Consider the following 56795-nt stretch of genomic DNA (forward strand, 5'->3'; position numbering starts at 1 on the left):
CCAGTGCGCTCGTGCGCGAACACGTGGCCTGGGCACTCGACGAGCAGCGCCGTAAACGCAGCGCGCGTATCGCCACCGCCGTTTAAGCCGGGTCGTCTTGCCCGCGCAGGAAGGTTTTACGGTAGTGGGCAAGCTCGGCGATCGACTCCTTGATATCGTCCATCGCCAGGTGCACGTTTTGCTTGCCAAAGCCTTCAAGGGCTTTCGGATTCCAGCGCTTGGCGAGTTCCTTCACCGTCGAGACATCCAGGTTGCGGTAGTGGAAGAACGCCCACAGTTCTGGCATTTCGCGCTCCAAAAAGCGCCGGTCCTGGTGGATGCTGTTGCCGCACATGGGCGAGGTGCCGGGTTCGACATAGCGGCTCAGAAAATCCAGGGTTTCGCGCTCGGCCTTGGCGGTATCGACCGGGCTATTTTTAACCCGGTTCACAAGTCCGGACTCGCCATGGGTTTTCTGATTCCAGGCATCCATCTGCGCCAGCAGGCTTTCGGGCTGGCTGACCGCGATCACCGGGCCTTCCGCGACGACGTTCAAGTCCGCATCGGTCACCAGCGTTGCGACTTCGATGATGCGCTCTTTCTCCGGGTCCAGACCGGTCATTTCCAGGTCGATCCAAACCAGCAGATCGCTTCTCGGGGCGGTGGTGTCGCTCATGCATTTCTCCAAATGGGCCGGGGCAAGGTGGCTTAAGATAGCGTGACTTAAGATTGTGTTACCCGGGCAACGTTAACAGGTACACTACGACTATTGTACCGAGCATCAGGTGGTCATGAGCAAACGTAAATTAAGCCGCCAGCAGCGCTGGCGCGTCGAGAAGATCCAGGCCGAGCGTACCGAGCGCGCCGAAAAGCGCGAAGTTCAGGACACTCAGAAGCTGGCCGCCGGCGAATACGGCGCGGAGCAGCCCGGGCGCGTGATGGCCCACTTTGGCCGCACCCTGGAAGTGCGCGACAGCGACAACGCCCCGGTGCGCTGCCACCTGCGCGCCAATATGGACGGCCTGGTGACCGGCGACCGGGTGATATGGCGGGCAGGCCAGGAGGGCTCCGGCGTGGTCGTGGCGCGGGAGGAGCGCGATAGCGTTTTGAAGCGCCCGGACGCCCGCGGCCAGCTCAAACCCGTGGCCGCCAACATCGACCAGATTCTGATCGTGTTTGCGGTCGAACCCGCGCCGCACCCCAACCTGATCGACCGCTACCTGGTCGCCGCTGAGGCCACGGGCATCGCCCCGGTGCTGGTGCTCAACAAGATCGATCTACTGCCTGACGATGGCGGCGAGCTGGGCGCGCTACTAGAGCGTTACCAACGCCTGGGTTACCCGGTGGTGCGCACCACCACGGATAATGAAGCGGGCCTTGAAGCGCTTCGTGAGCAGCTCGAAGGGCGCACCTCGGTGTTCGTGGGCCAGAGCGGCGTGGGCAAATCCTCCTTGATCGACCTGCTGCTGCCGGATGAGTCGCTTCGCATCGGGGCGCTCTCCGAGGATTCGCGCAAGGGTACCCATACCACCACCACCGCAAGGCTTTACGCCATGGACCGGGACGAGGTCGCAAACGGCGAGCTGATCGACTCCCCGGGCATCCGCGAGTTTGGCCTGGTGCACCTGACCGAGCAGGAAGTGACCGATGGCTTTATCGAGTTCCGGCCGTTCATCGGCTACTGCCGCTTTCGCGATTGCCGCCATCGCCAGGAGCCGGGCTGCGCTTTACTTGGCGCGGTCGAGGAAGGCAAGATTCATTCCGAGCGTTTTGCCAGCTACCGGCGAATACTCGATAGTTTGAGCGTTTAAAAAAACGCCTAAACGCCTGATTGAAAGGAGCAGTTCATGAGTGCTGATCACCCGTCCAGCGAAGCCAACCTGTTACCGCTGATCGTCGAGCCCGCCGATCTCGAGGCCCAGCTAGGCCACCCCGAGCTTTTGATCGTCGACGTGCCGACCAACCCGGACAGCTACCGCCAGGGCCATGTGCCCGGCGCGGTTTATCTGGATTTTCGCTACCTGTTACGCGGCGAGGGCCCGGTGCCCAACGACGTGCCGGACATCGACTTTCTGTCGAAGCTTTTAAGCGCCCTGGGGCTTACCCGCAATACCCACGTCGTGGCCTATGATGACGAAGGCGGCGGCTGGGCGGCCAGGCTTTTATGGACACTGGATTATCTTGGCCACACCCGCTACTCCTACTTGAACGGCGGCATTCACGCCTGGCGCGACGCGGGCCTTGCCGAGAACACCGAGCAGACCCTGCCGACCCAAAGCGACTACCACGCCGAGGTGCTCAACCCCCAGGCGCTGATTACGGCGGATGAGATCAAGGAGAAGCTCGATGACCGCGGGTTTGCCGTGTGGGATGCCCGCTCACCGGCGGAGTATGCCGGCGAAAAAGGTAACAACAAGCACCTGGGCCACATTCCGGGCGCGGTGAACATGGACTGGGTCAATGCCATGGACCATGAGCGGGCGCTGCGCATTCGCGACTACGCGGAGCTTGTCACCGAGCTCCAGGCCATGGGCCTGACCCCGGACATGGAAGTCGCCACCCACTGCCAAAGCCACCATCGCAGTAGCTTTACCTGGCTTGTGGGCAAGGCGCTTGGTTTCAACATTCGCGGCTACGCGGGCTCCTGGGGTGAGTGGGGCAATCGCGACGATACGCCGATCGAAAAATAACGCCCCTGCGGGCTTTCCTTGACCAAAAGTAACCAACGTGTCGCTATTTCAAAAAGCTTTTTCACTGATTCAGTATCCACTGCCCCATCACGGCATTTCGCGCTTGACCGGCTGGTTTGCGCAAAGCGACGTGCCGTGGCTCAAAAACATGCTGATCAAGGCGTTCATCAAACGCTTCGGCGTGGATATGCGCGAGGCGCTGGAGCCCGACCCCACCGCGTACAAACACTTCAACGCATTTTTCACCCGCGCGCTGAAGGCGGATGCCCGGCCGCTGGGCGAGGGCCTTTTGAGCCCGGCGGACGGCGCGCTTTCACGCCACGGTGTGATCGAAGAGGGCCAGCTGATTCAGGCCAAGGGTCACCGCTACTCGGCGCAGACGCTGCTGGGGGGCGACGCGGCGCTGGCCGCCGAGTTCGCTGGCGGCAGCTTCGCCACGGTGTATCTCTCACCGAGTGACTACCACCGGGTGCACATGCCCGCCACCGGCACGCTGCGCGAAATGATCTACGTGCCGGGGCGTATCTTTTCGGTGAACCAGGCCACCGCCCGCTACGTGCCGAACCTGTTCGCCCGCAACGAGCGGCTGGTGTGCATTTTCGATAGCCCCGAGGGCGCGTTCGCCATGGTGCTGGTCGGCGCCATGGTGGTCGCCGCCATCGAAACCGTGTGGTCCGGCCAGGTTACGCCCCTGGCAGGCTCCCCCCAGCGCACCCGCTTCGAGCGCCCCGTCACGCTTGCGCGCGGGGAAGAAATGGGTCTTTTCAAGCTGGGCTCGACGGTGGTGATGTGCTTTGAAAACCCGGTCGCCTTCGGCGACTACCCGCCGGAAACCAAGGTGCAGATGGGCCAGCCGCTTGGCCGCTATGAACCTTCGCCCGTCACGACGCCGGGGCCCGCGTAACGCCGGCCAAAAAGATCGTGACGCAGCGCCGGGCTCGGGCGCTGCACTGGGCCTCGTCCAGCGTCAGGTCTCGGCCCAGTAGTGCATCCACGTGCCACTCCCCCATCAACATGCCCATGAAGATCCCCGCCGCTTCCCGGGGGTTTTCAAGTTCGAGGGTTTCGCTGGCCACCTGGTCGCTCAAGTAACGGGCCAGTGCCTGGCGGGTCTGGTCCGGGCCCCGGGTCAAGAAAAGCTCGCCAAGCTCCGGAACGCGCTCGGCCTCGAAGGCCAGACCGCGCACCAGACGAATAACGCCGGGGTCGAACACCAGCATCAGCATGCGCCGGCCCAACTCGAACAGCACCTGCGCCGGCGCCTGACGGTCCCGGCGCCCCTCTTCCAGCACCGCCCAGGCGGTTTCGATATGGCGCTCCATCGCCGCGGTAAAGAGCCCCTCTTTATTGCCGAACTGCTTGTAAAGCGTGGCCAATGAGCCGCCGGCGCGGGCCACGACGTCGTTGACGCTGGCCCCGGCGTAGCCCTGCTCCAAAAAAACGTCCCGGGCGGCATCCAAAAGCCGCTCCCGGCGCGCTACGCCCCGGGAAGTGAGAGACGTTTCAGCCGTGCTGCTCTGCGCTGTGGATTTTTGAACCATTGCCCCTCCAGGGCTCATCGGCGTTTCGTGCCTTTCGTCAACGCCGAGATAGCTATGTAGTGTAACCTTCATTACACTATAGGCAGATTTTGTAACCAGCTCAATGCCGGATGAGACCCGGCGAGGAATCCCCATGGCCAGCGGTGAACAGCAAAACGCGCCTTTTGAACCTTCAGTCAACGCCCTCGATGAGCCGGCACCGGCCAAAAAGACGGGCCGTAAGCTACTTTTGGCGTTAATCGCCGTTATCCTGTTGGCGCTGCTCGCCTGGTGGGCGCTGGGCTGGTGGCAGGTGGGCCGGTTCATCGAATCCACAGACAATGCCTATGTGCGCACCGATAGCGTCGCCGTCCGCGCTGAGCTTGCGGCGCGGGTGATCGATGTCGCCGTCGATGAGAACCAGTCCGTCAAACGTGGCGACCTGCTCATTCAGCTCGACGACGCCAGCTACCGGGACCAGCTCGAACAAGCTCGGGCTCAGCAAGCGGTCGCCGCGGCTTCCTTCACCCAGGCCCAGCGCCAAGTGGCGCTCCAGCAGGCGGGCATCGACCAGGCCACCAGCCAGGTCGATGCGGCCCAGGCGGATGTCGACCGCACCCGCCAGCACGTGCAGCGCTCCCAGTCACTTGCCGCCAACAACTACGGCTCGCGCCAGCAAAGCGAGGATGACCAGAGCGCGCTGCGCGTAGCCGAAGCCCACCTGGCCACCCAGCGCGCCGCCGTGGTCTCCGCCCAGCGCCAACTGGCGGTGGCCGAAAGCGACGTAACCCGCGCCGAGGCCAACCAGCAAGCCGCGGCGGCGGATTTAGCCTACGCCCAGCACCAGCTGGATAAAACGCGGGTAACCGCGCCGCGGGACGGCGTCATTGGTAATTTACGCGTCGAGGCCGGTACACTCGCGCAGCCGTCGCTGACGCTCATGCAGCTCGTGCCCCTCGACTCGGCCTACATCACCGCCAACTACAAGGAGACCCAGCTCGAGCGCATTCGCCTGGGGCAGCCGGTTGCCGTTCATCTCGACGCTTATCCCAACACGACCTTCAGCGGCGTGGTCGAAAGCCTCTCCCCCGCCACCGGCACCGAGTTCAGCCTGCTGCCCCAGGACAACGCCACCGGCAACTTCAATAAGATCGTCCAGCGGGTGCCCGTCAGAATTCGCGTCACCGGCCCCACCGAGTCGCTGGGACTTTTGCGCGCAGGGCTTTCCGCCGCTCCCGAGATCGACACCCGTGAAGAGACCGCCGATCACGAAAGACCCGCCACCATCGCTAACGCGGATCCCGCGCCACTATGAGCCAGGCCACCAGCGCGGCCACGGGTGTAAGCGACATGCCGCCCTGGCCGCAGCGAATCGGTTTTATCGCGGCGGTGTTCGGCATGTTCATGGCCATTCTGGATATCCAGATCGTGGCCAGCTCGCTCAACGAGATCCAATCCGGGCTTTCGGCAAGCCAGGACCAAATCTCTTGGGTGCAGACCGCCTATCTGGTGGCCGAGATCGTGATGATTCCGCTCTCGGGTATGCTGATGCGCATTCTCTCCACCCGGGTCGTTTTCACCCTCTCCTGCGCGGGCTTTACCCTGGCGAGTCTGGGCTGCGCCATGGCCAACTCCATCGAGCAGTTGATCGTGCTGCGCGCTCTTCAGGGCTTCATGGGCGGGGCGATGATTCCCGTTACCCAGGCGATCAGCTTCTCGATCTTCCCCCGGCGAGTGATGGGCAGCGTACAGGCGGTGATTGGCATGGTGGTCACCATGGCGCCCTCGATCGGCCCTACGGTGGGCGGCTATATCACCGAAACCCAAAGCTGGCACTGGCTGTTTCTGGCCAACGTGATTCCCGGCATTTTGGTGTGCTGGGCGGCGTGGAGCTTTCTGGATATCGATAAACCCAATCACGCGCTAGCGCGCCGGCTGGACATCATCGGCCTGACGCTCATGGCGCTATTTCTGGGCTCTCTCGAGTTCGTGCTGGAAGAGGGCCCGGGCGAGGACTGGTTCGCAAGCCAGGAAATCACCCTTTTCAGCCTGCTGTGTCTGGCCACCGGGGTCGGGTTTTTCGTTCGCACGCTGAAAAGCGCCCACCCGATCGTCGACCTGCGCGCCTTCGCCAACCGCAACTTCGCCATCGGCGCGGGCATGGGGTTCATCATCGGCATCGCGCTTTACGGGCTGGTCTACATTATGCCGCTGTTTTTCGGCTATGTGCGCGGCTACTCGAGCCTGCAGATCGGCCAGGTGATGTTCGTCACGGGGCTAACCATGTTCTTTTGCGCCCCGCTGGTAGGCAAGGCGACCAACCATCTCGACCTGAGAGTCATGCTGTTTATGGGGTTCTTGCTGGTGGGCGTGGGCACGATGATGAACGCCAACCTCACCGTGGAGTCCGGCTTCTGGCAGTTCTGCGTTCCTCAGATCGTGCGCGGCATGGGGCTGATCATGTGCATCATCCCGGCCTCGCGTATCGCCCTGGGCACGCTTGCGCCCAGCGAGGTGGGTAATGCCAGCGGGCTTTTCAACGTGATGCGCAACCTGGGCGGCGCCATGGGCCTGGCGCTGCTCGATACGGTGCGCGATATTCGCGAGGATTTTCACTGGAACCAGCTGATTCCGGCGATCGACACCGGCCGCGAGGTGGTGGTGGCGGAGATCGCTAAATACGAGGCGATGCTGAGTGGCTCGGTGGCCGACGCCCACCAGGCCGCCGTCGGGCTCATCGCCCAGCGGGTGGCCCAGCAGGCCCAGGTGCTCGCCTTCAACGACATTTTCACCTGGCTTGGGCTTATCTACATTGCCACGGTGCCGCTGGTGTTTTTGCTCAAGCGTATCAAGGCCTGACAAGGCATCAGCAGTTGGGCGTCGCGAAGGCCAGCACGTCTTCAAGGCGCGACTTGCCAAGCGCCAGCTGAATCAACCGGTCGACCCCCAGCGCCACCCCGGCGCCTTCCGGCATGCCGTGCTCCAGCGCCGCCAGCAAACGCTCGTCGATCGCCACCTGGGGCAGGTTCAGCCGCGCGCGTTCGGCGTTATCCGCCTCGAAGCGTGCGCGCTGCTCGCTGGCATCGGTCAGCTCGTCGTAGCCGTTGGCAAGCTCGATGCCGTCAAGATAAAGCTCGAAGCGCGAGGCCAGCCACTGGCCGTCATCGTCCTGATGGCGCTTGGCAAGCGCGGCCTGGCTTGCCGGGTAGTCCACCACCAGGCTGAGCTCCCCTTTGCCAAGCGTGGGCTCGATGACCGTACTCATCAATAGATCGAGACAGGTCTCGCGGCTTTCGCGAGCAAGGCTTTCCAGGGGCATGTGGGCGCGCTGCCCGGCCAGGCGTTTGAGCACCTCGAGCGAGGTCGTGAACGGGTCCACGGTGAGATGGGTGTGAAAAAGCTCCCGGTAGCGGTAGCGCACGACCTTTTGGCCCGCCCCAGGCATGACCTTGTCCACGAGTTCCGCGGTTTCGTCGATCAGCGCGTCGAGGGAAAAGCCGGGGCGATACCACTCGAGCATGGTGAATTCGATGTTGTGGCGTCGACCCACCTCGTTGTCGCGAAAGCTCTTTGCCAGCTGAAAAATCGGCCCGCTGCCCGCGGCCAGTAGCCGCTTCATGTGAAATTCCGGTGAGGTTTGCAGCCAAAGCGTTCGCTGCCCCTTGTCGGTACGCGCTTTGGTGGCAAGGGATGCCAGATGCACATCGGTACTGCCGCCCTGGCCCAGCACCGGCGTTTCTACTTCCAGCACCTGGCGGGCGGCAAAAAAAGCGCGCACCCGGGCCAGCAGGCGGGCACGCTCGATCAGGGTTGCCATATCGGCATTGGGGCGCCAGGTGGGCGACATTGCCTTCCTCGATCTAAAAAGCCACGCGTGAGCGTGGCTTGAACCATTCGGGACGCGACAGCCAAGCGGCTGCCCGGGAATCACGCGCGGGAGACGTACTCACCAGAGCGGGTATCTACTTTTAACACTTCCCCCTGGTTGATGAACAGCGGCACGCGTACCACCGCACCGGATGAAAGCGTCGCCGGCTTGGAGCCACCCTGGGCGGTGTCGCCCTTGAGGCCCGGATCGGTTTCTACCACTTCCAGCTCGATGAAATTCGGGGCCGAGACAGCAATGGCTTTGTCGTTCCACAAGGTAACGGTATAAGCTACCTGCTCTTTTAGCCACTTGGCGGTGTCGCCCAGGGCTTTCTTCTCGACCGCGTACTGTTCGAAGGAGCCGTCGGTTTTCATGAAGTGCCACATGTCACCGTCGGTATAGAGATACTCCATCTCGAGTTCCATGACATCGGCGCCTTCCAACGACTCGCCGGACTTGAACGTACGCTCCCAGACACGACCGGTCATCAGGTTACGCAGCTTCACGCGGTTGAAGGCCTGCCCCTTGCCCGGCTTGACCAGCTCGTTATCGACGATCGAACACGGGTCGCCGTCGAGCATTACTTTCAAACCGCCCTTGAATTCGTTGGTAGAATAGTTCGCCATAATGCCTCTCACTAATCAGTTGCTGAATAAAGCAGGTGATAAACGCTGTGATGAAGCGCCTTTATGAATAGCGCTTTTATCGAGTGCGCGCATGATAACCCGAAGGAGGGCTTTTTTGCAGGAGAACATGATGATTGCCGCCGTTAACGAAGGCGACGCGCCGGTAAGCGCCCCGCCGAGCTGGCAGCGTCAGCTTTCCGGGGCTATTCGCGACCCCCAAACGTTGTTGACACGCCTTGGCCTGGACCCTGCGCTGCTCGGCGGCGCCCGCGCCGGTCATGCGCTGTTCGAAGTGCGCGTGCCCGAAGCGTATCTGTCGCGCATCGCTCCGCATACGCTAGATGACCCGCTGCTCAAGCAGGTATTGCCGCTGGGTGACGAAGCGCTCACGCCCCAGGGGTTCGTGTTCGACCCGCTCAAGGAGGCCGAGCACCGCCCCGTCAAGGGGCTGATTCACAAGTACGCCGGGCGCGTGCTCTTGATCGCAAGCCCGACCTGCGCGGTGAACTGTCGCTACTGCTTTCGCCGCCACTTCCCCTACAGCGACAACGCGCCCTCCCGCGCGCAGTGGCAGGACACGCTCGACTATTTACGTCGTGATACGAGCATCCAGGAGGCGATTTTATCCGGCGGTGACCCACTGGCGGCAAGCGACCGCCAGTTGGCTTGGCTTGCGGCCGAGCTCGACGCCATACCGCACCTCAAGCGCCTGCGCATCCACACCCGCCTACCCGTAGTGATCCCCGACCGCGTGGATGACGCGCTGCTCGGCTGGCTAGGCCAAACGCGCCTGCAAAAGGTCGTGGTGCTGCACATCAACCACGCCAACGAAATCGACCAGGCCGTCATCGATGCCTGCGCGCAGCTGAAGCAGGCCGGCGTCACGCTTTTGAATCAGAGCGTGCTACTGCGCGGCGTGAACGACAGCGTCGAAGCCCTCGCCACGCTTTCCGAACGGCTGTTCGAGGCCGGTATCCTACCCTACTACCTGCACGTACTAGACCCAGTACAGGGCGCGGCGCACTTCAACGTACCGGATCACGAGGCGCGTGAGCTGGTCGATACACTACGCCACCACCTGCCCGGCTTTTTGATGCCCCGGCTGGTGCGCGAAATTCCCGGCGAGGCGAGCAAGACGCCGCTTTGAGTCGATCCAAGCGCCCCGAGCGCCTTGCCGGCATTGCTCCAAGTGAGTATGCAAAATGCTCGAAACTCGTGCCTCGCCGAATGAGTCAGGCTGTCTAAACTGAAACGGACACTGACTCATTTACACGAATCGATTAGCCCGGGAGATGAGTATGAACGCTTTCCGTTTGCCCCTGACCGCCGGTCTGGCCTGCTCGCTGGCCGCCCTTCCCGCCCTGGCTCAGGAGGTCGTGATCGACGCCGGCAAGGTGTTCGACGGCCAGCAGATCATCGAGGACGCCCGCATTCTGGTGGAAGATGGCCGCGTGATGGCCATCGGCCCGCAATCCGAGATCGCAAGCCCCGAAGGCGCCACCCGGGTCGACCACGCCGCGCATTTCATCATGCCCGAGCTGATCGCCGGACATAGCCACGCAGGTACCGTACAGGGCATGGAGCACGGTGGAGAGCACTACGCCCGCGAGACGGTCGAACGTGACCTTAACCAGTTCGCGGAGTTCGGTATTGCCGCGGTCAACGCCCTGGGCATGAGCCCGCCGCTTTTTTACAAGCTGCGTAGTGAGCTGCGCGGGCGAGATCACGAAGGCGCGGATCTGTACGGCGCAGGCCCAGGCATTGGCGTGCCCGATGGCGCCCCGCCGGCAGAGGAGATGAGCGTGGTCGACGGCCAGGTACTACGCCCGAGCACCGCGGAGCAGGCCCGGGAGGCCGTGCGGGAAATGGCCGAGGGCGGGGTCGATGTGATCAAGGTGTGGATTGATGATATGGGCGGCAGTGCTCCAAAAATGGCTCCGGAGGTCTACACCGCCGCCGCAGAAGAGGCCCATGCGCAGGGGCTCAAGATCGCCGCGCACATCCACGACGCCGAGGACGCCGAAGCCGCGCTCGAGGCCGATATCGACATTCTCGCCCACGGCATTCGCGACGCAGAAATCGACGACGCGCTGGTCGAGCGCATGGCCCAGCAGCGCGTGTGGTACATCCCCACCGTCAACATCGACGAAGCCGCGTATATTTACGCCGAGCACCCGGAATGGCTGGAAGATGACTTCTTCGCCCAGGGGATCAGCGACGAACTACGCGAACGAATCGAGGACGAGCAGTGGCGCGAGCAGGCGCTCGACGATAGCGACACCCAAGAGGCGCGGGACGCCGTGGCCACCAACATGGCCAACCTGGCGCGCCTGTATGAGCACGGCGGCATCCGCATCGTGATGGGCACCGATTCGGGTGCGACCGCCCTGCGCGTGCCCGGCATCGCCGAGCACCGCGAACTCGAGCTGATGGTCGAGGCCGGTATGGAGCCGCTCGACGTGTTGATCGCCGCGACCTCCGCCGGTGCCGACATGCTGGAGATCGAGGATCTCGGGCGTATCGAAGAAGGCGCCCGGGCGCAGTTTCTGGTGCTTGAAAACGACCCTACCGAAGAGATTACCAACACGCGCCACATCCTGGAGATTTTGCGCTATTAAGGCCAATTCTACCCGCCGCACGCTAATCCTGTGTGGCGGAGATTTTCAAGGGTGTTGGACATGATGCAAGAGGTCTCAAAGCAGCATTTCGAGTCGACCCCATAACGCCGTATACCCACTGACGCATTAGTGGCGAAATATTGGCTGCTCAATAAAGGTGCGCGATACCAATAAGCGCACCAAAAGCTAGCCTGCGCCCCACCAGAAAAAAGTCGTTGCCAACCGAATTTAGTCTTAAGTATCTGATAATTTTTACTTAAAAATTATTCGGCCACGATTTTGCAAAAAGATTGTTCTACACGGGGTATCGGCCGCAAACGCTGCCGCACAATCGAGTTTCCAATGGATCGCTAGGGTTCCGACACCATCAATGTTACGCCCCGATGGTTGTGACTGGTCCGAGAGCGATCGACCTTGCAAGCGCAGGGTTACACGGCGGGATAAAAGCCCGGGAGGATAAGGCACAGTGATGCGCCGATGCCCCCGAGTTTTTCCTATGCCGCTGGAGGCTCTAATGACCCGTTCCAACCTTAAGACACATCGCCTGCTTCTGGCCCCGCTTTCTGCTGCAATTCTGACCGCATCACTTGTCTCGATAGCACCCGTCAGCGCCCAAGCCCAGCAAAGAGACTCCTTCAGCGTCTGCTGGTCCATTTACGCAGGTTGGATGCCTTGGGCCTATGCCGATGTAGAAGGTGTCGTCGACAAATGGGCGAGTGAATACGACATCAGCATCGATGTCATTCAGGTCAACGACTACGTCGAATCCATCAACCAGTTTACCTCCGGCAATGTAGATGGTTGTGCCATGACCAACATGGACGCCTTGACGATCCCTGCTGCCAGCGGTGTGGACTCCACCGCACTGATCATCAACGATTACTCCAATGGTAATGACGGCATCGTGTTGAAAGGCAGCGACGACCTGGCCGATATCGAAGGACGCCGAGTCAACCTGGTACAGTTTAGCGTGTCGCACTACTTTCTTGCCCGAGCGCTCGAAAGTGTGGGGCTGACAGAGCGCGATATCGAAACCGTCAACACCGCGGATGCCGATATAGTGGGTGTGTTCGCAAGCGACACCACCGAAGCCGTTGCGGCGTGGAACCCGCAGCTGGGCACGATCAAAGAAATGCCCGATGCCAACGTGGTGTACACCTCCGCAGAAATTCCCAATGAGATCCTCGATTTGATGGTGGTTAATACCCAGACGCTGGCAGATTACCCCGCGCTGGGCCACGCCCTGGTCGGCGCCTGGTACGAAATCATGGAGATCATCGAAGACGGCGACGAGCAAGCCCTTGGCATCATGGCGGATGCCGCAGGTACCGATATCGAGGGCTATCGCGAGCAGTTGGCCGCTACCTACCTGTATACCGACCCGGCAGAAGCCATCGAACTGATGGAAAGCCCTGAACTTCTCGAGAACATGGAACGTGTCGCCGAATTCAGCTTTGAACACGGGCTGCTGGGGGAGATGGCACCGGGCCCCGACATCATCGGTATCGAAACGCCCAGCGGTATCTTTGGCGATGAAGCCAATGTACAGCTGCGCTTCGACCCTGCCTTCACACAGGCCTACCTGGACGCCCGATAAGCACACGCTTACAGCGCGTGGTAAGCGGTGAACCGCCGCTTCCGACTTCCATTTTCACAGGATACGGCCATGAAGCGCTTCATCAACTTAACGCCTCCTCGAGGAGGCCGCTGGCTGCTGGGCCTGGTGCCCTTTGCCGTGCTAGCGATGATCTATATAAGCCTCTCAAGCGCGCGTCTGGCTGAGAACCCCAACGATCGTTTGCTGCCCGCGCCGGGCACCATGGCAGAGTCGTTCTATCACTTGGCGAGCGCTGAAAACGTACGCACCGGCGACATCACTCTCTGGATCGATACGTTTGCAAGCCTTGAAAGGCTGCTGATCGGTGTGGGTATCAGCGCATTGGTGGGGCTGATCGTGGGTATTCTCACGGGCGGCCTTCCCATCCTGCGCGCCAAGTTATCGCCACTGATCACGGTACTATCGCTCATACCGCCCATGGCGATACTCCCCATCCTATTCATAGCGTTTGGCACCGGCGAGGCATCCAAAATCGCCTTGATCGTCATTGGCGTCACGCCCTTTCTGATACGCGACCTTCAGGGCCATGCCCTGCGCTTACCCAATGAACAGTTGATCAAGGCGCAAACCTTGGGTGCCAACTCTTGGCAAGTGCTGATTCGTGTACTGCTTCCTCAGTTGACCCCGAGGCTTCTCAATGCCACCCGTCTGGCACTGGGTACGGCTTGGCTCTTTTTGATTGCCGCTGAAGCAATCGCCGCCCAGGAAGGCCTTGGCTACCGGATATTTCTGGTACGCCGCTACCTCTCGATGGACATCATTCTGCCCTACGTTGCCTGGATCACGCTGCTAGCGTTCTTGCTCGACCAGCTACTGGCATTCGTCTCGCGCTGGGCGTTTCCCTGGTACCACACCGGAGAGGGAGACAAGTCATGAGCCTGTTATCCGCCAAACGTTTGGAGAAGCACTATGGCCACCACGTCGTGCTCGAAAACCTCAATTTCGATGTGGAGACAGGGGAATTCGTCACGCTGGTGGGCGCCTCGGGATGCGGCAAGACCACGTTTTTGAAAATGCTGCTGGGTACCGAGAACGCATCGAAAGGCAAGCTGTTGCTCGAAGGCCAACCGATCCCCGATGAGCCAGGCCCGGACCGCGGCGTGGTCTTTCAGAAGTACTCGGTCTTTCCGCACCTGACCGTACTGGGCAACGTGATGATCGCCGATGAGCTTCAAAGTTCGCGACTGCTGGGCAAGAGCTACGGCCGCAAGAGACGCCGCGCCATCGAAAACGCCCGCGCGCGTATCGACGAGGTTGGCCTGAGCCACGCACTGAACAAATACCCCCACGAACTCTCCGGGGGTATGCAGCAGCGCCTGGCCATTGCCCAGGCACTGATGATGCGCCCGCGCATTTTATTACTGGACGAGCCTTTCGGCGCGCTGGACCCGGGCATCCGCCAGGATATGCACGAATTGATCAATCGGCTTTGGAAAGAGCAAGAACTCACCATCTTCATGATCACTCACGATCTCAAAGAGGCTTTCGAGCTGGGTACACGGCTCTGGGTCTTCGACAAGACACGCCATGACCCCCAGGCGCCGGAAGCGTATGGCGCCACCATTACCTACGACCTGCCCATTTCCCGCGAACGCCCCTCTTATGACCTGGCTGATGCACTTAGCCAGGGCGGCCTGAAAACCCACATCCAGGAGACGCTTTTATGACGAGCGAGCCCACCTACACCACGCACCTGCCCGGCGGCCATCACTGGTCGCTTCGCCTGCGCCGGGGTACCACGCTGACCCTGACAGCAAAAGATGCCAACGCCAATGTTGGGCTGCTTTGCTATAACCCGGAAAACCTGCTGGAGCGGCTGAACCTGCCGGACACCCTAAAAGGCCAGCACACTTTCAAGCTCACCCTGGGCCACTGCCTCTATTCGGATATGGGCCGTATCTTCGCCTCGATCACCCAGGACGATCTTGGTTGGCACGACAGCGTCGGCGGCAATTTGATGAAACACCACCTGATCGCCAAGAACTGGCAGCCGGTGAGCTATCAAAGCGCCCATAACGACTGGACAAGGACGGGAAGCGACGCCTTTTTGGTAGAGCTTGCCAAGTACGGCCTTGGACGCCGGGACATGGCTGCCAACCTCAATCTTTTCTCCCGTGTCGAGAGCGATGCCGAGGGTAAGCTTACCTACGTAAGCGACCACTGCCGGCCCGGCAATAGTGTCACGCTGCGCTTCGAGATGGACACGCTCGTACTACTACATACCTGCCCGCACCCGCTCGATCCGAGCGAAGATTATCCGCGCCGCGGCGTCGATATCGCCCTGGGCACCGCCGAGGCGCCCACCGAGAATGACGCCTGCTACCAGTCACGCCCGGAAAACGCGCGCGGCTTCGCCAACAATCATCTTTACCACCTCGGCCTATAAGGGGAGCGCCATGATCATCGAAAGCACCTTACGTCCGGAAAACGCGCTGAGCCGCACCACGGTCAACGCGGGGGATCACTACATCGGCACCGTCAAGCGCGGCCATACACTGCGTATTCTGGACCTGGAAGGCAACCAGGCCGCTGACACGCTGTTCTTCAGCGCCGAGGACACCGCCGAGCGCTACAGCGCCATGGATACCGTGCGCGAACAAGGCGCGGTCTATCTAACGGCGGGCTCAAAACTGATATCGAGCGAAGGCCGCCCCATGCTGACTATTACCGCCGATACCTGCGGCCGCCACGACACGCTGGGCGGCGCCTGCTCCAGCGAGAGCAACACCGTGCGCTACGACCTGGAGAAGCGCCACATGCACTCCTGTCGCGACAACTGGATGGAGGCCATTGCCAAACATCCTGAATACGGGCTTACCAAGCGCGACATTACCCATAACATCAATTTCTTCATGAACGTGCCGGTGACCGCCGAAGGCGGCTTGACCTTCGAAGACGGAATCTCCGCACCGGGGAAGTACGTGGAGATGACCGCCGAGATGGATGTGGTCGTATTGATCTCCAACTGTCCTCAGCTCAACAACCCCTGTAACGGCTATAACCCGACCCCTATTGAGCTGCTGGTCTGGTAAAAGCTAACCGACGCCTCGCGCCCTGAGGACGACCTCAAGTGGCCAAACAATTCGCGGGACGACCCGCCTTTTGGGTAGGCAGAGCCATGTCCATAAACACTCCGTTTAACAAAGTCTTGATCGCCAACCGGGGCGCCATCGCCGCGCGCATCCTGCGGACCTTGAACGCGCTGGGCGTAGGCAGTGTCGTGGTGTACGCCGATGCCGACCGGGACGCGCCCTACGTACATCAGGCCGATGAAGCCTACTCTCTGGGCGAAGGGCCGGCCAGCGACACCTATCTGGATATCGACAAGCTGATCGCGATCGCCAAACTAAGCGGCGCACAGGCCGTTCACCCCGGCTACGGCTTTCTATCCGAAAACACCCGTTTCATTACTGCCTGCGACGACGCCGGGCTGATATTTCTGGGGCCCACCGCCGAGCAAATCCGTCAGTTTGGTTTAAAACACGAAGCGCGGGCACTGGCCGAGCAAGCCGGGGTTCCTCTCGTTCCCGGATCAGCCCTTCTTGATGACGTGGATGGCGCTGTCAAAAACGCCGAACGGATCGGCTACCCCGTCATGCTCAAGTCCACCGCCGGCGGCGGCGGTATCGGTATGCAGGTATGCCAAAACCAGGAAGAACTGGTTCGCGCCTTCGACTCGGTCAAGGGCCTGGGCGAGCGTAACTTCGGCGATGGCGGTGTCTTTGTCGAAGCCTACATCGCCCGCGCCCGCCATCTGGAAGTTCAGCTTTTCGGCGACGGCCAGGGCGACGTCATTGCCCTGGGCGAGCGCGACTGCTCTACCCAGCGCCGCCACCAGAAGGTGATCGAGGAGTGCCCGGCGCCGAATCTTCCCACCAGCGTGCGCGAGGCGCTGCACGCCACAGCGGTGGCGCTTGGCAAGGCCGTCGATTATCGCAGCGCCGGCACGGTCGAGTTCATTTATGACGCCACGCGCGAAGCCTTCTACTTTCTCGAGGTCAATACGCGCCTGCAGGTCGAGCACGGCGTGACCGAACTGGTTTACGGCGTCGATATCGTCGAGTGGATGGTGCGCTTGGGGGCCAATGAACTGCCCGCCCTCAAATCGCTTTCAAGCGATCTGGCGCCCAGCGGCCACGCCGTCCAGGCACGTCTTTATGCCGAAGACCCGGCCCACGATTTTCGGCCCAGCGCCGGACTTCTTACAGAGGTCGCCTTCCCGGCCGGGGAAGGGCTTCGCGTGGACCACGCCGTCGAATCGGGCCTCGAGGTTTCAGCGTTTTTCGACCCGATGCTAGCCAAGATCATGGTGCATGGTATGACCCGCGAAAGCGCCACCCAGGCCCTTGCCGACACCCTCGAGGCCTCCACGGTGTACGGTATTGCCACCAACCGTACTTGGCTTGCCCACGTATTATGCGCCGAACGCTTCATAAAGGCGGATATCGATACTCACTGGTTGACGACGCTCGACTGGGCGCCGCCCGCCATCGAGGTACTCGTACCTGGCACACTCACCACGGTACAGGACTACCCCGGCCGCCAGGGACACTGGGATGTCGGTGTACCGCCGTCCGGCGCGTTCGACGACTGGTCGTTTCGCCTGGGCAATCGGCTGCTTGATAACCCCACGGACGCTGCCGGGCTCGAAATCACCCTGAACGGCCCGACGCTGCGCTTTCATCGTGAAACGCAAATCGTGCTGACCGGAACAGCGCTTTCGGCGTCCATCGACGGCTCGCCGGTCGATTTTTGGCAAGTGATCGACATTCCCGCCGGGGCAACCCTGGCGCTGGGTAAAGCGAACGTGGGCGCCCGCGCCTATCTACTGGTGCGGGGCGGCATCGAGTGCCCGCGCTATCTGGGCTCGCGCAGCACGTTCACCCTGGGCCAGTTCGGCGGACACGCCGGGCGCGCGCTGCGCAGCGGCGATATGCTGGATCTTCCCCAATTAACGCCCGCCGCGACTCAAAAGCTTGATCAAGCGCTCATCCCGAACATCGGTACCACGACAGAGGTCACCGAGATCGCCGTTCTCTACGGCCCCCACGGCGCCCCGGATTTTTTCACCGATGACGATATCGAACGCTTTTTCGCCCACGAGTGGGAAGTTCACTACAACTCTAGCCGTACCGGCGTTCGGCTGATTGGGCCGCGCCCGCAGTGGGCCCGCCCGGATGGCGGCGAAGCGGGGCTGCATCCTTCCAATATTCACGATAACGCTTACGCCTTTGGCACGATCGACTTCACCGGCGACATGCCCGTCATACTCGGTCCGGACGGGCCATCGCTTGGAGGCTTCGTCTGCCCGGCCACCGTGGTGCGAGCCGAGCGCTGGAAACTCGGCCAACTCACCGCCGGCAACAAGGTGCGCTTCGTGCCGGTCACGCTGGCAACAGCCCGTGCGCTCGAAGAGCAACAGCTCGAGCAGCTAGAGGCGCTGAAACCGACTCATAAAATCGCCTTCCAGCCCGAGCAAACATCTCCTGTTCTGCGTGAAGTGCCCGCTCGCGAGGCCGGCGAAGACATCGTTTACCGCCGCGCAGGGGATGATTTTCTGTTGATCGAGTTCGGCCCCATGGAGCTCGACATCGCTCTGCGCTTTCGGTTCCACGCCTGGATGCTTTGGCTTCGTGAGAATACGTTACCGGGACTTCGCGAATTAACGCCCGGCATTCGCTCGCTGCAGGTACATTACGAGCCTCTCGAGCTCGGCTTGGAGTCGCTGCTCGCTCACCTGCAAAAAGCCGAGCAGGCGCTCATCGACATCGAGTCGCTGGAAGTGGAATCTCGCGTGGTACATCTACCGCTCTCCTGGGACGACCCCGCCTGCCAGGAAGCAATCGACAAGTACCAGCGCAGCGTTCGCCCGGATGCACCCTGGTGCCCCAGCAACCTGGACTTCATTCGCCGCATCAACGCCCTGGACACCGAGCAGCAGGTGCGCGATATCGTCTTCGATGCCCGCTATCTCGTCATGGGCCTGGGCGATGTCTATTTGGGCGCGCCGGTAGCCACTCCGCTGGACCCTCGCCAGCGGCTGGTCACCACCAAGTACAACCCGGCGCGTACGTGGACGGCAGAAAACTCGGTCGGTATCGGCGGTGCCTATCTATGCGTTTACGGAATGGAAGGCCCGGGCGGCTACCAGTTCGTCGGAAGAACCCTGCAGATGTGGAACCGCTATCGCACCACCGAGCATTTCGAGAACCCTTGGCTTTTGCGCTTTTTCGATCAGTTGAGCTTTTATGAAGTCAGCCACGACGAGCTTCAAAAAATTCGCCGCGACTTCCCTCACGGTCGTTTTGACCTGTCCGTCGAAACCACCCGCTTCCGCTTGGCCGACTACCAGGCCGAGATCGATAAAAACGCCGATGCGATCGATGCGTTTCGCACCAAACGCGAACAGGCGTTTCAAGCGGAAATGGCCGCCTGGCGCGCCAACGGTCAATTCACGTTCGAAGATCAGACGCCCATCGCTTCCGAGGTCGAAACCCTTGATGACGCCGAATTAGGCATCGAAAGCCCGGTGACGGGCAGCCTGTGGAAACTGCTGGTCCAAAAGGGTGAGTGGGTCGAGGCGGGCCAGCGCGTAGCCCTGGTGGAGTCCATGAAGATGGAAGTGGAAGTCACCACTCACAGCGCTGGGCGCGTGACGCGACTACCCTTGGCCGAAGGCGACGCCGTCGCCCCCGGCCAGCCTTTGATCGTGCTCACCAGCAAAGAGGAGGCCGACGCATGAAGACACCTAATGAAGACTCACGGCTCACCGAGTTTCAGGCGATACCGGTCATCGATATTCACGACCTGATCCACGGCGATCACTCTGCCAAGATGCAAGTCGCTGAAAAGCTCGGCCAAGCCGCTCGAGACGTCGGTTTTTTTCAGATCGTCGGCCACGGCATCGACACCACGCTACGCGAAGGACTTATCAACCAGGCCAAGCGCTTTTTCGCCCTGCCAACAGAGGCCAAGATGGAGCGCTACATTGGCCGCTACAGCCACCATCGCGGCTACGTGCCACCGGGTGAGGAGTCGCCGGACCCGACCAAACCCGATATAAAGGAAGCCTTCGATATCGCCCTTGAATTGCCGGAGGATGACCCGGAAGTCGTCGCAGGCACCCCGTTACTCGGCCCCAACCCTTGGCCGGAACTGGATGGCTTTAAAGAGCCGGTCGGTGCCTATTATGAAGCGGCTTACCAGGTGGGGCGAAGGCTCATGGAAGGTTTTGAGCTCACGTTGGGGCTTGAGGTGAAAAGGCTTCTTCGCCACGTGAACAAACCGCCGAGCCAGCTGCGTCTAATCCACTATCCGTTCAATCCCGACGCACAGGATGCTCAGGGTATCGGAGCGCATACCGACTACGAGTGCTTTACCCTACTGCTGCCTACCGCGCCAGGTCTCGAGGTCATGAACGGCGCGGGCGAATGGATCGATGTTCCTTTTCAGCAGGGCGCCCTGGTGGTCAATATCGGCGATATGCTCGAAATCTGGAGCAATGGCGATTTCGTCGCCACCTCGCACCGGGTGCGCAAGGTCAAGGAGGAGCGCTACTCGTTTCCACTGTTTTTCGCCTGCGATTACCACACCGTGGTAGAACCGCTGCCCGAACTGGTGGCCCACCACGGGAAAGCCCGCTACTCCCCACTCAAGGCCGGGGATCACCTTTACGCGCAGACCATTCAGACCTTTCGCTACCTGCGCGAGCGCTTGGCGCGGGGCGATATCGCCATGCCCGAAGGCTCACGGAAAGTGGGAAGCTTGGGACAGCACGGCAAACGCAAGGCCGAGGATGGCGAGGAGTCAAACAAATGAACTGCTCGCTACCTTGCGTTCCTAAACGTTACCGAGGTGTTTGGCAACGTACCCTGTACGGCGAACCGGCAACATCGCCCTACCGACAAACTGATACCGAGACCCAGGTTTTTTGGCTGCAGGGTGAACGTTGGCACGCCGACCTGCGCCTGCCGAAACACACGCCGGATTTTACCGGCATCGAGCGGCTCGAGCAGTGCCATCGCACGCAGCTTACGTGGTTGGCGGGTCTTACCGCCTTTGCGGGAATCACTCAGGTAGAGCAGCGGCTTTGCACATGGCACCGATTTCAGGATTTATGCCCTGGCCTCGAGCAAGACGTGGGGCTCCTCATGGTATTGGACGATGTTCACATGGAGGAGCACGCCGTTGATGATCGCTACGTCGAGCACTGGCGACACATCGCTGACCCAAGCGTCAAGGAAACGGTCCGAACAGATACGTCAGGCCGTCTTCGCTGGCTGGAACTTGGCGATCACGCTATCGAAATAACCCCGCGTTCAGAGGCTCCCCACGCATCAGCGCTGTTCGAGCCTTTAGCCGCCGCCACCCATGACACTCTGCGCTGGCGCGCCAGTTTACGCTTCGATTATCTACAGCGGAGCCAACAAGGGTGGCACATCACGCTTTCGACGCATCCCTGGCGGACAGGCGGCATCATCCGCCCCCGAGGATCGAACCCAAGTGAACAAACGACTAACTAAGGAACAGCGCATGGCACTCACACGCCCACTGGATATCAAGAGCCTTCACGCCGCCTACCGAACAGGCGAGTTAACGCCCGCCGCTTTAATCGATGAGCTGCTCTACCTTGCCGAGGAACGCGCCCCGGATCCGGCCTGGATCACCCGGTTAACCCGCGAGCAGCTAGCGCCCTACTTGCAGCGACTGGAGGGCGAGTCGCCCAGTACCCTGCCCCTTTACGGCATGCCGTTTGCGATCAAGGACAATATCGACTTGGCGGGCATTCCCACCACGGCGGGAAGCCCAGCTTACGCTTATACGCCAGGTGATCACGCCTTCGTGGTACAGCAACTGGTGGATGCCGGGGCCATCCCGATGGGCAAGACCAACCTGGATCAGTTCGCCACGGGGCTTGTCGGTGAGCGGGCGCTCGACGTGTACGGCACACCGGCCAACGCTTTCGACCCTGCGCTTGTCCCTGGTGGTTCCAGCAGCGGCTCCGCGGTAGTCACGGCCGCGGGGCTTGTAAGCTTTGCGCTAGGCACCGATACCGCGGGCTCGGGCCGGGTGCCGGCCTGTTTTCATAACCTTTATGGCGTCAAGCCAAGCCTTGGCCTGCTAAGCACCCGGGGCGTTGTCCCCGCCTGCAAAACGCTGGATACCATAAGCCTCTTTACGTTGACCACCGACGATGCCGACGCCCTTCTAAGGGTTACCGCCGTGTTTGACGAGCAGTGCGAATGGTCGCGCCACCATGACTTTGCCGTGCTGGGTAAGCGTTATGGAAAAGCGCCTGGCTCGTTTCGCTTTGGCGTGCCGCCTGAAACCCAGTGGCAAACCGATGCCGCCTACACCCAAGGCATGAAGCAGGCTATTCGCGAACTGGAGGCGTTGGGTGGCGAGAAGGTGGAGCTTGACTGCACGCCCCTGCTTGGCGCCGCGCGCCTGCTCTACGAAGGCCCCTGGGTCGCCGAGCGCTATCACGTGATTCGCGAGCTGATGGCAAAAGAGCCCGACGCCGTGCATCCAGTCACCTTTCAGATCACCCAAGGCGGCGCCACGCCGCTGGCGGTCGATGCGTTCGACGCCCGCTATAAACTCGCCGAGTACAAGCGCCAGGCGGACGCGCTGATAAGCCAGGTCGATGTGATGCTCTCGCCCACCACGGTGACCCATCCAAGCAAGGCAGAGGTAGCGGCGGACCCTATAGGCGTGAACTCCCGTCTGGGTACCTGGACCAACTTCATGAACCTTCTGGATTATAGCGCTCTGGCCGTGCCCGTTGGCTTTAGCGGAAAAGGTCTGCCGGTAGGCGTCACCCTGTTTGGGCCGGTATTCGACGATCTAAAACTGCTCACGCTTGCCAGAGGAATCGAAGAGCGCTTGGAGCTGCCGCTGGGCGCGACAAGGGTGGCGCATCCCGAGCTTGAAACGCTTGAAACGCTCGCCCAGGACGGCACCCTGGAGCTGGTAGTATGCGGCGCCCATCTCGAGGGATTGCCGCTCAATCACCAGCTTACCGAGCGCGGCGGTGTAAAGGTGTCTGACACCCAAAGCGCCCCACACTACAAACTCTATGCCTTGGCCGGCGGACCGCCCGCACGCCCGGCCATGGTGCGCGACGAAAGCGGCCAAGCCATTGCGGTAGAAGTATGGCGTCTACCTATCGAAACAATCGGAAGTTTTCTAGCCGGTATCCCCGCTCCGCTGGGCCTTGGCCAGGTAGAGCTTGCTGACGGGCGCTGGAAATGCGGTTTTATCTGCACCGCGGGGGCACTCGATGAAAGCGGTCACGCTGAAGATGTCACCGCATTCGGCGGCTGGAAAGCCTGGCTCGAGCAAACGGCTTGACGTTTGTTTGAACGCCTGGCTTGAGGCGGGTGCTCGCCTGGTATCATGAAGTACCATGATCCGGCGAGCGGTCAGGCTTGTTAATCACGGCCCGCGCGAGCGGCAGCACCAGCCACAAAAACGGCGTCACTACCCAGCGCCAAATGAACCGCGTCAAAATCAACACCGGCAGCAACACGATCAACCAGAGCAAAAACTGGCCAAGCCAAGCCGGCAGCCCAAGCCACTGGGCCACGTTCGCCCCCAGCGCGCTGATCAGCGAGGGGTGGCGAATCACGACGTAGGCGGTGGTGGTGAGCGCGGCGATTTTGGCCACCCGGGGGAGCGTGGCGAAGCGCGCGGTACCACCGAGGGCGGCAGAGCGTACGCCGGTCTGGGCGCCCCGGGCTTCTACGCCGGCGACCCGGGCCCCACGGGCGGCGCGACCGGCGCGCAGCACCTTCACCGTACTCGCCATCAACAGAAGATCGACCCCGGCCCAACCTACGTCCGCCGCACCGATCGCCTCGTCCCGGCGCCACTGGTTCTCCAGGTTGCGTACGCCGCTGGTGAAGAAATCGCCCACACCCGTCACCACTCGCTCGCCCTGCAGCCAGTGAATGTCGCCTTGTGCGTCTTGTACGAACTGATTCAACAGCGCGTGACCTTCATCGAGCAGCAGCGCAATGCCCATCTGACCGCGAGTGTCCGGCCCCCACTCGGGCGCCTCGCTCTGTTCGTCGTCGGCGTCGTTCCACCAGCGACTGGCCGCCTGGTAGCGCTCCCCCAGCCAGTGCCGGGCTTTGAGCGTGGCGATATCGTGTTCGCGGTAGTAGGCGATGGGCAGCACGGCATCCGGCCCGTAACGTGCGAGCACTTCCTGAAAGGCGGGAAGAAAAGCGTAGGTCGACAGTGTCTCGCGGGCGATATCCCCGTAGCGCGCCAGCGCCAGGTGGGCGTTCATCCAAAGGGCGGGATCATCGGCGTAGTGAAGAAAGACGGCGTTGACCGTAGCGCTCTCTTCATCCAACGACGCCTGGAGAGAAGGCAGCGCCCGCTGAGCCTCCAGGCGTATCAGGCGCGGCTCGAAGGCGTCGCCGGAGGCAAGCGTTGCCAGCAGCCCGGCCGTGACGACGGCTAACGCGATAATCACCGGTACAACGCGCATACGGCTCCCTCGAGCGATGGCAAAGGAGTTCATTAAAGCGCAACGCCCGCAAAACTCAAGGTTTGCGGGCGTTACCAGGCACTCGGCGCCGTACCGGTTAGAAATCGTAGCTTAGGGTGGCCATCACGTTGGCGGGGGCGCCTGGCATGTTGAAGGTGTTCGCCCCGCCCACCCGGTTGTAGTACTCTCGGTCGAAGACGTTGTTGAAGTTGAGCTGGCCGCTGACGCTTTCGTTGAAGTCGTAACCGACCATCGCGTCGAACACCGCGTAACCCGGCGCATCGACGCCGCTGCTGGAGCCGAAGTCGCTCATTGCCGTCATGCCGGCGCCCACCCGCAGGCCACCCAGCGCCTCACCGGCGAAGTCGTACTGGGTCCAGAGGTTGACGATGTTCTTCGGCATCAGCAGGAAGATGGCGTCCTCGCGGGCATCGCCGCTTTGCTGCACCTCGGTGTCCAGATACGTATAGCCGGCGATCACGTCCCACTGATCGGTGACGCTGCCGGTCACCTCGAACTCGGCGCCCTGGATGCGCATCTTGCCGATCGGCACCGAATAGCTGGCCCCGGTATCCGGCGAGGTCCCCGCGCGGTTATCGTCGTACAGGCGGAAGGCGCTAAGGCGGGCGTTCACGTCGCCGTTCAGGTAGCTCCCCTTCACGCCCACCTCATACTGGTCGCCCTCACGCGGCTCGATCAGGTTGGCGTCCGGGCCCTCGGCGGTCTGCGGCTTGAAGACCTGGGAGTAGCTTGCGTAGAGCGAGTGGTTTTCGTCGACATCGAACACCACGCCGGCGTAGGGGGTCACTTTGGTATCGCTTCGATCCTGATAGGTATCGGCGGCCTTGTCCTCGAAATCGATATCGTAACGGCTCACCCGGGTGCCGGCGATCAGCGCCAGCGGGTCGATCGGGCGTAGGGTCAACTTGCCATAAAGCCCGGACTCTTCCAGCCGGGTATCGGTATGGGCATAGCCCGAACCGGTCGCCCGGGAAGCCCCCAGCACGTCCACAAAAGCCAGCTCATTGAGCTCGTCGCGGGTGACCCGGCGCCCGGCCAGGCTGCGCGAACGCCCGGACTCGGTCTCGGTGTCGAAGCGCTTGTAGTCGCCGCCCACCACGAATTCGCTGACGCTATCGAAGACGGCGAAGGGTTGGCTGTAGCTTGCATCCAGCGCCAGCGCTTGCTGATCGATCCGGCTGCCGATCGCCGCCACCGTCAAGCGGTCATCCACATCCAAAGCGCTGCCGCCGAAGGCGTAGTTGTAGTTGGCATTACGATCCGAATAGCGCGCCGCGACCCGCCCAAAGCCGCCGGTATCGAAGCGATGGGTCAGCTCGGCGATCCAGTCGTTCGAATAGCTGTCGAAGTCGTTCCAACCGGCGCCGAAGAAATCCGAACGCGACCCATACAGAAGCTCGTTGTCGGGGCCTACCGGATGGCCGTTGTTGACGCGGATGTCCTTGCTGTTATGGATGTAGGCAAGCCCGAAGGTGGTCGAATCGTCGAGGTCGACGTCGATGGCGGCGTAAATATCGTTTTGCTGGTTGGTGTTGCGATCGACGAACTCACCGTGATGGGCGCGGTCGAGCACCAACCGCCCGCGCACCCGGCCATCATCGCCATCGAGCGGGCCGGAAACATCGACCTGGGCCGAGCGCTGCTGATCGGTTCCCGCGCCTACGCTGATGCGCCCCTGCGGGTCGTAGGTAGGCCGCTTGCGCACCAGGTTGACGATGCCGCCCATTTCGCTGGTGCTATCGAAAAGCCCGGAGGGGCCGCGCATGATCTCGACCCGGTCGAACGCCGAAAGCGTTGGCACCGAGCCGGTGATGCTGGTCATGGGCGCGGGCAAGCCGTCGATACTGTACTCGTCGTACTCGAAACCGCGAGCGTAAATCGAGGAGCGGCCGTTGTCGTTGGAGAGCACGCGCATGCCCGGCGTGCGGCGGCCAAGCTCGTCCAGGGTGGTGAAGTTTTGATCCTCGATCGCCTCGCGCGTCACCACGCTGACCGACTGGGGAATATCGCGCAGGGAGGCCGGGGTTTTGGTTCCCACGGTCGCCGCATCCACCCCGTAGCCACCGGTCACCTCGGAAGGCAGCATTTCGTACAGGCGGTTGCCTTCCACGGTCACGGTCTCGAGTCGCACAGCCTCGCCGGTGGCCTGCGCCAGTACGTTCGGCGTAAAGCCGAGCAGCAGCGCCGCACTCCCCACCGCGGCCGCGTTTTGATAAGTACGCCGTTTGACCAACATCGCTCCCTCCCCTTTTGATATCTGGTTCGCGCCTGCTTTGCGAATGAGAATCCATTGCAATAAAATTCAAGGCAGCGGATTATGGCATCTTGCGGGGCGCACCACCTTTGCCAAGGCGTCGCTTTGCTATGCAAACGCTGCAAATACGATAAGCAGGCTTATTTACAGGAGCCGCACGTGGACGGTTCACGCGACAAGCACGTCATTAGCACGACCGACCTGCAACGGTTGTCGGCACATCTGGTAAAACAGCAGCGCCTGGAGGCGCCAGCCTGGGACAAACGCTCGGCGCCGCTTTCGGGAAAAATGTGGGTGAGCGAGCGGGAACCGGGCATGCAGCTGCGCCTGGCGGACATCGAGGACCGCTTTGGGCTCAAAAGCCAGGCCCTGCTCCCGGCGGGGGTCAAAATCGCGCTGGTCGTCCAGGGCAGTGCCCAAGTGTGCTACGGCCATCATGAAACGCAGCTGGGCCCGGAAGAGCCGCACTGCGCGCTGATCGCCACCCTTCCCGATAAAACGCCCTTCGTGCGCACCGGTCGGCCGGGCACTTTCGAGCGTACGCTGACGCTCTCGCTCTCCCCACGCTGGCTAGCGCGCCACGGCTACCAGGCCCTGGCCGAGTCCCCTTCGCCTGCGGTTCACCCCTTTACCCCCTCGTCCGGCCTTTTGGCCCTGGCCAAGAGCCTCTTCGAGACCGGCAGCGAAGCGCCCACGCCGGCCACGCGTTTGATCATCGACGGCTTCGCCACCCTTTTGGCCGGCGAGGCGCTAAAGCACGCGCCGCAAAAGCCCCCCGCTTTGGCCCCGGGCCGGGTACGCCTGGCAAGGCTCATGGCGCTCATCGATCGGGGAGAAGCGCGCGGGCTCAGCCAAAAAGCGCTGGCCCGGCGGCTGGGCATGAGCCTAAGTGCGCTGCAAAGAAGTTTTTCCAGCGAACGCGGCGAGCCGCTGGGCCAGTTTTTACGCCGCCACCACTTGGATAGGGCGCGAAAGGCGCTGGAGCAGGAGGCGATTAGCATCGAACAAGCGGCGATGCTGGCGGGCTACACCAGCGCCACCAACTTCGCCACGGCCTTCAAACGCGAATTTGGTATAGCGCCGAGCGATTACCGTAGCCAGCGCAGGGACTCAAAACGCGCCCGCCGCGACATTTCACCGCACAAGCGCGGCGTCTGCTAGGCTTAAACGGCACACGACTGATCCACCGAACCGCTATCTATAAAAAACCAATTAGGGAGCAATCATTACCATGGCTACGTTACACGGGAGCCGACCGGGCGTTTGGGTACTGCTGGTCGCCGCACTTATCGGGGGAACGTTAGCGCTTTACGCTTATTTGACACCGTTGACCGGCGTTACCGGAACCCTTGGCGCGCTGGTGGCCATACTGGGCTGCGCGATACTGGCAGCGGCGGCGGCAGGGCTTTTCAAGCTCCACCAGGGCGCCGGTCTTGTCGTACTACGCGTGCTTATTTTACTGGGGTTGGCGGGTACATTTTTTGCCGCCCTGCTACTTCATCAGTGGCTGCTGGCCGCGGTACTGGTGATCGGCCTCGTGGGGCTGGTCATCGATATCGCCCGCGCTTCTTCTCGTACACCCGACCGTCTTTGAGGCGCATCATGTCAAACGATCACGGTTTTTCCTCGCGCCCTACCCTGCGTCTTTTACCCGGTATGACGCCGCTTGCGCTCTCGACGCTGCTACTGGCGCCGCTGCCGCTGCTGGCTCAACCAACGCAAGCGCCTGAAGAGGCGCCGGATGCGCAAGCGCGTTCCGAAAACAGCGCCGCGCCCATTCCCCTGGTGCCCGAAGGTGGTGTGTGGGACGGCTTTCATGGCCAGCTCAACGCGCAAAAATATAGCCCGCTTGACCAGATCAACGTCGACAATGTTGGCGAGCTCGAAAAAGCCTGGGAATTTCATACCGGGGACGTCTCCGATGGCTCCGGTGACACCGCGCCCACGGTCTGGTCGGCCACGCCGGTGTTTGCCAACGACACGGTTTATATCGGCACGCCGTTTTATCGGGTGTTCGCCCTCGACCCGGCCACCGGCGAAGAGCGCTGGCGCTTCGATACCGCCTCGAGCCAACAGACGCTAACCCAGCCGGCGCTCAAAAGCCGCGGTGTCGCCTACTGGGAGGCCGACGACCCCGTCGAGGGCGAGGCCTGCCAGAAGATCGTCTACTTCGGCACCATGGATGCCCAGCTCTTTGCGTTGGACGCCGATAGCGGCGAGCTGTGCGAAGGGTTTGGCGACGGCGGTGTATTGAACGTCGACGAGTGGAACAACATGCCCGAGAACTGGCCGCTGTCGCTTCTACAGCCCCCCACCGTGGTGGGCGACCGGCTAATTCTGGGCTGGGCGGGCAAGGATTGGGAGGAGAGCGAGGCACCGGCGGGTACGGTGTTCGGTCTCAACGCGCGCACCGGGGAGCGCGAATGGACCTTCGAGGCGCTGACACAAGAGATGCGCGAACGAAGCGGCACCGCCAACGTCTGGACCCACATGAGCGCCGATGAAGAGCTAGGGCTCGTTTACCTGCCCGTGGCCTCGCCCTCGCCCAACTTCTGGGGCGGCAACCGCACCGAAGAAGTGCCGCTGGCGACTTCGACCACCGCACTGGATATCGAAACCGGCGAGGTGGTCTGGTCGCGTCAGTGGGTGCATCACGACATCTGGGATTACGACATCAACGCCGCGCCGACGCTGATGGACATCACCGTCGATGGTGAAGAGATTCCCGCCTTGATGCAGGCCACCAAAATGGGCTTTCTGTTCGTGGTGAACCGCGAAACCGGCGAGGACGTCTGGCCGATCGAGGAGCGCGAAGTGCCCGGCGGCGATGGCAACGTAGAGGGTGAGGTGTATGCGCCCACCCAGCCTTTCCCCACACTGCCCGCGCCGCTTCTGGACCAGTCCGAGAAACCCAAGGTATGGGCACTGGCGGATGCGGTCAGCTTCGGCCAGTGTTCGGCGCTTTGGGACGATCTTTGGTACGAGGGCATGTACACCCCGCCCACCACCGAAGGCGAAGGGACGCTGGCCTACCCGGACAGCGCCGGCGGCGTGCAGTGGGGCGGCGTGGCGTTCGACCCGCAAAGCCAAACCGCGGTGGTGAACACCTCGCATATCGTGCAGTACATCAAGCTTTTCGATCGCGAGACGTATATCGAAGCGGATAGCGGCTCGGGCAACGAGAGCGGCTTTGCGCCCCAGGAAGGCGCGCCCTACGGTATGCGTTTGGAAGTGGCGCTGAACTGGCTGGGTATGCCCTGTTGGGAGCCGCCCTTTGGCGAGCTCGTTGCGCTGGACATGACCAGCGGCGAGGTCAAATGGCGTCGTCCGGTGGGCGCCTCACAGCAGTTCGGCTTCTTCATGCCGGAGCGCTGGGGCTCGCCGACCATCGGCGGCCCGGCGGTCACCGCCGGGGGTCTGATCTTCATCGGTGCCTCCATGGATGCCAAGGTACGCGCCTATTCGCTGGAAACCGGCGAGCAGCTCTGGTCGGACCAGGCCCAGGCGCCGGTGGTTTCCAACCCGTCGGTGTATGAGTACCAGAGCCGCCAGTACGTGGCCTTCGTCGCCGGGGGTAATACCATCCTGAAAGACCACGTGGGCGACCAGGTCGTCGTGTACGCGCTCCCCGAGTAACTGCATGCAGCGCTATCGAGGCGGCCTCAAAGGCCGCCTTTTTAATGAGTAGCACTTGGGAATAGCACTTGAGAGTAGCGCTTGGCGTCAACGCAGTGTCATCTTCGACGAGTAGGCTCACTCCCCGGTTACCGATGCTGATGACGTTTGGGGAGTTAAATGAAAAAAGTAACGACACTGGTTTTGCTGTTCACGCCGGCGCTGGCCCTGGCCGGCGAAGAGGCCTCGCGGCCGGTGATTGAACACCTGACGTTGGGCGAACTGCGCCCGACCCAGCCAGCGCTGGGTTACCGTCAGATGGATTACAAGCAGGGGCGTTTTGCCCTCGATCGTGAAAAACTGTTCGACGAATACTGCGAAACCGCCGGGCAAGGCGAGATCGCCACCTTCGATGACGCCTCGATGCTCGAGGATATCGAAAGCTTTCGCTGCCAGGACGAGGTCGGCACGCATACCGGCGACATGAAAACGGCGGTGATTGCGCCCAACGGCGAGCGCTACCTGACCGACGGTCATCACACCTTCAGCAATTTCATTACCCAGCAAGGGCCGGCGTTTGAAATGCCGGTGCTGATCACCGACGACTACAGCGAGCTGGCGGATATGCAGCGCTTTTGGGACACCCTGCAAAACGAGCGCCAGGTGTGGCTCGACGCCCCGAATGGCACCATCACGCCGGACGAGCTACCCACCGCATTGGGCCGGGAGCATCAGATGGACGACGCCTGGCGTTCACTGGTCTACTTCACTCGCGGCGTGGGCTACGTCAAGCCCGCCACACCCCCGCCCTTTCTGGAGTTTTACTGGGGGCAGTGGCTTGCCGAGCGACTATCGATGGACGCGCTCGATTTGACCACTCAAGAAGGTTACGCCGAGGCCGTGGCCCAGGCGGCGCGGCTCATGGTCGATACCTCAAGCGACACGGTGATCGCCGAGACGGCCCAGGGGCCGCTAACCGCCAAGGCGATGGGCCAGCTCGACGCCTTCGACCAAAGCGCGCTCGATAAACTTTCAAGCGAGCGCGGCAAGCTCACCTACGCGTTCTCCCAAGAGTAAAAAAAGCCGGACCTCGCGCCTTTTGCCCGGGCGCGGGGTCAACGACGCCTTGAAACCTCGGCCGCCTCGCCCTGCCTGGTCAGCGCGGCTTCCATACGGTCTAGCTGCGCTTGTAAATTGCGTACGTCGCCGCGCAGCGCGCTCAGCTCCGCCTCTTCGCCTTCGCCGTTATCCAGCGCCATCTGGGCGCTCTCCTTTTGCATCACGTCCAGCACGATGCCGATCATCATGTTCAAAAAAACGAAGGCGTTCAAAAAGATGAACGTGAGAAAGTAGATCCAGGCGTAGGGAAACTGCTCCATGGTCGGGTACAGCACCGCCGTGGCCCAGCTCTCGAACGTGGCGACCTGAAAGAGCGTCAGCATGGCCAGCGCAATGTTGCCCCAGAGCTGTTCGTCGACGGTATGGAACAAGAAACTGCCGATCGCCGCGTAGATATAAAAGATGATGAACATCAAAAGCGCCACGTAGCCCATGCGCGGGATCGATTTCAAAAGCGCCGAGAGCAGCATTTGAAGCTCCGGGATCATCGACACCAGGCGCAGCACGCGGAAAATACGCAGAAGCCTGGCCAGCAGCACCATCTCGGACTCATCCATGGGGATGAGACTGGCGGTGACGATCAAAAAGTCGAATATGTTCCAGCCCTTCTTGAAGAAGTCCCTAAGCCGGGGCTCGGCGGCCATACGGATGAGCACTTCGACCAAAAAGAAGACCGTCACCGCCACATCCAGATACCCCAGCCACTGCTCGAACCGGCTCACCTCATCGTAGGTGCGCGCGCCGATCACCAGCGCCGAGATGACGATGATCGCGATCACGACGGTCTCAAAGATTTTATTGCTGCGCAGCTGCTCGAAACGGGCCTGCCAGGTGCTAAACGAAGTGCTCATGACTCAAAGGGTCTCTCGTACGCGATAGCGTGAATCCGGGGGTAAAGCCTGGGCATTATTCCTTTGGAGGTGCCGGCAACGCAAACCCTGGCGCGCATTTAAACGCGGGCCGCCATGGAAGTGATAGAATGAGGGCTTCCCTTTTTAATTAACCCACTAATACTAAAGCCGCAAACCCCCTCGACAAATGGTATTCTCCCGCGGTCTGTTTACACTGTTTCAGCTGGAAAGCGCCTAGCGCGCAATGCCACGTTCTATACCTTGTGCTGGATGCCCCAATGACACTGCTTTGGATTGTTTTACTCCCCTTACTGGGCGTGCTGATGCCGGTCATCGCTGGTAAACGCTCGCGTTTGACGTGCTCACTTGCCACCGCCATCGCGCCGGCCATTGCGCTGGGCTTGACGCTTTGGCAGATCCCGGCACTCAGTGAAGGCCAGCCGCTGCGGTTTTTCGCCGAGTGGCTCCCCGAGCTTGGCCTTGCACTGGCCTTTCGCCTGGACGGGTTGTCGCTGCTCTTCAATCTCTTGATTTTGGGCATTGGACTACTGATTCTGCTCTACGCCCACTTCTATCTTTCGAAAGAGGAGCCGGTGGGGCGTTTTTACAGCTTCTTGATGCTGTTCATGGCATCGATGGTGGGAATTTCGCTCTCCAATAACTTATTGCTGCTGTGGCTCTTTTGGGAGCTTACGAGCCTATCGTCGTTTCTTTTGATCGGCTTTTGGTCCCACCGCAACGATGCCCGTAAAGGCGCGCGCATGGCGCTGACCGTGACCGGCGCAGGCGGGCTTGCCCTGCTCGCCGGGCTTTTGCTGCTGGGCAGTATCGCCGGCAGTTTCGACATGGACACGGTACTGGCAAGTGGCGCGATGATCGTCGAGGACCCGCGCTATCCGGTCATGCTCGGGCTGATTCTGCTCGGCGCGTTTACCAAATCCGCGCAGTTTCCGTTTCATTTCTGGCTGCCCAACGCCATGGCCGCGCCCACGCCGGTCTCGGCGTACCTGCACTCGGCCACCATGGTCAAGGCGGGTATATTTTTGATGGCGCGCCTGCACCCGGCGCTCGCGGATAGCGTCCTGTGGCAGCTCGTGGTTCCCGTGGTGGGCATGATCACGCTGATTTACGGCGCCTGGTTCGCGTTTTTCAAAACCGACTTGAAGGGCATACTCGCCTACTCGACGATCAGTCATTTGGGGCTGATCACGGTGCTTTTGGGTATCGGCAGCCCCATGGCGGTGCTGGCGGCGCTTTTCCATATCATCAACCACGCGGCCTTCAAGGCGGCGCTTTTCATGATTGCCGGTATCATCGACCACGAAGCGGGTACCCGCGAGCTCAAGCAGCTTGGGCGGCTAAGAAAAAGTATGCCGGTCACCGCCCTGCTTCTGACACTCGCCGCCGCCGCCATGGCCGGGGTGCCGCTGTTCAACGGCTTCATCTCCAAGGAAATGTTCTTTACCGAGACCCTGGAGAGTCCGCTTTTGGGTGGGCTTAGCTGGCTGATACCGGCGCTGGCGACGCTTGGCGGTATTCTTTCGGTCGGATACTCGGTGCGTTTGGTGGTGGCGGTGTGCCATAAAGAGCCGCGTCAGGCGTCCCCCAAGACGCCGCACGAGCCGCCGTACTTGATGCGCCTGCCGGTGGAAATCCTCGTGGGTATCTGCCTGCTGGTGGGTATCCTGCCCGCCTTCATGGCGACCGGGCTGCTGGATCTGGCCACGCAAGCAGTGCTGCAAGCGCCGCTCGATTTTCATCTATCGCTCTGGCACGGCTTTAACCTGCCGCTATTGATGAGCGTGATCGCCTTTATAGTCGGCGCGGCGCTTTACTGGCGTCATCACGATCTACGCCGCTTTACCAGCGGCTTCGCACCCATGGATGCCAGCCGTATCTTCGAGCGCACCGTGGTTAGCCTGGCGCACCGCTGCGAGCTTTTGATCACCGCCTGGGACGGCCAGTCGCTTCAGCGCTATATGGGCTGGCTGCTGCTGGCGACCCTGGTCATGGGCGCGATGGGGCTTTCGCAAATCACCGAGCTGACTGGCGAGCTTGGCAACCAGCCAGTGGACGGCATCGTGCTGTTCGGCGCCTTGATGCTGATTTTTGGCGGCCTGGCCACCGCCGTGACCCACCGCTACCGGCTGATATCGCTTTTGATGCTCTCGGTGGTCGGGCTTTTCGTGGCACTGACCTTCGCGCGTTTTTCGGCGCCGGACCTGGCACTGACCCAGCTCTCGGTCGAGGTCGTGACCATGATCCTTTTGATGTTGGCGCTGTTTTTCCTGCCGCAAAAAACGCCGCCGGAATCCAGCCCCAAGCGTAACCTGCGCGATATCCTGCTGGCCGGCGCGGTCGGCGGCGTGGTGGCGAGCCTCAACTACGCGGTGATGACCCGCGAAACGCTCTCGATTTCGCAGTTTTTCATGGAGAACAGCGTGCCCGGCGGCGGCGGCCATAACGTGGTCAACGTCATTCTGGTCGATTTCCGCGGCTTCGATACCCTGGGTGAAATCACCGTGCTGGCGCTGGCCGGTCTTGCCATTTTCAAACTGTTGAATCGGCTTAGGCTGTTCATTCCACACAGCGACAGCGAAGGTCGCCTCTGGTCGCCGGACCGCTACCCGGCGATTCTTACCTCGATTTCGCTGGCGCTTTTACCGCTGGCCCTGCTGGTGTCGGCGTTCATCTTCATTCGCGGGCACAACGAGCCCGGCGGCGGCTTTATTGCCGGTTTGATTACCGCAGTCGCGCTCATCCTGCTTTATATGGCCCGCGGCGTGGAATGGGCGCAAGAGCGCCTGGACTTCCCCTTCCAGCCCGTCGCGGTGGTGGGCGTGGCCGTTGCCACCCTGACCGGCCTGGGGAGCTGGCTGTTCGGTCACCCGTTCTTAACCTCTGCCTTTAGCTATTTCAGTCTGCCGCTGGTGGGCAAGTTCGAGCTGGCCACGGCGCTTTTATTCGATCTAGGGGTGTACCTGGCCGTGGTCGGGGCAACGCTGATGATTCTGGCAAACCTTGGCAAGGTGACCACCGCGCACCGCCCGGTGGTCAACGCCACGAAAGACGACAACACCGCGGCGGCAATCAACAAGGAGACGCCCTGATATGGAAACGCTCTACGCAATCACCACCGGCGTTCTCAGCGCCAGCGGGCTCTATCTAACGCTTAGAGGGCGTACCTTTCCCGTGGTGGTCGGCCTGACCCTTTTATCCTACGCGGTGAACCTGTTTTTGTTCTCGATGGGCGGGCTGACCTCCGATGGAGCCACCATCGTTCACGGTGAAGGCACCTATGCCGACCCGCTGCCTCAGGCGCTGGTTCTCACCGCTATCGTGATCGGCTTTGCGATGACCGCGTTCGTGGTGATTTTGGCGATGCGCGCGCGCAGCGAGCTGGGTAACGACCAGGTAGACGGCAAGAAGGAAGACCGCGAATGATGCAACACCTTGTAGTTTTTCCCATCGTGGTGCCCTTGATCGCGGGCATTTTGATGCTTTATCAGCGCCAGGGGCTGGTGCGCTTCAAACGCGTGGTCAGCGTAGGCGCCACTGCGCTTCTGGTGGTAGTGGCCGCCGCCCTGGTCGGGCGTGTCTCCAGCGGCGAGATCCTCTACTACGCGCTGGGCGACTGGCAGCCGCCGTTTGGTATCGTGCTGGTGCTGGACCGCCTCTCTGCGCTGATGCTGCTGCTGACCTCCGTGCTCGCCCTGGGCGCGGTGGTGTTCGCCTGCGCCGGCGACGATGAAAAAGGCAGCAACTTCCACGGCCTGTTTCAGTGGCAGCTTTTGGGTATCAACGGCGCCTTTTTGACCGGCGACCTGTTCAACCTGTTCGTGTTTTTCGAGGTGCTGCTACTGGCCTCCTACGCGCTGCTACTGCACGGCGGTGGCAAGGCGCGTATTCAGTCCGGGGTGTATTACGTCGTGCTGAACCTGGCGGGGTCGTCGCTTTTTTTGATTGCCGCGGGCATCCTTTATGGCGCCACCGGCACGTTGAACATGGCCGATATGGCGATTCGCGTCGCCGAGCTTCCTGCCGAGCGCCAGGGCATCGTGACCGCAGGGGCGCTGATGCTGCTGGTGGTGTTTGGCCTGAAAGCCGCGATCTTGCCGCTCTACTTCTGGCTGCCCCGCGCCTACTCGGTAGCGCCGGCGCCGGTGGCGGCGCTGTTCGCCATCATGACCAAGGTGGGTATCTACGCCATTCTGCGCGTCTATCTCTTGGTATTCGGTGAAAGTGCCGGCGCGCTTGCCGCCCTGGAGCAGGCCTGGGTGTGGTGGCTCGGCCTTGCCACCCTCGTCGCATCGATGGTGGGCATTATGGCCGCCCAGGATCTTCGCCTGCTCGTTTCGTATCTTGTGCTGCTGTCGGTGGGTACGCTTTTGGTCAGCGCAGGAATGCGCAGCGAAGCGGGGGTCTCGGCGCTACTTTACTACCTGATTCATACCACCCTGATCACCGGCGGGCTCTTTTTGCTGGCCGAGATGATTGGCATGCAGCGGGGCAAGGCTGGCACACGGCTGGTGAAGGCACGCCCTTTGGTACAGGGCAAGGCGCTGGGGCTTTTGTTTCTTATCGGCGCGGTGGCCGTGGTCGGCGTGCCGCCGCTTTCCGGTGCTATTGGCAAGGCGCTGGTACTGGGCGCCGCCGAAGGCGCCCAGCGCCTGTGGCTCTGGCCGATTTTGCTGATCACGAGCCTGGCTTCGCTGATCGCGCTTTCCCGCGCGGGCTCGACGCTTTTCTGGCGCAGCGCCCAGGGAAGCCCGAGTGGCGCTAAACTTTCCGGGTTTCAGTGGTTCGGCGTGGTGTGGCTATTGAGTGCGGCGCCGCTTTTGGTGGTATTCGCCCATCCGGTGAGCGTTTATACCCAAGCCACCGCCGAGCAGCTCGCCAACCCCGAGCGTTTGACCGACACGCTTATTTCTGAATCACGAGGCCGCTTATGATACCGCCGCGTAAATGGCTACCCACGCCGGTCTTATCACTTTTGCTGCTGTTCGTGTGGCTTTTGATGGCGCGCAGCTACGCCCCCGGGCAAATACTGCTGGGTGGCATACTGGCGATCATCATTCCACTGGTGACCTACCGCTTTTGGGATACGCAGCTTCGCATCAAAAAACCCTGGATGCTGGTGCGTTTCATCCTTCGCGTGCTCAAGGATATCGTGGTGGCCAACTTCGAAGTGGCGCGCCTGGTCGCCAACCCCTGGAAGCGGCTCAAACCGCACTTCATCGAGTACCCGCTGATGCTGGAGGAGCGCTTCACCATCACCTTGCTGGCCAGTACTATCAGCCTGACCCCGGGTACGGTGTCCGCCAACCTGCGCCTGGACGGCCAATCGCTTTTGATCCATGCGCTGGATGTCGAGGACGAGCAGGCGCTGATCGACCAGATTCGCGAGCGTTACGAGCGCCCTCTCAAGGAGATTTACGAATGTTGAGCGTGGCTTTATACCTCACCTCGACCCTGGTGGTCATCGCGCTTTTGCTGAACCTGTTCCGGCTGATCATCGGGCCGGACCTGCCCGATCGGGTGCTGGCGCTGGACACCATGTACGTCAATTCGATCGCGCTGATCGTGCTGCTGGGGCTTTGGTTGGGCACCAAGACCTACTTCGAGTCGGCGCTTTTGATCGCCATGCTCGGTTTTATCAGCACGGTGGCGGTGTGCAAATACATTCTGCGCGGGGATATCATCGAATGAGCCTGTCAACGACTCACAAAGGAGCGCTTGCATGTCGTTTTTAGCCGAGGCGTTCGTCTCTGTTTTACTGCTTACCGGCGGCATTTTCGTGTTTATCGGATCATTAGGCATGGCGCACCTGCGCGACTTTTACATGCGCCTGCACGGGCCTACCAAGGCCTCTACCCTGGGTATCGGCTGCATGCTGGTCGCCTCGATGGGCTATTTTTGGGGGACGGATGGCCATATCGATATTCAGGAAATGCTGATTACGCTGTTTTTGTTCATCACCGCGCCGGTCAGCGCCCACCTGCTCGCCAAAACGGGCCTGCACCTGCGCGTCAGGCACGCTCAAAAAACCGGCGGCGTGCCCTTCGAGCTTCGCGACGAGGAAGTCGGCAAAAAGCCGGTGCCCCATCCGGACAAGGGCCACGGCTAAGCCTGATGCAGGCACAAAAAAAGCGGCGCTCGGCGCCGCTTTTTTTATAAGGCGTTTTAGCCCACCAGCTCCTCTTCCGAGTGACCCAGAAGATAAAGCAGGCCATCGAGCCCTGAGGTGGTCAGCGCCTGGCGGGCCTGGGCACGCACCACGGGCTTGGCACGAAACGCCACGCCCATGCCGGCCTGGGCCAACATCTTAAGATCGTTGGCCCCGTCGCCCACCGCCACGATTCGAGCAAGCGGCCACCCCTGGCGGCTGGCGATCTCGGTCAGCAGCGCGGCCTTGCGCTCGGCGTCCACGATCGGTTCCTGCGTAGCGCCGGTCACCTTGCCCGCCTCGACCACCAGCGCATTGGCATGCACCTCGTCAAAGCCAAGGGCGCGCTGCAGGTAGTCGGCAAAGTAGGTGAAGCCGCCGGAGAGAATCGCCGTGCGGTAGCCTAGTCGCTTGAGGTTGGTTATCAGCCGCTCGACACCCTGCATCAACACAAGCTCATCGGCGATGCTTTCCAGCACCGACTCGTCAAGACCTTCGAGCTTACTCATGCGCGCGCGAAAGCTCGCCTTGAAATCGAGCTCGCCCCGCATGGCGCGCTCGGTCACTTCCGCCACGGCTTCGCCCACGCCGTGGCGCTTGGCCAGCTCGTCGATCACCTCGGCCTGAATCAGGGTAGAGTCCATATCGAAGCAGACGAGCTTGAACGGCGCCTCGGGTTGGGTGTGAACGACGATATCCACCGGGTGGGCTTCACTCACCGCCAGCGCCGCCTCGCGAAACGCCTCCCACTGCGCGCTGTCGCCCTCGACCAGGTACTCGAGCGCGTCCTGGCTATCGCCATGGGCGGTATCCGCCAGGCGCCTGGCGCTCTGTTCATGCAGACCGAACCGCTCCTTGAGCTCGGCCACTGAGGATTCGATGGCCGGCGTCAAACGCGGCGCCAATACGGTCAAAAGTTTCTCACTCGATGCCACGACTCACTCCCCTGCCTCTAAACGGTCTACCTTTTGAAACCCACGGGGAAGCTTGCTGCCTCGCCGTCCGCGCTCGCCGCGGTAGTACGCCAAATCGCTCGCTTTCAACGTGAGCTTACGCTTGCCGGCGTGGATGACCAGCTCGGCGTTTTCGCCCACCACGGTGATGTCGCGCACGAACTCCTCGCGCCGCGCGGCCCGGGCGCCGGGGATATCGAGCATTTTGTTGCCCTTGCCCTTACTCATTTCCGGCAATTGTTCGAGCGGGAAGAGCAGCAGCCGCCCTTCGTTGGAAACCAGCGCCACCCAAAGCGCCTCGCCTTCCGGCACGGCGATGGGCGCCATAACGTTGCACCCCTTGGGCAGGCTGAGCACCGCCTTGCCGGCCTTGTTCTTGCCGGTCAAATCGCCCAGTTTAGCCATGAAACCGTAGCCGCCGTCGCTTGCCATCAGGTAGCGCTGGGTAGGCGGGGCAAGCATCATGCCGGCCATCTGGGCGCCGGCGGCCACGTTCGCCCGCCCGGTAATCGGCTCGCCCTGGCCTCTAGCGCTTGGCAGGTTGTGGGTGCTCAGGGTATAGGCGCGCCCGGTGTCGTCGATCAGTACCAGCGGCTGGTTGGTCTTGCCCCGGCTTGCCAGCTGGTAGCGGTCGCCGGCCTTGAACGAGAGCCCGGCGGGGTCGATGTCGTGGCCCTTGGCGGCGCGAATCCAGCCCTTCTCGGAGACCACCACGGTAATCGGGTCGGCGCCGAGTAGCTCGACTTCCGAAAGCGCCTTGGCCTCGCTTCGCTCGACCAGCGGCGAGCGGCGGGCGTCGCCGTGCTCCTTGCCGGCGGCGCGAATCTCTTTCTCGATCAGCGTGGTCAGCTTGGCTTCGCTGCCCAGAAGCCCTTGCAGGGTCTTGCGCTCTTTTTCGAGCTCTTCCTGCTCGCCGCGAATCTTCATCTCTTCGAGCTTGGCCAGGTGGCGCAGGCGAAGCTCCAGAATCGCCTCGGCCTGGCGCTCGGAAAGCGCAAAGGCCTCGATCAGCGCGGCCTTTGGCTCGTCCTCTTCGCGGATGATGCGAATCACTTCGTCGAGGTTGAGATACGCTGTCAGCAGGCCTTCAAGAATGTGCAGGCGGTCTTCCACCTTGCCCAGCCGGTGTTCCAGGCGCCGGCGCACCGTGGCGCGACGGAAAGTAAGCCACTCGGCCAGCATGTCCGGTAGCGCCATGACCCGGGGCCGGCCGTCCAGGCCGATCACGTTCATGTTCACGCGCACGTTCTTTTCGAGATCCGTGGTGGCGAACAGGTGCGCCATCAGGGATTCGACGTCCACGCGGCTCGAACGCGGCTCGATCACCAGCCGCGTTGGCTCTTCGTGGGTCGACTCGTCGCGCAGGTCCGCCACCATGGGCAGCTTCTTGGCCTGCATTTGGGCGGCAATCTGCTCAAGCACCTTGGCGCCGCTCACTTGATACGGCACCGCGGTGATGACGATATTCGCCTCTTCGCGCACGTACCGGGCGCGAAGTTTGACCGAGCCGCGCCCGGACTCGTAGAGCTTACGCAGATCCGCCGCCGGGGTGATGATCTCGGCATCCGTCGGGAAATCCGGCGCCGGGATGAATTCCATCAGGTCCGTGGTGGTGGCACCGGGGTTACGCAGCAGATGGCAGGTGGCCTCGACGACCTCGCTCACGTTGTGCGGCGGAATGTCGGTGGCCATGCCCACGGCAATGCCGGTACCGCCGTTGAGCAGCACGTGGGGCAGGCGCGCCGGCAGCACGACGGGTTCTTGCATGGTGCCATCGAAATTGGGCGCCCACTCGACGGTGCCCTGGCCAAGCTCGCCCAGCAGCATCTCGGCAAATTTGGAAAGCTTGGCCTCGGTGTAGCGCATGGCCGCAAAGGATTTGGGGTCGTCCGGGCTTCCCCAGTTGCCCTGGCCGTCCACCAGCGGGTAGCGGTAGCTAAAGGGCTGCGCCATGAGCACCATGGCTTCGTAACAAGCGCTGTCGCCATGCGGGTGGAATTTACCCAATACATCGCCCACGGTACGCGCGGACTTCTTGTACTTGGCGTTGGCGTTCAACGCCAGTTCGCGCATGGCGTAGATGATGCGCCGCTGCACGGGCTTCATGCCGTCGCCGATGTTGGGCAGCGCGCGGTCCAGAATGACGTACATCGAGTAGTCGAGGTACGCTTTTTCGGTGTAGTCGCGAAGGGACAGGCGCTCGACGTCGCCCTCCGCCACTTGAATATCCATGGTCATCGGGGGTTATACCTCAATGTCTGCGAGGTTGCCGTAATTTTCCAGCCACTGCTTGCGGTCGCCGGCGCGCTTCTTGGCCAACAGCATGTCCATCATTTCCATGGTGCCGTCGCCTTCACTGAGAGTGAGTTGGACCAGCCGGCGGGTTTCGACCGCCATGGTGGTCTCTCGAAGCTGCAGCGGGCTCATCTCACCCAGGCCCTTGAAGCGCTGAACATTGGGCGTGCCGCGCTTTTTGGCGAGCTGCTTGAGAATCGCCGCCTTCTCGCTTTCATCCAAGGCGTAGTGCACTTCCTTGCCCAGGTCGATGCGATAAAGCGGCGGCATGGCCACGAACACGTGGCCGGCGTCTACCAGTGACGGGAAATGGCGCACGAACAGCGCACACAAGAGCGTGGCGATGTGCAGGCCGTCCGAGTCGGCGTCGGCGAGAATACAAATCTTGTGATAACGAAGCTTCTCGAGATCGGCGCTTCCCGGGTCGGCACCGATCGCCACGGCGATATCGTGCACCTCCTGGGAGCCGTAGATATCGTGGGTTTCCACCTCCCAGGTGTTCAGAATCTTACCGCGCAGGGGCAAGATTGCCTGGGTTTCGCGGTTACGCGCCTGTTTGGCGCTGCCGCCGGCGGAATCCCCCTCGACCAGGAAAAGCTCGCTTTGCGAGGGGTCCTGGCCGGAGCAGTCGGCAAGCTTGCCCGGTAGCGCCGGCCCGGAGGTCACCTTCTTGCGCGCGACCTTCTTGGCCTTTTTCTGGCGGCTTTGCGCAGCGCTGATGACGAGCTCCGCGAGCTGCTCGGCCTGATCCACGTGGTGATTCAGCCATAGCGAGAAGGCGTCTTTAACGACATTAGAGACGAACGCCGCGATAGTGCGCGAGGAGAGGCGCTCCTTGGTTTGCCCGGCGAACTGCGGGTCGAGCATTTTCACCGACAGCACGAAGGAGGCGCGCTCCCAAAGATCGTCCGCGGTGAGCTTGATGCCCCGGGGCAAAAGGCTTCGATATTCGCAAAACTCGCGCAGCGCGTCCAAAAGCCCGGAACGAAAACCGTTGACGTGGGTGCCGCCCTGGGGCGTGGGAATCAGGTTGACGTAGCTTTCCAAAAGCGCCTCACCGCCTTCCGGCAGCCACTGGATCGCCCAGTCGACGCCGTGCTCGTCGTCGCTGAAGTGGCCGATGAAAGGCTCGGCGGGTAATACCTCGTAGCCGTCGGTGGCCTGGGCGAGATAGTCGCGCAGGCCGTCCGCGTAGGCCCACTCGGTTTGGGTACCGTCGGGCTCGACCAGGGTAACCTTGAGCCCCGGGCAGAGCACCGCTTTGGCGCGCAAAAGGTGTTTTAGCCGGCCCACCGCGAGTTTCGGGCTATCGAAGTAGCTCTCATCCGGCCAGAAGCGCACCAGCGTACCGGTGGCACGCTTGGCCGCCTTGCCGATCTCGTGAAGCTCGTCGGCCTTTTCGCCGTGTTCGAAAGCGATGGCGTGGCGCAAGCCGTCGCGGGTGACTTCGACCTCCAAACGACGTGAAAGCGCATTGACCACCGACACCCCGACCCCGTGCAACCCGCCGGAGAAGCGGTAGCTCGACGCCGAGAACTTACCGCCGGCGTGCAGTTTGGTCAGAATCAGCTCGACGCCGGACACGCCGTGTTCCGGGTGAATATCGATCGGCATGCCACGGCCGTTATCCATGACTTCGATCGCGCCGTCATCGAACAAAACGACATTGATGGCCGTGGCGTGGCCGGCCAGCGCCTCGTCGACGCTGTTATCGATGACCTCCTGGACCAGATGATTGGGCCGGGAGGTGTCGGTGTACATACCGGGACGCTTACGCACCGGCTCGAGCCCGGACAGGACCTCGATAGAACTCGCGCCGTACTGGGAGGCATCAAACTGGGTCATGTAACGTCGATTCCTGAGAAACAGTGCTAAGGCCGCGCCCAGGTGAACGGGCGCGGCGAAAAAAGGCACAGCATAGCGTAAAAGCAAACTACTGTATATCCAGCCATATCTAGCGCGGCGTTAAAGCCGGCGACGAGTAATCGCACACCCGTGGGCGTTTACTCCCCGCCCTGCTCTGCCGCCCAAAAGGCCTTGATGAGCCCCTGGCTCGAGGCGTCCAGGCGGCTAACATCGCCCTTGCCTTCCATGGTTGCCAGGGTGTCCTTGGCGATCTCCTTGCCAAGCTCTACCCCCCACTGGTCGAACGGGTTGATGTCCCAAATCACCGCCTGGACGAACACCTTGTGCTCGTAAAGCGCGATCAGCGCGCCCAGGGTTTTGGGCGTCAGCTCGTCCATCAGTACCGTGGTAGAGGGCTGATTCCCCCGGTAGCGCTTGTGCGCCGGAGGGGTGCCGTCTTCGTCGACGGCGTCGTCACCCAGCATCAACACCCGCGACTGCGCGAAGCAGTTGGCCAAAGAAAGGCGGTGCTGCGCCTTGAGCAGGCGCTTCGTGTCCGGGTCTTCGACCTCGTCGTAGCGCTTGAGCGGAGCGATAAAGTCGCACACCACCGGCTGAGTGCCCTGGTGCAAGAGCTGGTAAAACGCGTGCTGGGCGTTGGGCCCAAGCTGGCCCCAAAGGACCGGGCAGGTGGAGTAGTTCACGCTTTCGCCCTGGCGCGTGACGGACTTGCCGTTGGATTCCATCTCGAGCTGCTCGAGATAGGCGGCGAAGTACTCCAGACGCCCGTCATAAGGCAGAATCGAGTGGGCGCGAATATCCAGAAAATTGACGTTCCAGATACCGGCCAGCCCCAGCATGACTGGCAGGTTTTGATCGAGCGGCGCGTCGCGAAAATGACGGTCCATCTCGTGGGCGCCGGCCAGCAACGCGCGAAAGTTTTCCATCCCGACGATCAACGCGATGGGCAGCCCGATCGTGCCCCAAAGCGAATAGCGCCCGCCGACCCACTCCCAAAACATCAACTGGTGATCCGCCGCGATCCCCCACTCGCACATCTTCTCCGGGCTTGCCGAGACGCCGATGAAGTGTTGGCGAACGATCAATTCAGCGCTCAAGGGCTTGGCGCCGATCATTTCGTCGTGTTCGGCCAAACGGCCCAGCAGCCAGTCCCTGGCGGTGTTGGCATTGGAAAGCGTATCGATGGTGGTGAACGACTTCGACGACAAAATGAACAGCGTGGTTTCCGGGTTGAAGCGGGCGAGATAATCCGCCAACTGCGAGCCATCCATGGTCGAGGCAAAGTGAACCTCGACCGGGTGAATGTCCTCGGGCCGGTAGTCGGCTAGCGCGTGGGTGACCATCAGCGGGCCCAAATCCGAGCCGCCTACTCCCAAATTGACCACGTGGCGAATCGGTTTGCCGGTCGCTCCCCGCCACTGGCCCGCGTGTAGCCTTGCCACCAGTCGCTCCATCGCATCGAGGCTTTCGTGCACGGCGGTAACGACGTTGTCGCCCTCGACCTCAAGCGTGGCATCCGCGGGCAAACGCAGCGCGGTGTGCAGCGCCGGGCGGTTTTCGCTGGTATTGACCCGCTTGCCGCTTAAAAGCGCGTCGATCGCGCCGGGCACGCCCGCCTCGTCAGCCAGCGCCAAAAGGTGCTCCAGGGTGTCGTCGTCCCAGCGCTGCTTGGAGAGATCCAGCGTTAGCCCGTTGACCTCACGGGTGAACGTTCGAGAGCGGCTCGCCTCGCCAAAAAGATCCTTCAAGTGAATGCTTTCGAGCGCTCGAGCATGGCGGGTCAGCGCTTGCCACGCGGGTAGCGTGTCGGGAGTGTCGTGTTTTGCCAAAGCCGTTTCCCTCTTTTTGGCGGGTATCCTAAAGCCTGGGACTGTTGTGTTTTGCCGGGGCCGCGTAAACTACGCCCCCTCCACTTTTTAGCCTGGCTTGCCCATGAGTAACGCATCTTACCGTGACGCTATCTTTTCGACACCCCTTGACCGCGTAGCGCGCTTCTCTTTCGACGAGCAGGTAGTCGCGTGCTTCCCCGACATGATCCGCCGATCAGTGCCGGGGTACGGTCAGATTTTGGGCATGTTGAGCCTGATTGCACAGCGCCACCTGCGCCACGGCGCCCACGTGTACGACCTGGGCTGCTCGCTGGGCGCCTCGGGCCTGGCGCTGGCCGGCGCACTCCCCGCGGATGCGTTTCGCTATACAGGGGTCGATGTCTCCCCGGCCATGGCCGAGAAAGCCCGCCAGACGTTTCAGGACGAATGCCCCGACCACGCCATGACGGTGATCGAAGACGATATTCGCACCCTTGAGTATGCACCTTCGGGCATGATCATTTTGAACTTCACGCTGCAGTTTTTACCCCCGGCGGACCGCGATGCGCTGCTCGCCCGCCTGTACGCGGCGCTCGAGCCCGGCGGTGTTTTGATTCTCTCGGAAAAAACCGTCGACCCGGACGAGCGTGACAACGCCTGGCGAGTCGAGCGCTACCATGATTTCAAGCGCGCCAACGGCTACAGTGATATGGAAATCAGCCAAAAGCGCACCGCACTCGAGAACGTGCTGATTCCGGACTCCCTGGACGTGCTCCATCAGCGCCTGCAAACCGCCGGCTTCCCCCGGTCGATGACCTGGTTTCAGTATCTGAACTTCGCCTCATTGATCGCGTTCAAGGAGGCTTGAGGTGCCATTACCCGAGGATCACCGAGCACTCTACCAGGCGTTTCTGGATCAGGCGGCGCTGGACGACGCGCTGCTTCCCTGGCTTGCCCGCCTGCCCGAACAGCTCGCCCAGGGGCTGGATAAAAAGCGCCACGGCGACCTTTCCGCCTGGGAAAAAGCGGTCAAGAAACTGCCAAAGCTACCCGAGGCGCGCGAGGTATCGCTGACGAGCGACACGGTAACCGTGGACATGGCACTAAATGAGAGCCAGAGGCGCCAGTGCTTCAACCTGCTCAAAAAGCTCGCGCCCTGGCGCAAGGGGCCGTTCAACCTGGGCGGCATCGAGATCGACACCGAATGGCGCTCGGACTGGAAGTGGCAGCGCGTGGCGCCGCACCTGGCGCCCTTGAAGTATCGCAAGGTGTTGGACGTAGGCGGCGGCAGCGGCTATCACGCCTGGCGGATGGCCGGTCTTGGCGCGGCGTTCGTGCTGGTGATCGACCCCTCGCCGCGGTTTTATTGGCAATTTCAGGCGGTGCGCCACTTCGTCGGCGACGCCGATCATCAGCGCACCCACTTTCTACCGGTAGGCATCGAGGACGTGCCGGAGAACCTGGCCTTTTTCGATACCGTCTTCTCCATGGGTGTGCTCTACCACCGGGTTTCCCCTTTCGAGCACCTGAATCAGTTGAAAGCAGCCCTGGTCCCGGGCGGCGAGCTGGTACTGGAAACCCTGGTGGTCGAAGGCGACGAGCAAACGGTGTTCGTACCCGGCGAGCGCTACGCCGCGATGCCCAACGTCTACTTCCTGCCCTCCTCCAAAGCGCTCTGCCACTGGCTGGAACGCTGTGGCTTCACCAACGTGCGCGTGGTGGACGAAGCGGTCACGACGCTGGAAGAGCAGCGCAGCACGGCGTGGATGACCTATCAATCGCTTTCAGATTTCCTCGACCCCGATGATCGTAGCCGCACTATAGAGGGCTACCCCGCGCCGCGGCGCGCGGTGGTCATGGCTAACCGGCCTGGATAACCTTTTTTAGGTATAATCGCTGTTAAAACCATCAACTAATAACACGGCTGATGGTTTTAACGCATTCCAGTCAAGATTATTGCAGGTTTCATCTTCCCTGTAGTAAGCAGCACTGCAATCCAAAATGCCACTCTATGCGCAGTCAATAGGGATTACTCTTCGATGGACTTATAGGTTTCCCACCCCATTTTTTCATGATGCTCGAACATGGCTTCGTTATAATCATTTGACTCAATTGTGCATATCAATTTAGCTTTCTCTGAAAGCAAGCCCTTGCTTTTTTTTAAATAAATTATATTTTCATGAGCTGATAGAGTTGTACTATTTTTATCTTCCCAAACCTCGAAGATCATAATAAAAACCAAATTAGTTTAAAATAAGCTTAGCGATAACTTTTATATAGCACCGAGTAATCTTGAAAAGAACAACGATCAAAAGCACGAAAAGGAAATATGAAAAATATCTTTATTTAATATGCTAAAATTTCTCCGATATACTTTTCGGCTTTTATTATTTATTGAGCACTATAATCGACTATAGGTTCCGGCGTATCTCCGTGGCTCAGGTGATCCCCCCACAACTGATGTGCTCTTTGAAGGTATAGGTCCGTTTGACAGGCCAAGGCAGCTACATTACGCAAAGAGCCTTGTCCATAAAAATCACGGATTTGATTACAGTATATATTCACATAGGTATCCCATGATTCTACGGCGAGCGCGAGGTCAATATCTTCAAAGTTTGGAAGATCATGAATAGCTTCATCTATCTTATTTTGAGCGATTGATTGATACTGTAGAGATAGCTCTTGAGCTCTATCTCTCACCCCTGCCATACATAACTGTAATTCATATGTATTATTACTTTCTTTTAAACAGGCGCGATGTTGTTCAGCGACATCTGATGGCCGCACATCAAGAGAAACATCTGCCGCTAAAGCGACAGAAGTGGTTAAAGCCATATACATGGGCGCTAAAGGCACCAAAAAAAATTTTACAACGGTCTGAAAACTCATCGAAGCACCCCTTCTTAAAACCTGAATATCAATAGTATGTAGGATTATAGCGTACAACCAAACATCAAATGCTTAACCAACATAAGAATACTTTATATATTAAAAAGTACTCAATAAATACCTGCGATGCAATACCAAAACAAAAAGGCAAGAGAGAAAAAGGCAAGAGCAACAGACGCTATCTATCAGCGACGCAGAATCACCAGCCAGCGCCCCAGATTCAAAATACTGGCAAGCGAGGCCGCCACGTAGGTGAACGCGCAGGCGGTCAGTACGTGGCGGGCGCCGTTCATATCGTAGGGGGGTACGTACTCTTTCAAAAGCGGAAGCGCTCGGTTGAAGCTGGCGTCGAACTCGACCGGTAATGTCACCAGGTGCACCACGGCGGCGGTACCGAAGCTGATGACGGCAACGCCGATGACCAAGGCGAGGCCGCCGGGCAGGCGCGTTAAAATAAATAGAAACGGTGCGGCCATCATCAACAGCGCGCCGAGCTTCTCGGCTTTTTGGGCAACGCCGACCATGCGGCTGCGGGCGATGAGCGGGGCATAGCCATCAAAGTGTTGCAGGGCGTGGCCTACTTCATGGGCGGCGACGGTAACGGCGGTGAGCGAGCGGCCGTCGAAGTGCTCCGGGGTCAGGCGCACCGCGCGCTCGAGCGGGTCGTAGTGGTCGCCCTGCTCGGTTCGCTCGACGGTGACATCTTTTAGATCGAAGCGGCGCAGAAGGTGGCTGGCAAGCTCGGCGCCGGTACCGGGGTAGTCGTCGCGCCCGCGGGTATGGCGCTTGAGCACCCACTGCGCCCAGAGGTTGGGGAGTAGAAAAATGGCCAGTGCCAGCACGATGAGAAGTACGATCATGGTCTCTTCCCCAGCGGATCAAACCCCATGTTGTACCACGTCGCCGAACCGCGTGCACTGGGCATCCGACACCCCTAAACGCCGGCCTCTTCGGCCTCCTCTTTACGATGCTCTTCGACATCCCGCTTGACCGCCTCCAAACCGCGCGCGGAGATACGGCCCTGCTCATAGGCGTGCTCGGCCATCAACACGCTGTCAGCGGCGAGTATCAGATCGCAGTCGGTGCCGGCCAGCTCGTCGCGAAGCCGTTCGATCGCTTGCTGGCGTTTCGGGTCTTTATCCACCCGGCGAATGTAAATCGCCTTGATGCGGCCGGGGTAGGCTTTTACGACCTCGGTATATACCTCCGGGTCGTGTTGGCCGCTGTCGCCGATCAGCACGCAGGGCATATCGTCATAAAGGCCCAGCATCCGGTCGATCAGGTCACGCTTGTGGTCTTCGGCCTTGCGTGGCCAGGGTTTGCGCCAGGAAATGCCCCATTCACGCAGAAACAAAATGGGCCCGACGGGGATACGGTTGAGCTGGAAAAAAGCTTCGAGCATTTCATAAATCGCCCAGGGCCCCCGGGAGACGTACAGAATAGGCCGCTCGGCCTTCTCGCTTTTGCCACGATAAAGCGACTGATAAAGGGAGGCCACACCGGGAAAGGCGGTACGCCGGTGGGGTTTGCGCACGAAAAGACGGTAAAGCATTTTCAGCTTTTCGGCGACCCCGGTAAACATCACGGTATCGTCGATATCGCTGATCACCAGCAGGTCCGCCTCCGGCGGCGGTACGTAAACCTCCGCGCTGGTACGAATGGGGTTTTGCCCTTCGGCGCGAACGAGAATATCTGCCCGATGCCAGGATACATCGATAGGGAGTGCGTGCTCGATCGGCAAGTGGGCATCGAAGTAGCCGTCACGGTCGGTGATCAGCGAAAGCTCGTTCTCACCCACGCAAACATCGACCTGCGCCTCTTTCAAACCGCGTCGAAAAATGCGCCGGGCAACATCGGCGGTATCACGTAAAAAGCCGCGCCGAGGAATGGCGCGGCCGAGTGCCGCCTGTCGAAAGACGCGGCCCATGATAAATATTTCCTTTTGGGACCCGTAGCCACGGTAGGGATGGACCACCATCCCGCCGCGGCCACTGTCGCGCTTCATGGGCTTGGCGACAACGTGGACGAGCCGCTTGGCAAAGCTCGCCCACTGGTGGTACCACGCCATTAAGCGTGCTGACCCGAGTGCTTCCCTTCTTGAATCTCTTCAAGCAGTTTGGAGCAGAAGGCGTCCAGGTCTTTCGGTGTGCGGCTAGATACCAGCGCTTCATCGCAGACCACGGCTTCATCAACCCAGTTCACACCGGCGTTTTTCAAATCCTGAGCAATGCTGTGTACCGAGGTCATCTTACGACCTTCGACCACACCAGCGTTGATCAAAATCCAAGGGGCGTGGCAGATAGCACCAACCGGCTTGCCGGCCTGGAAGAAAGCTTTAACGAAGCTCAGTGCGTCTTCGTTGGTGCGCAGTTCGTCCGGGTTGAACAAGCCACCCGGCAAGACCAGCGCGTGGTAATCGGATTCGGACACGTCGCTAAGCGCTTTATCAGCTTCGTAGGTATCGCCCCAGTCGGTTTCCGCCCAAGCGCGAATGCCTTTACCATCCGGCGTAACGATATGGACTTCGACGCCGTTTTTCTGAAGCGAGGCACGCGGGACGCTGAGTTCGGACTCTTCAAAGCCATCGGCGGCTAGAATTGCAACGCGTTTACCATTTAGTGCTTGACTCATCGTGCTCTCCTTTTCGTGATGACATGCGTTCGGCCATGCCGTACAACGCCTTACAAGTGTGGCTTATCTTGTACAATCGTCAAGCGCTATTCGTTAACGAATCCGCTTGTCAGGCCACCTAAAACTTGTACAGCCCCACCTCCCCCGCCACAAAGCAGCATCACGCTCGATACGCCGGCATGAAATGACTTGCATAAAAAAAGCCGACCCCGGGGTGACAGGGCCGACCAACGTTCAAAACACCAACTGACGTACAGCTTAAAAAAGCTTACTTATATCTTTCGCATCCCAGTGCGGGAAGTGCTTGCGTACCAGGGCGTTCAAGTCACGCTCGAAAGCGACCCAATCGGTGGTTTGCGTCTGCTCACCTTGCGCGGCCAGGCCACGAATCATCCCCGCGCCAACGGTCACGTTGGTTAGCCGGTCGATGACGATAAAGCTACCGGTACCCGGGCTTGCGCGGTAGTCGTCAAGCGGAATGGCTGCGGTGAGCTCTATCTCGCAGCGGGCGATGGTATTGAGCTCCAGCCGCTCCGCCGGGTAGGTTTCCAGGGTATTGACATCGACCTGATACTCGATGGCCCGAACCTCGCCGGAAAGATCTCGGGTGGCCAGTTTGAAATCATAAAGCTTGCCCGGCGTCAGCGCGTCTTCATGCATCCATACGATGTCGGCTATAAACGCGTTGGACAGCGGCACCTCGGCGCTCGCCTCAACCAGCCAATCGCCGCGCGAGATATCGATCTCGTCATCGAGGGTCACGGTGATCGCCTGACCCGGGTAGGCCGCGCTTAAGTCGCCGTCCTGGGTGACGATGCGCGCGACCTTCGACGTTTTGCCCGACGGCAGCACCTTGACGCCCTGCCCCGGGCGCAAAATACCCGCGGCCAGGGTGCCGCAGTAGCCGCGAAAGTCCAGGTTGGGCCGGTTGACGTACTGTACCGGCAGGCGCAAATCCGTCAGGTTCTGATCATGGCTGAGCTCGACGCTTTCCAGCAGTTCGATCAGCGTGCGGCTCTCGTAACCCGGGCCAAAATACCAGGGGGTATGCGCGCTTTTGTTGACCACGTTATCGCCGGTCAGCGCCGACAGCGGCACGAAGCGAATATCCGGGGCATTCAGGTTGGTCGCAAACTGCTGGTACTCGCGCTTGATCTCGTTGAAGCGCTCTTCCGAAAACTCGACCAGATCCATCTTGTTGACCGCGATCACCAAATGCTGGATACCGAGCAGGTCAGCGATGAAGCTGTGACGCTTGGTTTGGGTCTGCACTCCATAGCGCGCATCGATCAAGATCACCGCCAGGCTCGCCGTGGAGGCGCCGGTGGCCATGTTGCGGGTGTACTGCTCGTGGCCCGGCGTATCGGCGATGATGAACTTGCGCTTATCGGTGGAGAAAAACCGGTAGGCCACGTCGATGGTGATGCCCTGCTCGCGCTCGGACTGCAGGCCGTCGACCAGCAGCGCCAGATCCACGGCGTCGCCGGTCGTGCCGCTGGTTTTGGAGGCCAGCGTGATCGCGGCGAGCTGGTCCTCGAAAATCATTTGCGAGTCGTGAAGCATCCGCCCGATCAGCGTGGACTTGCCGTCGTCGACGCTGCCGCAGGTGATGAACCGTAAGAGGTCCTTGTTTTCGTGCTCGTGCAGGTACTGCTCGATATTATCGGCAATCAGGTTCGACTGGTGTGACATTAGAAGTACCCCTCACGCTTTTTCTTCTCCATCGACCCGACCTGGTCGCGGTCGATGGCCCGCCCGCTACGCTCGCTGGTACGGGTCAGCAGCATCTCCTGAATGATTTCCGGCAGCGTGGCCGCCGTAGACTCTACCGCACCGGTCAGCGGGTAGCAGCCAAGCGTTCTAAAGCGCACGGATTTCTGCTCGGGTACCTCACCAGGTTCCAGCGGCAGGCGATCGTCGTCGACCATGACCTGCATGCCATCGCGCTCGACGACCGGGCGCGGGGCGGAGTAGTAAAGCGGCACGATCGGGATCGACTCGAGGTAGATGTACTGCCAGATATCGAGCTCGGTCCAGTTGGAGAGCGGAAAAACCCGGATCGACTCGCCCTTGTTGACCTTGGCGTTGTAGATGTTCCAAAGCTCCGGACGCTGACTTTTCGGATCCCAGCGGTGGTACTTGTCGCGAAACGAGTAGACGCGCTCTTTGGCCCGCGATGCCTCTTCATCGCGACGCGCGCCGCCAAACGCCGCATCGAAACCGTACTTGCTGAGCGCCTGCTTGAGCGCCTGGGTTTTCATGATATCGGTGTACTTGGCGCTGCCGTGATCGAAGGGGTTGATATTTGCTGCCCGCCCCTCTTCATTGGTGTGCACCAGAAGCTCCATACCCGCATCGACCGCCATGCGATTACGAAACTCGATCATCTCGCGAAACTTCCAGGTGGTGTCCACGTGCAGCAGCGGGAACGGCGGCGGCGCGGGGTAAAACGCCTTGCGCGCCAGGTGCAGCATGACCGAAGAGTCTTTACCGATGGAGTACATCATCACCGGATTGCTGAACTCGGCGGCGACTTCACGAATGATATGAATCGATTCGGCTTCGAGCTGCTTGAGGTGCGTCTGGCGCGCGCCGTCAATCGCGATGGAGGTCTCGCGCCGCTGCCCGCTCGGCGGAGCTTTAAACTGGGTCATTGCCTACTCCCTCTAAAAGCACCGGAGTGCTGACTAACGGTGCCTGCAAACGGTGTTTGCCTCATTATCGTCACTGTGGGTAGGGTAACGCCCAAAAGTAATAACCTGAAAGAATTAATAACTATCTTTTTATGCTTTTAAGAACTATCTAACGAACCAAACCGTTAAACTTTGACCCGCTCGACCCAGGTTTGCCATTCACCACCGCGGCGAAGCTCCAACACCCGATAGCCCGGGCGCGAGGCTTGATCGACCGCGAACTCCAGCGCCCCGGGCATGAACTGATCCGCCATGGCCGGGCAGCCGTAGACCCCCATTCGGGTTTCGCCCAGTGTAGGCTGCTGGGCAAACGCCTGGTGAGCGTGGCCAAACAGCACGATTTTGACCTGGGGGCAGGCACTCAGCGCCTGCCAGAAAGCGTCGCGATCCTTGAGGCCGATCGCGTCCATCCACTCAGCCCCCACATCCACTGGCGGGTGGTGTAGGCCAATGATCGTCGGCGTGTCGCTCTGCTCCAGGCGCTCGACGAAGGCGCTTAGCTGCTCGGCGCCCAGCTCCCCGTGAGGCTGGCCTTCGACGTGGGTATCGAGCAGCAGCAAACGCCAATCATCGAGCTCTACCTCGTCGAGCAGCGGGTGACACTCGGCCATCAGCGCCGGCTGGTCGTGATTACCAGGGATCCAGAACCAGGGACACGGCAACTGCTCGAGCACCTGGCAAGCATGGGTGTAGGAGGCCAGCGTTTCGTCCTGGCTTATATCGCCGCTGAACAGCACGATGTCCGGGCGCTCGCGGATCACCTGTTCGACGACGCGCTCGAACTGCCGCCAAGGGATACCCGTGCGAGAGCGGGCGTTTTTATCGGCATGAAGGTGGGCATCGGTAATCTGAATCAAGCGCATCAGGGGAGCTCGGGAATATCGTAGGCGTGACCGTGAGCCAGCCCGTGGGCCAGCCACTCCCCCAGAAAGCGGTTGAGCTGCAGCTTCTCATCGGGCTGGTGCATTTTAGCGTTGGGGTAGCGGTAGCGCCCGTTGAAGTGGCGCTCGCGCTGAAAGTCGGTGACCTCGGCCATGCGCACATCGTGATACAGGTGCACGCGCATTTTGGGGCCTTCCAGGACGCTGTCCAAAGGCCCGCTCTGGGTCACTTCGACCATCGTGGTGTAAGGAGCCTGCTCCAGCACCGCAAGATGCAGAACCCCCAGATGCTGGTCTTTGGTGTGCAGGTTGATATCGCGCTGCTGGCCGGCCTCCATGGTGCCTACCAAGCGCAGCAGACGCGCATAGTTGGCGCTGCACTCCCCTTGCAGGGATTTTAAGTCGGTGACGTAGGCGGCTCTAGCCATCTTCGCTCCTTTCGAATTCGCCGGGGGCAGGGGTTTGGGATGGCGCGGCACGCAGCGACGCGCGCTGGCCATCCAGCCAGTAAAGCGCGATCAAACACATGGCGTTGTCGAGCCGGCCCTGGCCCAAAAGCTCCCAGGCAGCGCTAAAGCTGACCACGTGAACACGAATGTCCTCGTGCTCTTCGGCAAGGCCGTGAATGCCGCCCATGCCGGTGGTATCGACCAACCCACAAAACAGCGTGACCCGTTCGTTGCACGCCCCGGGGCTTGGGTAGTAGGTGTGAAGTTTGGTCAACGCGCCGACCTCGCAGCCCGCCTCTTCCAGGGACTCGCGCCGGGCAACATCTTCGAGGGATTCGCCTTTCTCGACCAATCCGGCCACCAGTTCGAGCTTCCAGGGCGAGCGCGGATCGTCGATCGCACCGGCGCGAAACTGCTCGACCAGCACCAGCGCGTCGCGATGAGGGTCATAGAGCAGCACACCCACCGCGTCGAAGCGGCTATGAATTTCGCGGCGCATGCTGTGGCTTTCGCCGCCTTCGAAAAGACGATGGCGAAGGGTGAGCTCCTCCAGACGGAAAAAGCCCTGATAAAGCGTCTCGCGCTTTTCGAGCGTCACGTCCGAACGGGTTAGCTCGGGTGTGGCAAGCGCGGGGGCAAGCGATGTAGTGAGGCTGGACGCCATGGGGCACTCCCGGTTAGCACAATCGATCCATTATCAATGCTAGATGCCGGGAATGCCAATTTGCGCGCTATTAAAGCGACTGCAGGAAGGTCTGCGCTTCGCGGCGAAGCGCTTCGTCGGAAAGCTGGCGGTTTTCCCGCGCCGTGCCGTCCACCGCGCGTTGGGCGTGCTCCCGCGCTGCTTGGGTATTGCCCTCTTCACTGAGGAAAGTGGCGTAGTAATAGTTCACGTCGATGCCATCCGGGCGGATCTCCAGGGCGCGCTGGAACATGCGCTCAGCGGTGTCACTATTGCCAAAGCCCAGCGGCCGACCCGGCGCGCGGTCATAAAGCGCGCCAAGGGTGACGTAGGCCGAGCCGTTGCCGCCCTGGGGGTCGAGTTCGATGGCGCGCTCGAGCACGCTACGCGCGTCCTTGGCGGTGCCAAGCGCACCCAGGCCACTGCGCTCGCGGGCGTAGGAAGCGAGTATGATGCCCTCCCATATCAGCACATCGGCTTCGTTGGGGTTTTGCTCGGCCAACGCTTCGGCCTCGCCGCTCAGCGCCTGTAGCGTGCTCTGGCGCTGGTTGGCCGGAAGCTCCGTAATGGTATGTTCCCAGCGGTTGGTTAACGAGAAAAGCTCGTCCTGGTAGGCGCTAACGGCCAGCGGTGAAAGTGCCAGCGCCCCGCCCAGGGTCAAAGCCAACAGCCAGCGAGAAGAGTGTGTGCGCATGAAAAGCTCCTTGGTTGTTTTTGTCGCGTACTCGAAATCATCGAAGAGCGGTTGGGATACAACCGCCCTGCCAAATAATGTAACGAACGTTTGAATGACCCGCCAGAACTTCTATCAGCTCATAACAGCGCTTTGAGCCAGACCCACGCTTTCGCTTAAGCTTTGGCGCACAAACGCAAGGAGAGAACCGTCATGAAAGGCCGCAACATGACCCGCTGGCGCGACCCGGCCAAGGACCCGCGCCAGGAGCCCAAAAGCAACCTGATCACCGCCCAAGGCGCCGAGCGCCTGCGCGGCATTCTCGATCACCTTTCAAGGGTGAAGCGCCCCGCCATCTCCGCCAAGGTAGGGGAAGCCGCCGCCCAGGGCGACCGCTCGGAAAACGCCGACTACACCTACAACAAGAAAGAACTTCACCGGGTGATCGCGCGAATTCGCTATCTCACCAAGCGCCTGGACGAGCTGAAGGTGGTCGACCGCTTGCCGGCCAACACCGACAAGGCCTTTTT

The 56795-nt window shown here is 61.0% G+C and carries 51 protein-coding genes and 1 riboswitch (2 of these 52 only partly in view); of the genes, 30 read left to right on the forward strand and 21 right to left on the reverse strand.

Translation table 11 applies throughout. The annotated features are described in order from the left end of the window. On the forward strand, window positions 1–86 hold the final stretch of the coding sequence (queG, locus tag ACWFVE_RS09815) for a tRNA epoxyqueuosine(34) reductase QueG (RefSeq protein WP_447529088.1). Its footprint begins 1024 nt before the window's first position; only the last 86 of its 1110 coding nucleotides appear in the window; its start codon lies off the left edge, out of view; it ends in the stop codon at window positions 84–86. Here the strand turns inward: queG and orn are convergent. Next, window positions 83–655: an oligoribonuclease gene (gene orn, locus ACWFVE_RS09820; RefSeq protein WP_447529089.1), complete on the reverse strand. Its 573-nt coding sequence runs from the start codon at window positions 653–655 to the stop codon at window positions 83–85. The two genes, queG and orn, sit on opposite strands and share 4 nt — an antisense overlap. Before the next feature lie 115 nt (window positions 656–770). On the opposite strand from orn, the gene rsgA reads away from it, so the two are divergent. Genes rsgA through asd form a run of 3 tightly spaced genes read left to right on the forward strand, consistent with a single transcriptional unit; the run spans window position 771 to window position 3573 of the window. Further along, window positions 771–1790, forward strand: coding sequence for a small ribosomal subunit biogenesis GTPase RsgA (rsgA, locus tag ACWFVE_RS09825; RefSeq protein WP_447529090.1), 1020 nt, complete (start codon window positions 771–773; stop codon window positions 1788–1790). Between the two features lie 36 nt (window positions 1791–1826). Next, complete coding sequence (locus ACWFVE_RS09830) at window positions 1827–2669, forward strand: sulfurtransferase (RefSeq protein ID WP_447529091.1); 843 nt, start codon at window positions 1827–1829, stop codon at window positions 2667–2669. Window positions 2670–2706: 37 nt separating this feature from the next. After that, a complete protein-coding gene (gene asd, locus ACWFVE_RS09835; protein ID WP_447529092.1) occupies window positions 2707–3573 on the forward strand; it encodes an archaetidylserine decarboxylase in 867 nt (288 codons plus the stop codon). Here asd and ACWFVE_RS09840 read toward each other — a convergent pair. Then, window positions 3551–4210 (reverse strand): TetR/AcrR family transcriptional regulator, encoded by a 660-nt coding sequence (locus tag ACWFVE_RS09840; protein WP_447529093.1) that lies wholly within the window; start codon window positions 4208–4210, stop codon window positions 3551–3553. The two genes, asd and ACWFVE_RS09840, sit on opposite strands and share 23 nt — an antisense overlap. Before the next feature lie 133 nt (window positions 4211–4343). On the opposite strand from ACWFVE_RS09840, the gene ACWFVE_RS09845 reads away from it, so the two are divergent. After that, a complete protein-coding gene (locus ACWFVE_RS09845; protein ID WP_447529094.1) occupies window positions 4344–5504 on the forward strand; it encodes an HlyD family secretion protein in 1161 nt (386 codons plus the stop codon). Further along, window positions 5501–7048, forward strand: a complete 1548-nt coding sequence (locus ACWFVE_RS09850) for a DHA2 family efflux MFS transporter permease subunit (RefSeq protein ID WP_447529095.1) — start codon at window positions 5501–5503, stop codon at window positions 7046–7048. The genes ACWFVE_RS09845 and ACWFVE_RS09850 overlap by 4 nt, the downstream gene beginning before the upstream one ends. Window positions 7049–7055: 7 nt before the next feature. Here ACWFVE_RS09850 and epmA read toward each other — a convergent pair whose 3' ends face one another. Together epmA and efp are read right to left on the reverse strand one after the other, a co-directional pair. Beyond that, on the reverse strand, window positions 7056–8036 hold the full coding sequence (gene epmA / locus ACWFVE_RS09855; protein ID WP_447529096.1) for an EF-P lysine aminoacylase EpmA: 981 nt from the start codon (window positions 8034–8036) through the stop codon (window positions 7056–7058). 80 nt (window positions 8037–8116) lie between these two features. Continuing rightward, window positions 8117–8683 carry an elongation factor P gene (efp, locus tag ACWFVE_RS09860; protein WP_263584362.1) on the reverse strand — a complete coding sequence of 189 codons (567 nt, stop codon included), beginning with the start codon at window positions 8681–8683 and terminating at the stop codon, window positions 8117–8119. 115 nt (window positions 8684–8798) lie between these two features. Between efp and epmB the strand changes: the two genes are divergently transcribed. The 11 genes from epmB (at window position 8799) to atzF (ending at window position 23272) form a co-directional block, all read left to right on the forward strand. Beyond that, window positions 8799–9830 carry an EF-P beta-lysylation protein EpmB gene (gene epmB, locus ACWFVE_RS09865; protein WP_447529097.1) on the forward strand — a complete coding sequence of 344 codons (1032 nt, stop codon included), beginning with the start codon at window positions 8799–8801 and terminating at the stop codon, window positions 9828–9830. Between the two features lie 151 nt (window positions 9831–9981). Continuing rightward, window positions 9982–11301 (forward strand): amidohydrolase family protein, encoded by a 1320-nt coding sequence (locus ACWFVE_RS09870; RefSeq protein WP_447529098.1) that lies wholly within the window; start codon window positions 9982–9984, stop codon window positions 11299–11301. Between the two features lie 339 nt (window positions 11302–11640). Next, window positions 11641–11758: riboswitch (guanidine-I (ykkC/yxkD leader) on the forward strand. A 57-nt stretch (window positions 11759–11815) separates the two neighbouring features. Then, on the forward strand, window positions 11816–12898 hold the full coding sequence (locus tag ACWFVE_RS09875) for a putative urea ABC transporter substrate-binding protein (protein WP_447529099.1): 1083 nt from the start codon (window positions 11816–11818) through the stop codon (window positions 12896–12898). 69 nt (window positions 12899–12967) lie between these two features. Continuing rightward, the gene (locus ACWFVE_RS09880) at window positions 12968–13795 is read left to right on the forward strand and encodes an ABC transporter permease (RefSeq protein WP_447529100.1); all 828 of its coding nucleotides are present in this window, start codon (window positions 12968–12970) and stop codon (window positions 13793–13795) included. Then, window positions 13792–14586 carry an ABC transporter ATP-binding protein gene (locus ACWFVE_RS09885; protein ID WP_447529101.1) on the forward strand — a complete coding sequence of 265 codons (795 nt, stop codon included), beginning with the start codon at window positions 13792–13794 and terminating at the stop codon, window positions 14584–14586. The genes ACWFVE_RS09880 and ACWFVE_RS09885 overlap by 4 nt, the downstream gene beginning before the upstream one ends. Continuing rightward, entirely contained in the window at window positions 14583–15305 is a 723-nt protein-coding gene (locus ACWFVE_RS09890; RefSeq protein ID WP_447529102.1) for an urea amidolyase associated protein UAAP1, read from the forward strand. The genes ACWFVE_RS09885 and ACWFVE_RS09890 overlap by 4 nt, the downstream gene beginning before the upstream one ends. 10 nt (window positions 15306–15315) lie before the next feature. Then, window positions 15316–15951, forward strand: coding sequence for an urea amidolyase associated protein UAAP2 (locus ACWFVE_RS09895; protein ID WP_447529103.1), 636 nt, complete (start codon window positions 15316–15318; stop codon window positions 15949–15951). A gap of 86 nt (window positions 15952–16037) precedes the next feature. Further along, a complete protein-coding gene (gene uca / locus ACWFVE_RS09900; RefSeq protein ID WP_447529104.1) occupies window positions 16038–19661 on the forward strand; it encodes an urea carboxylase in 3624 nt (1207 codons plus the stop codon). Next, entirely contained in the window at window positions 19658–20737 is a 1080-nt protein-coding gene (locus tag ACWFVE_RS09905) for an isopenicillin N synthase family dioxygenase (RefSeq protein ID WP_447529105.1), read from the forward strand. Before uca ends, ACWFVE_RS09905 begins: the two co-directional genes overlap by 4 nt. Further along, window positions 20734–21441: a hypothetical protein gene (locus ACWFVE_RS09910; protein WP_447529106.1), complete on the forward strand. Its 708-nt coding sequence runs from the start codon at window positions 20734–20736 to the stop codon at window positions 21439–21441. Before ACWFVE_RS09905 ends, ACWFVE_RS09910 begins: the two co-directional genes overlap by 4 nt. Before the next feature lie 10 nt (window positions 21442–21451). Further along, window positions 21452–23272, forward strand: a complete 1821-nt coding sequence (atzF, locus tag ACWFVE_RS09915) for an allophanate hydrolase (RefSeq protein WP_447529107.1) — start codon at window positions 21452–21454, stop codon at window positions 23270–23272. Between the two features lie 43 nt (window positions 23273–23315). On the opposite strand, the gene ACWFVE_RS09920 is transcribed toward atzF, so the two are convergent. Beyond that, a complete protein-coding gene (locus ACWFVE_RS09920; protein ID WP_447529108.1) occupies window positions 23316–24419 on the reverse strand; it encodes a hypothetical protein in 1104 nt (367 codons plus the stop codon). Window positions 24420–24516: 97 nt separating this feature from the next. Then, window positions 24517–26676, reverse strand: coding sequence for a TonB-dependent siderophore receptor (locus ACWFVE_RS09925; protein ID WP_447529109.1), 2160 nt, complete (start codon window positions 26674–26676; stop codon window positions 24517–24519). 177 nt (window positions 26677–26853) lie between these two features. Here ACWFVE_RS09925 and ACWFVE_RS09930 point away from each other — a divergent pair, with 177 nt between their 5' ends. The 4 genes from ACWFVE_RS09930 to ACWFVE_RS09945 all read left to right on the forward strand — a co-directional run bounded on the left by ACWFVE_RS09930 (window position 26854) and on the right by ACWFVE_RS09945 (window position 31386). Then, entirely contained in the window at window positions 26854–27855 is a 1002-nt protein-coding gene (locus ACWFVE_RS09930; protein WP_447529110.1) for a helix-turn-helix domain-containing protein, read from the forward strand. A gap of 70 nt (window positions 27856–27925) precedes the next feature. Then, complete coding sequence (locus ACWFVE_RS09935) at window positions 27926–28288, forward strand: hypothetical protein (protein WP_447529111.1); 363 nt, start codon at window positions 27926–27928, stop codon at window positions 28286–28288. An 8-nt stretch (window positions 28289–28296) separates the two neighbouring features. Further along, a complete protein-coding gene (locus tag ACWFVE_RS09940; RefSeq protein WP_447529112.1) occupies window positions 28297–30330 on the forward strand; it encodes a pyrroloquinoline quinone-dependent dehydrogenase in 2034 nt (677 codons plus the stop codon). 159 nt (window positions 30331–30489) lie between these two features. Next, on the forward strand, window positions 30490–31386 hold the full coding sequence (locus ACWFVE_RS09945) for a ParB/Srx family N-terminal domain-containing protein (protein WP_447529113.1): 897 nt from the start codon (window positions 30490–30492) through the stop codon (window positions 31384–31386). Between the two features lie 38 nt (window positions 31387–31424). On the opposite strand, the gene ACWFVE_RS09950 is transcribed toward ACWFVE_RS09945, so the two are convergent. Then, window positions 31425–32279 (reverse strand): ion transporter, encoded by an 855-nt coding sequence (locus ACWFVE_RS09950; RefSeq protein WP_447529114.1) that lies wholly within the window; start codon window positions 32277–32279, stop codon window positions 31425–31427. Window positions 32280–32557: 278 nt separating this feature from the next. Between ACWFVE_RS09950 and ACWFVE_RS09955 the strand changes: the two genes are divergently transcribed. From ACWFVE_RS09955 to ACWFVE_RS09980, 6 genes are read left to right on the forward strand one after another with little or no spacing between them, the layout of a single operon-like run. After that, complete coding sequence (locus ACWFVE_RS09955) at window positions 32558–35389, forward strand: monovalent cation/H+ antiporter subunit A (RefSeq protein ID WP_447529115.1); 2832 nt, start codon at window positions 32558–32560, stop codon at window positions 35387–35389. A 1-nt stretch (window position 35390) separates the two neighbouring features. Then, window positions 35391–35723 (forward strand): Na+/H+ antiporter subunit C, encoded by a 333-nt coding sequence (locus tag ACWFVE_RS09960; protein WP_447529116.1) that lies wholly within the window; start codon window positions 35391–35393, stop codon window positions 35721–35723. Further along, window positions 35720–37231 carry a monovalent cation/H+ antiporter subunit D gene (locus tag ACWFVE_RS09965; protein WP_447529117.1) on the forward strand — a complete coding sequence of 504 codons (1512 nt, stop codon included), beginning with the start codon at window positions 35720–35722 and terminating at the stop codon, window positions 37229–37231. Before ACWFVE_RS09960 ends, ACWFVE_RS09965 begins: the two co-directional genes overlap by 4 nt. After that, complete coding sequence (locus ACWFVE_RS09970) at window positions 37228–37725, forward strand: Na+/H+ antiporter subunit E (RefSeq protein WP_447529118.1); 498 nt, start codon at window positions 37228–37230, stop codon at window positions 37723–37725. Before ACWFVE_RS09965 ends, ACWFVE_RS09970 begins: the two co-directional genes overlap by 4 nt. Next, window positions 37719–37988 carry a K+/H+ antiporter subunit F gene (locus ACWFVE_RS09975; protein ID WP_447529119.1) on the forward strand — a complete coding sequence of 90 codons (270 nt, stop codon included), beginning with the start codon at window positions 37719–37721 and terminating at the stop codon, window positions 37986–37988. The genes ACWFVE_RS09970 and ACWFVE_RS09975 overlap by 7 nt, the downstream gene beginning before the upstream one ends. Window positions 37989–38019: 31 nt before the next feature. Continuing rightward, window positions 38020–38406 (forward strand): Na+/H+ antiporter subunit G, encoded by a 387-nt coding sequence (locus ACWFVE_RS09980; protein WP_447529120.1) that lies wholly within the window; start codon window positions 38020–38022, stop codon window positions 38404–38406. A 56-nt stretch (window positions 38407–38462) separates the two neighbouring features. On the opposite strand, the gene serB is transcribed toward ACWFVE_RS09980, so the two are convergent. The 4 genes from serB to pgi all read right to left on the reverse strand — a co-directional run bounded on the left by serB (window position 38463) and on the right by pgi (window position 45388). Next, window positions 38463–39380 (reverse strand): phosphoserine phosphatase SerB, encoded by a 918-nt coding sequence (gene serB / locus ACWFVE_RS09985; protein ID WP_447529121.1) that lies wholly within the window; start codon window positions 39378–39380, stop codon window positions 38463–38465. Window positions 39381–39383: 3 nt separating this feature from the next. Then, complete coding sequence (gene parC, locus ACWFVE_RS09990) at window positions 39384–41636, reverse strand: DNA topoisomerase IV subunit A (RefSeq protein WP_447529122.1); 2253 nt, start codon at window positions 41634–41636, stop codon at window positions 39384–39386. A 6-nt stretch (window positions 41637–41642) separates the two neighbouring features. Next, window positions 41643–43538 carry a DNA topoisomerase IV subunit B gene (gene parE / locus ACWFVE_RS09995; protein WP_447529123.1) on the reverse strand — a complete coding sequence of 632 codons (1896 nt, stop codon included), beginning with the start codon at window positions 43536–43538 and terminating at the stop codon, window positions 41643–41645. Window positions 43539–43696: 158 nt separating this feature from the next. Further along, a complete protein-coding gene (gene pgi / locus ACWFVE_RS10000; protein ID WP_447529124.1) occupies window positions 43697–45388 on the reverse strand; it encodes a glucose-6-phosphate isomerase in 1692 nt (563 codons plus the stop codon). A 103-nt stretch (window positions 45389–45491) separates the two neighbouring features. Between pgi and cmoA the strand changes: the two genes are divergently transcribed. Together cmoA and cmoB are read left to right on the forward strand one after the other, a co-directional pair. Continuing rightward, on the forward strand, window positions 45492–46235 hold the full coding sequence (gene cmoA / locus ACWFVE_RS10005) for a carboxy-S-adenosyl-L-methionine synthase CmoA (protein ID WP_447529125.1): 744 nt from the start codon (window positions 45492–45494) through the stop codon (window positions 46233–46235). Window position 46236: 1 nt separating this feature from the next. Continuing rightward, a complete protein-coding gene (cmoB, locus tag ACWFVE_RS10010; RefSeq protein ID WP_447529126.1) occupies window positions 46237–47244 on the forward strand; it encodes a tRNA 5-methoxyuridine(34)/uridine 5-oxyacetic acid(34) synthase CmoB in 1008 nt (335 codons plus the stop codon). A gap of 514 nt (window positions 47245–47758) precedes the next feature. On the opposite strand, the gene ACWFVE_RS10015 is transcribed toward cmoB, so the two are convergent. The 10 genes from ACWFVE_RS10015 to ACWFVE_RS10060 all read right to left on the reverse strand — a co-directional run bounded on the left by ACWFVE_RS10015 (window position 47759) and on the right by ACWFVE_RS10060 (window position 56286). Beyond that, window positions 47759–48256: a lysozyme inhibitor LprI family protein gene (locus ACWFVE_RS10015; protein ID WP_447529127.1), complete on the reverse strand. Its 498-nt coding sequence runs from the start codon at window positions 48254–48256 to the stop codon at window positions 47759–47761. Between the two features lie 185 nt (window positions 48257–48441). Beyond that, window positions 48442–49116: a zinc metallopeptidase gene (locus ACWFVE_RS10020; RefSeq protein ID WP_447529128.1), complete on the reverse strand. Its 675-nt coding sequence runs from the start codon at window positions 49114–49116 to the stop codon at window positions 48442–48444. 74 nt (window positions 49117–49190) lie between these two features. After that, window positions 49191–50324: an App1 family protein gene (locus ACWFVE_RS10025; protein WP_447529129.1), complete on the reverse strand. Its 1134-nt coding sequence runs from the start codon at window positions 50322–50324 to the stop codon at window positions 49191–49193. Next, window positions 50324–50887 (reverse strand): type 1 glutamine amidotransferase domain-containing protein, encoded by a 564-nt coding sequence (locus ACWFVE_RS10030; protein WP_447529130.1) that lies wholly within the window; start codon window positions 50885–50887, stop codon window positions 50324–50326. Before ACWFVE_RS10030 ends, ACWFVE_RS10025 begins: the two co-directional genes overlap by 1 nt. 258 nt (window positions 50888–51145) lie before the next feature. After that, window positions 51146–52579 carry a sulfate adenylyltransferase subunit CysN gene (cysN, locus tag ACWFVE_RS10035; protein WP_447529131.1) on the reverse strand — a complete coding sequence of 478 codons (1434 nt, stop codon included), beginning with the start codon at window positions 52577–52579 and terminating at the stop codon, window positions 51146–51148. Beyond that, window positions 52579–53541 carry a sulfate adenylyltransferase subunit CysD gene (gene cysD / locus ACWFVE_RS10040; RefSeq protein ID WP_447529132.1) on the reverse strand — a complete coding sequence of 321 codons (963 nt, stop codon included), beginning with the start codon at window positions 53539–53541 and terminating at the stop codon, window positions 52579–52581. The genes cysN and cysD overlap by 1 nt, the downstream gene beginning before the upstream one ends. 164 nt (window positions 53542–53705) lie before the next feature. Continuing rightward, a complete protein-coding gene (locus ACWFVE_RS10045) occupies window positions 53706–54443 on the reverse strand; it encodes a metallophosphoesterase (RefSeq protein ID WP_447529133.1) in 738 nt (245 codons plus the stop codon). Then, on the reverse strand, window positions 54443–54889 hold the full coding sequence (locus tag ACWFVE_RS10050) for a DUF1249 domain-containing protein (RefSeq protein ID WP_447529134.1): 447 nt from the start codon (window positions 54887–54889) through the stop codon (window positions 54443–54445). The genes ACWFVE_RS10045 and ACWFVE_RS10050 overlap by 1 nt, the downstream gene beginning before the upstream one ends. Next, window positions 54882–55574 carry an NUDIX domain-containing protein gene (locus ACWFVE_RS10055; protein WP_447529135.1) on the reverse strand — a complete coding sequence of 231 codons (693 nt, stop codon included), beginning with the start codon at window positions 55572–55574 and terminating at the stop codon, window positions 54882–54884. The genes ACWFVE_RS10050 and ACWFVE_RS10055 overlap by 8 nt, the downstream gene beginning before the upstream one ends. A gap of 70 nt (window positions 55575–55644) precedes the next feature. After that, window positions 55645–56286, reverse strand: coding sequence for a TRAP transporter TatT component family protein (locus ACWFVE_RS10060; RefSeq protein ID WP_447529136.1), 642 nt, complete (start codon window positions 56284–56286; stop codon window positions 55645–55647). Window positions 56287–56478: 192 nt separating this feature from the next. On the opposite strand from ACWFVE_RS10060, the gene greB reads away from it, so the two are divergent. Beyond that, window positions 56479–56795: the 5' portion of a transcription elongation factor GreB gene (gene greB / locus ACWFVE_RS10065; RefSeq protein ID WP_447529137.1), read on the forward strand. The gene runs 217 nt beyond the window's last position; only the first 317 of its 534 coding nucleotides appear in the window; it begins with the start codon at window positions 56479–56481; its stop codon lies off the right edge, out of view.

The sequence above is a fragment of the Vreelandella mediterranea genome (genome assembly GCF_970647075.1).

Coding starts and splice junctions, on each gene's coding strand:
- orn (WP_447529089.1), bottom strand. CDS start 655: ATGAGCGACACCACCGCCCCGAGAAGCGATCTGCTGGTTTGGATCGAC.
- rsgA (WP_447529090.1), top strand. CDS start 771: ATGAGCAAACGTAAATTAAGCCGCCAGCAGCGCTGGCGCGTCGAGAAG.
- ACWFVE_RS09830 (WP_447529091.1), top strand. CDS start 1,827: ATGAGTGCTGATCACCCGTCCAGCGAAGCCAACCTGTTACCGCTGATC.
- ACWFVE_RS09840 (WP_447529093.1), bottom strand. CDS start 4,210: ATGGTTCAAAAATCCACAGCGCAGAGCAGCACGGCTGAAACGTCTCTC.
- ACWFVE_RS09845 (WP_447529094.1), top strand. CDS start 4,344: ATGGCCAGCGGTGAACAGCAAAACGCGCCTTTTGAACCTTCAGTCAAC.
- ACWFVE_RS09850 (WP_447529095.1), top strand. CDS start 5,501: ATGAGCCAGGCCACCAGCGCGGCCACGGGTGTAAGCGACATGCCGCCC.
- epmA (WP_447529096.1), bottom strand. CDS start 8,036: ATGTCGCCCACCTGGCGCCCCAATGCCGATATGGCAACCCTGATCGAG.
- efp (WP_263584362.1), bottom strand. CDS start 8,683: ATGGCGAACTATTCTACCAACGAATTCAAGGGCGGTTTGAAAGTAATG.
- ACWFVE_RS09870 (WP_447529098.1), top strand. CDS start 9,982: ATGAACGCTTTCCGTTTGCCCCTGACCGCCGGTCTGGCCTGCTCGCTG.
- ACWFVE_RS09875 (WP_447529099.1), top strand. CDS start 11,816: ATGACCCGTTCCAACCTTAAGACACATCGCCTGCTTCTGGCCCCGCTT.
- ACWFVE_RS09880 (WP_447529100.1), top strand. CDS start 12,968: ATGAAGCGCTTCATCAACTTAACGCCTCCTCGAGGAGGCCGCTGGCTG.
- ACWFVE_RS09885 (WP_447529101.1), top strand. CDS start 13,792: ATGAGCCTGTTATCCGCCAAACGTTTGGAGAAGCACTATGGCCACCAC.
- ACWFVE_RS09890 (WP_447529102.1), top strand. CDS start 14,583: ATGACGAGCGAGCCCACCTACACCACGCACCTGCCCGGCGGCCATCAC.
- ACWFVE_RS09895 (WP_447529103.1), top strand. CDS start 15,316: ATGATCATCGAAAGCACCTTACGTCCGGAAAACGCGCTGAGCCGCACC.
- uca (WP_447529104.1), top strand. CDS start 16,038: ATGTCCATAAACACTCCGTTTAACAAAGTCTTGATCGCCAACCGGGGC.
- ACWFVE_RS09905 (WP_447529105.1), top strand. CDS start 19,658: ATGAAGACACCTAATGAAGACTCACGGCTCACCGAGTTTCAGGCGATA.
- ACWFVE_RS09910 (WP_447529106.1), top strand. CDS start 20,734: ATGAACTGCTCGCTACCTTGCGTTCCTAAACGTTACCGAGGTGTTTGG.
- atzF (WP_447529107.1), top strand. CDS start 21,452: ATGGCACTCACACGCCCACTGGATATCAAGAGCCTTCACGCCGCCTAC.
- ACWFVE_RS09920 (WP_447529108.1), bottom strand. CDS start 24,419: ATGCGCGTTGTACCGGTGATTATCGCGTTAGCCGTCGTCACGGCCGGG.
- ACWFVE_RS09925 (WP_447529109.1), bottom strand. CDS start 26,676: ATGTTGGTCAAACGGCGTACTTATCAAAACGCGGCCGCGGTGGGGAGT.
- ACWFVE_RS09935 (WP_447529111.1), top strand. CDS start 27,926: ATGGCTACGTTACACGGGAGCCGACCGGGCGTTTGGGTACTGCTGGTC.
- ACWFVE_RS09940 (WP_447529112.1), top strand. CDS start 28,297: ATGTCAAACGATCACGGTTTTTCCTCGCGCCCTACCCTGCGTCTTTTA.
- ACWFVE_RS09945 (WP_447529113.1), top strand. CDS start 30,490: ATGAAAAAAGTAACGACACTGGTTTTGCTGTTCACGCCGGCGCTGGCC.
- ACWFVE_RS09950 (WP_447529114.1), bottom strand. CDS start 32,279: ATGAGCACTTCGTTTAGCACCTGGCAGGCCCGTTTCGAGCAGCTGCGC.
- ACWFVE_RS09955 (WP_447529115.1), top strand. CDS start 32,558: ATGACACTGCTTTGGATTGTTTTACTCCCCTTACTGGGCGTGCTGATG.
- ACWFVE_RS09960 (WP_447529116.1), top strand. CDS start 35,391: ATGGAAACGCTCTACGCAATCACCACCGGCGTTCTCAGCGCCAGCGGG.
- ACWFVE_RS09965 (WP_447529117.1), top strand. CDS start 35,720: ATGATGCAACACCTTGTAGTTTTTCCCATCGTGGTGCCCTTGATCGCG.
- ACWFVE_RS09970 (WP_447529118.1), top strand. CDS start 37,228: ATGATACCGCCGCGTAAATGGCTACCCACGCCGGTCTTATCACTTTTG.
- ACWFVE_RS09975 (WP_447529119.1), top strand. CDS start 37,719: ATGTTGAGCGTGGCTTTATACCTCACCTCGACCCTGGTGGTCATCGCG.
- ACWFVE_RS09980 (WP_447529120.1), top strand. CDS start 38,020: ATGTCGTTTTTAGCCGAGGCGTTCGTCTCTGTTTTACTGCTTACCGGC.
- parC (WP_447529122.1), bottom strand. CDS start 41,636: ATGACCATGGATATTCAAGTGGCGGAGGGCGACGTCGAGCGCCTGTCC.
- parE (WP_447529123.1), bottom strand. CDS start 43,538: ATGACCCAGTTTGATGCCTCCCAGTACGGCGCGAGTTCTATCGAGGTC.
- cmoA (WP_447529125.1), top strand. CDS start 45,492: ATGAGTAACGCATCTTACCGTGACGCTATCTTTTCGACACCCCTTGAC.
- ACWFVE_RS10015 (WP_447529127.1), bottom strand. CDS start 48,256: ATGAGTTTTCAGACCGTTGTAAAATTTTTTTTGGTGCCTTTAGCGCCC.
- ACWFVE_RS10020 (WP_447529128.1), bottom strand. CDS start 49,116: ATGATCGTACTTCTCATCGTGCTGGCACTGGCCATTTTTCTACTCCCC.
- ACWFVE_RS10025 (WP_447529129.1), bottom strand. CDS start 50,324: ATGGCGTGGTACCACCAGTGGGCGAGCTTTGCCAAGCGGCTCGTCCAC.
- ACWFVE_RS10030 (WP_447529130.1), bottom strand. CDS start 50,887: ATGAGTCAAGCACTAAATGGTAAACGCGTTGCAATTCTAGCCGCCGAT.
- cysN (WP_447529131.1), bottom strand. CDS start 52,579: ATGTCACACCAGTCGAACCTGATTGCCGATAATATCGAGCAGTACCTG.
- cysD (WP_447529132.1), bottom strand. CDS start 53,541: ATGACCCAGTTTAAAGCTCCGCCGAGCGGGCAGCGGCGCGAGACCTCC.
- ACWFVE_RS10045 (WP_447529133.1), bottom strand. CDS start 54,443: ATGCGCTTGATTCAGATTACCGATGCCCACCTTCATGCCGATAAAAAC.
- ACWFVE_RS10050 (WP_447529134.1), bottom strand. CDS start 54,889: ATGGCTAGAGCCGCCTACGTCACCGACTTAAAATCCCTGCAAGGGGAG.
- ACWFVE_RS10055 (WP_447529135.1), bottom strand. CDS start 55,574: ATGGCGTCCAGCCTCACTACATCGCTTGCCCCCGCGCTTGCCACACCC.
- ACWFVE_RS10060 (WP_447529136.1), bottom strand. CDS start 56,286: ATGCGCACACACTCTTCTCGCTGGCTGTTGGCTTTGACCCTGGGCGGG.